General features: G+C 46.7%; 54 protein-coding genes, 5 tRNA genes and 1 other RNA gene (2 of these 60 cut by a window edge). 41 read left to right on the top strand and 19 right to left on the bottom strand.

Features of this window, described 5'->3' with window-relative positions; translation table 11 throughout:
• The 23 genes from ACN084_RS03770 to ACN084_RS03660 form a co-directional block, all read left to right on the top strand.
• Nucleotides 1–291, top strand: partial view of an MFS transporter gene (locus ACN084_RS03770; protein ID WP_419105939.1) — the final stretch only. Its footprint begins 1,074 nt before the window's first position; only the last 291 of its 1,365 coding nucleotides appear in the window; the start codon falls outside the window, past its left edge; it ends in the stop codon at nt 289–291.
• Between the two features lie 105 nt (nt 292–396).
• Nucleotides 397–1,497 (top strand): signal recognition particle-docking protein FtsY, encoded by a 1,101-nt coding sequence (ftsY, locus tag ACN084_RS03765; RefSeq protein WP_419105938.1) that lies wholly within the window; start codon nt 397–399, stop codon nt 1,495–1,497.
• Between the two features lie 200 nt (nt 1,498–1,697).
• Nucleotides 1,698–3,284 carry a signal recognition particle protein gene (gene ffh, locus ACN084_RS03760; protein WP_419101397.1) on the top strand — a complete coding sequence of 529 codons (1,587 nt, stop codon included), beginning with the start codon at nt 1,698–1,700 and terminating at the stop codon, nt 3,282–3,284.
• A gap of 301 nt (nt 3,285–3,585) precedes the next feature.
• Complete coding sequence (locus ACN084_RS03755; protein WP_419105937.1) at nt 3,586–4,074, top strand: NUDIX domain-containing protein; 489 nt, start codon at nt 3,586–3,588, stop codon at nt 4,072–4,074.
• A gap of 71 nt (nt 4,075–4,145) precedes the next feature.
• Nucleotides 4,146–6,005, top strand: a complete 1,860-nt coding sequence (locus tag ACN084_RS03750) for a hypothetical protein (RefSeq protein ID WP_419105936.1) — start codon at nt 4,146–4,148, stop codon at nt 6,003–6,005.
• The gene (locus tag ACN084_RS03745) at nt 6,005–7,366 is read left to right on the top strand and encodes a sensor histidine kinase (RefSeq protein ID WP_419105935.1); all 1,362 of its coding nucleotides are present in this window, start codon (nt 6,005–6,007) and stop codon (nt 7,364–7,366) included. Before ACN084_RS03750 ends, ACN084_RS03745 begins: the two co-directional genes overlap by 1 nt.
• Nucleotides 7,363–8,079, top strand: coding sequence for a response regulator (locus ACN084_RS03740; protein ID WP_419101393.1), 717 nt, complete (start codon nt 7,363–7,365; stop codon nt 8,077–8,079). Before ACN084_RS03745 ends, ACN084_RS03740 begins: the two co-directional genes overlap by 4 nt.
• 134 nt (nt 8,080–8,213) lie before the next feature.
• Nucleotides 8,214–9,140 carry an ABC transporter ATP-binding protein gene (locus ACN084_RS03735; RefSeq protein WP_419101392.1) on the top strand — a complete coding sequence of 309 codons (927 nt, stop codon included), beginning with the start codon at nt 8,214–8,216 and terminating at the stop codon, nt 9,138–9,140.
• Nucleotides 9,137–10,321, top strand: a complete 1,185-nt coding sequence (locus tag ACN084_RS03730; RefSeq protein WP_419101391.1) for an ABC transporter permease — start codon at nt 9,137–9,139, stop codon at nt 10,319–10,321. Before ACN084_RS03735 ends, ACN084_RS03730 begins: the two co-directional genes overlap by 4 nt.
• A gap of 208 nt (nt 10,322–10,529) precedes the next feature.
• Nucleotides 10,530–10,946, top strand: coding sequence for a 30S ribosomal protein S16 (gene rpsP, locus ACN084_RS03725; protein WP_419101390.1), 417 nt, complete (start codon nt 10,530–10,532; stop codon nt 10,944–10,946).
• A 2-nt stretch (nt 10,947–10,948) separates the two neighbouring features.
• On the top strand, nt 10,949–11,191 hold the full coding sequence (locus ACN084_RS03720; RefSeq protein WP_419101389.1) for an RNA-binding protein: 243 nt from the start codon (nt 10,949–10,951) through the stop codon (nt 11,189–11,191).
• A 168-nt stretch (nt 11,192–11,359) separates the two neighbouring features.
• On the top strand, nt 11,360–11,941 hold the full coding sequence (gene rimM, locus ACN084_RS03715) for a ribosome maturation factor RimM (protein WP_419105934.1): 582 nt from the start codon (nt 11,360–11,362) through the stop codon (nt 11,939–11,941).
• A 1-nt stretch (nt 11,942) separates the two neighbouring features.
• Complete coding sequence (trmD, locus tag ACN084_RS03710; protein ID WP_419105933.1) at nt 11,943–12,701, top strand: tRNA (guanosine(37)-N1)-methyltransferase TrmD; 759 nt, start codon at nt 11,943–11,945, stop codon at nt 12,699–12,701.
• A 251-nt stretch (nt 12,702–12,952) separates the two neighbouring features.
• The gene (gene rplS / locus ACN084_RS03705) at nt 12,953–13,306 is read left to right on the top strand and encodes a 50S ribosomal protein L19 (protein ID WP_419101386.1); all 354 of its coding nucleotides are present in this window, start codon (nt 12,953–12,955) and stop codon (nt 13,304–13,306) included.
• A 19-nt stretch (nt 13,307–13,325) separates the two neighbouring features.
• Nucleotides 13,326–13,982: a signal peptidase I gene (gene lepB / locus ACN084_RS03700; RefSeq protein ID WP_419101644.1), complete on the top strand. Its 657-nt coding sequence runs from the start codon at nt 13,326–13,328 to the stop codon at nt 13,980–13,982.
• A 113-nt stretch (nt 13,983–14,095) separates the two neighbouring features.
• Nucleotides 14,096–14,863 carry a signal peptidase I gene (gene lepB, locus ACN084_RS03695; RefSeq protein ID WP_419105932.1) on the top strand — a complete coding sequence of 256 codons (768 nt, stop codon included), beginning with the start codon at nt 14,096–14,098 and terminating at the stop codon, nt 14,861–14,863.
• Nucleotides 14,860–15,660: a ribonuclease HII gene (locus ACN084_RS03690; RefSeq protein WP_419105931.1), complete on the top strand. Its 801-nt coding sequence runs from the start codon at nt 14,860–14,862 to the stop codon at nt 15,658–15,660. The genes lepB (ACN084_RS03695) and ACN084_RS03690 overlap by 4 nt, the downstream gene beginning before the upstream one ends.
• Nucleotides 15,657–15,986: a DUF2469 family protein gene (locus ACN084_RS03685; protein WP_419105930.1), complete on the top strand. Its 330-nt coding sequence runs from the start codon at nt 15,657–15,659 to the stop codon at nt 15,984–15,986. Before ACN084_RS03690 ends, ACN084_RS03685 begins: the two co-directional genes overlap by 4 nt.
• 189 nt (nt 15,987–16,175) lie before the next feature.
• Nucleotides 16,176–16,559 carry a YraN family protein gene (locus ACN084_RS03680; RefSeq protein ID WP_419105929.1) on the top strand — a complete coding sequence of 128 codons (384 nt, stop codon included), beginning with the start codon at nt 16,176–16,178 and terminating at the stop codon, nt 16,557–16,559.
• Nucleotides 16,559–18,106: a YifB family Mg chelatase-like AAA ATPase gene (locus ACN084_RS03675; protein WP_419105928.1), complete on the top strand. Its 1,548-nt coding sequence runs from the start codon at nt 16,559–16,561 to the stop codon at nt 18,104–18,106. The genes ACN084_RS03680 and ACN084_RS03675 overlap by 1 nt, the downstream gene beginning before the upstream one ends.
• Nucleotides 18,107–18,134: 28 nt before the next feature.
• Nucleotides 18,135–19,343, top strand: a complete 1,209-nt coding sequence (gene dprA, locus ACN084_RS03670; RefSeq protein ID WP_419105927.1) for a DNA-processing protein DprA — start codon at nt 18,135–18,137, stop codon at nt 19,341–19,343.
• Nucleotides 19,344–19,384: 41 nt separating this feature from the next.
• Entirely contained in the window at nt 19,385–20,374 is a 990-nt protein-coding gene (locus tag ACN084_RS03665; RefSeq protein WP_419105926.1) for a tyrosine recombinase XerC, read from the top strand.
• Between the two features lie 56 nt (nt 20,375–20,430).
• Nucleotides 20,431–20,934, top strand: a complete 504-nt coding sequence (locus tag ACN084_RS03660) for a DUF3145 family protein (RefSeq protein WP_419105925.1) — start codon at nt 20,431–20,433, stop codon at nt 20,932–20,934.
• A 90-nt stretch (nt 20,935–21,024) separates the two neighbouring features.
• On the opposite strand, the gene fabF is transcribed toward ACN084_RS03660, so the two are convergent.
• From fabF to aceE, 5 genes are all read right to left on the bottom strand, one after another.
• Nucleotides 21,025–22,296, bottom strand: coding sequence for a beta-ketoacyl-ACP synthase II (gene fabF / locus ACN084_RS03655; RefSeq protein WP_419106034.1), 1,272 nt, complete (start codon nt 22,294–22,296; stop codon nt 21,025–21,027).
• A 97-nt stretch (nt 22,297–22,393) separates the two neighbouring features.
• Nucleotides 22,394–22,636, bottom strand: a complete 243-nt coding sequence (locus ACN084_RS03650; RefSeq protein WP_419101377.1) for an acyl carrier protein — start codon at nt 22,634–22,636, stop codon at nt 22,394–22,396.
• 117 nt (nt 22,637–22,753) lie between these two features.
• Nucleotides 22,754–23,779, bottom strand: coding sequence for a beta-ketoacyl-ACP synthase III (locus ACN084_RS03645; protein WP_419105924.1), 1,026 nt, complete (start codon nt 23,777–23,779; stop codon nt 22,754–22,756).
• A gap of 24 nt (nt 23,780–23,803) precedes the next feature.
• Nucleotides 23,804–24,721, bottom strand: a complete 918-nt coding sequence (locus tag ACN084_RS03640; protein WP_419105923.1) for an ACP S-malonyltransferase — start codon at nt 24,719–24,721, stop codon at nt 23,804–23,806.
• A gap of 329 nt (nt 24,722–25,050) precedes the next feature.
• Entirely contained in the window at nt 25,051–27,783 is a 2,733-nt protein-coding gene (gene aceE, locus ACN084_RS03635) for a pyruvate dehydrogenase (acetyl-transferring), homodimeric type (protein WP_419105922.1), read from the bottom strand.
• 366 nt (nt 27,784–28,149) lie between these two features.
• On the opposite strand from aceE, the gene ACN084_RS03630 reads away from it, so the two are divergent.
• The 3 genes from ACN084_RS03630 (at nt 28,150) to gndA (ending at nt 30,679) form a co-directional block, all read left to right on the top strand.
• On the top strand, nt 28,150–28,566 hold the full coding sequence (locus tag ACN084_RS03630) for a DUF3052 domain-containing protein (protein WP_419101373.1): 417 nt from the start codon (nt 28,150–28,152) through the stop codon (nt 28,564–28,566).
• Between the two features lie 206 nt (nt 28,567–28,772).
• Nucleotides 28,773–28,845: transfer RNA gene (locus ACN084_RS03625), tRNA-Val, on the top strand.
• Nucleotides 28,846–29,197: 352 nt separating this feature from the next.
• Complete coding sequence (gndA, locus tag ACN084_RS03620; protein ID WP_419101372.1) at nt 29,198–30,679, top strand: NADP-dependent phosphogluconate dehydrogenase; 1,482 nt, start codon at nt 29,198–29,200, stop codon at nt 30,677–30,679.
• A gap of 125 nt (nt 30,680–30,804) precedes the next feature.
• Here the strand turns inward: gndA and epsC are convergent, their stop codons facing one another.
• The 3 genes from epsC to msrA all read right to left on the bottom strand — a co-directional run bounded on the left by epsC (nt 30,805) and on the right by msrA (nt 33,125).
• Nucleotides 30,805–31,389 carry a serine O-acetyltransferase EpsC gene (gene epsC / locus ACN084_RS03615; RefSeq protein ID WP_419101371.1) on the bottom strand — a complete coding sequence of 195 codons (585 nt, stop codon included), beginning with the start codon at nt 31,387–31,389 and terminating at the stop codon, nt 30,805–30,807.
• A gap of 172 nt (nt 31,390–31,561) precedes the next feature.
• Nucleotides 31,562–32,497 (bottom strand): cysteine synthase A, encoded by a 936-nt coding sequence (cysK, locus tag ACN084_RS03610; RefSeq protein WP_419105921.1) that lies wholly within the window; start codon nt 32,495–32,497, stop codon nt 31,562–31,564.
• A gap of 100 nt (nt 32,498–32,597) precedes the next feature.
• Complete coding sequence (gene msrA / locus ACN084_RS03605) at nt 32,598–33,125, bottom strand: peptide-methionine (S)-S-oxide reductase MsrA (RefSeq protein ID WP_419105920.1); 528 nt, start codon at nt 33,123–33,125, stop codon at nt 32,598–32,600.
• A gap of 133 nt (nt 33,126–33,258) precedes the next feature.
• Here msrA and ACN084_RS03600 point away from each other — a divergent pair, with 133 nt between their 5' ends.
• Nucleotides 33,259–34,155: a Nif3-like dinuclear metal center hexameric protein gene (locus ACN084_RS03600; RefSeq protein WP_419105919.1), complete on the top strand. Its 897-nt coding sequence runs from the start codon at nt 33,259–33,261 to the stop codon at nt 34,153–34,155.
• A gap of 93 nt (nt 34,156–34,248) precedes the next feature.
• Here the strand turns inward: ACN084_RS03600 and ACN084_RS03595 are convergent, their stop codons facing one another.
• Both ACN084_RS03595 and ACN084_RS03590 read right to left on the bottom strand, forming a co-directional pair.
• A complete protein-coding gene (locus tag ACN084_RS03595; RefSeq protein WP_419105918.1) occupies nt 34,249–36,540 on the bottom strand; it encodes an HtaA domain-containing protein in 2,292 nt (763 codons plus the stop codon).
• A gap of 139 nt (nt 36,541–36,679) precedes the next feature.
• Nucleotides 36,680–37,444 (bottom strand): YaaA family protein, encoded by a 765-nt coding sequence (locus tag ACN084_RS03590; protein ID WP_419105917.1) that lies wholly within the window; start codon nt 37,442–37,444, stop codon nt 36,680–36,682.
• A 30-nt stretch (nt 37,445–37,474) separates the two neighbouring features.
• Between ACN084_RS03590 and rnpB the strand changes: the two genes are divergently transcribed.
• An RNA gene (gene rnpB / locus ACN084_RS03585) (RNase P RNA component class A) lies at nt 37,475–37,834 on the top strand.
• A 30-nt stretch (nt 37,835–37,864) separates the two neighbouring features.
• Here rnpB and def read toward each other — a convergent pair.
• The 3 genes from def to orn all read right to left on the bottom strand — a co-directional run bounded on the left by def (nt 37,865) and on the right by orn (nt 39,320).
• Entirely contained in the window at nt 37,865–38,437 is a 573-nt protein-coding gene (def, locus tag ACN084_RS03580) for a peptide deformylase (protein WP_419105916.1), read from the bottom strand.
• 84 nt (nt 38,438–38,521) lie between these two features.
• Nucleotides 38,522–38,597, bottom strand: a tRNA-His gene (locus ACN084_RS03575).
• Nucleotides 38,598–38,699: 102 nt separating this feature from the next.
• Nucleotides 38,700–39,320: an oligoribonuclease gene (gene orn / locus ACN084_RS03570; protein WP_419105915.1), complete on the bottom strand. Its 621-nt coding sequence runs from the start codon at nt 39,318–39,320 to the stop codon at nt 38,700–38,702.
• Nucleotides 39,321–39,472: 152 nt separating this feature from the next.
• On the opposite strand from orn, the gene mptB reads away from it, so the two are divergent.
• Entirely contained in the window at nt 39,473–41,038 is a 1,566-nt protein-coding gene (gene mptB / locus ACN084_RS03565; protein ID WP_419105914.1) for a polyprenol phosphomannose-dependent alpha 1,6 mannosyltransferase MptB, read from the top strand.
• A 70-nt stretch (nt 41,039–41,108) separates the two neighbouring features.
• On the opposite strand, the gene ACN084_RS03560 is transcribed toward mptB, so the two are convergent.
• Nucleotides 41,109–41,181, bottom strand: a tRNA-Arg gene (locus ACN084_RS03560).
• A gap of 148 nt (nt 41,182–41,329) precedes the next feature.
• Between ACN084_RS03560 and ACN084_RS03555 the strand changes: the two genes are divergently transcribed.
• The 3 genes from ACN084_RS03555 to ACN084_RS03545 all read left to right on the top strand — a co-directional run bounded on the left by ACN084_RS03555 (nt 41,330) and on the right by ACN084_RS03545 (nt 44,466).
• Nucleotides 41,330–41,638, top strand: coding sequence for an antibiotic biosynthesis monooxygenase family protein (locus ACN084_RS03555; protein WP_419101362.1), 309 nt, complete (start codon nt 41,330–41,332; stop codon nt 41,636–41,638).
• 174 nt (nt 41,639–41,812) lie between these two features.
• Nucleotides 41,813–43,492, top strand: a complete 1,680-nt coding sequence (gene ettA / locus ACN084_RS03550; protein ID WP_419101361.1) for an energy-dependent translational throttle protein EttA — start codon at nt 41,813–41,815, stop codon at nt 43,490–43,492.
• 251 nt (nt 43,493–43,743) lie between these two features.
• Nucleotides 43,744–44,466: a transcriptional regulator gene (locus tag ACN084_RS03545; protein WP_419105913.1), complete on the top strand. Its 723-nt coding sequence runs from the start codon at nt 43,744–43,746 to the stop codon at nt 44,464–44,466.
• 169 nt (nt 44,467–44,635) lie between these two features.
• Here the strand turns inward: ACN084_RS03545 and ACN084_RS03540 are convergent, their stop codons facing one another.
• Complete coding sequence (locus ACN084_RS03540) at nt 44,636–45,034, bottom strand: globin (protein ID WP_419101359.1); 399 nt, start codon at nt 45,032–45,034, stop codon at nt 44,636–44,638.
• 138 nt (nt 45,035–45,172) lie between these two features.
• Complete coding sequence (pepN, locus tag ACN084_RS03535; RefSeq protein WP_419105912.1) at nt 45,173–47,719, bottom strand: aminopeptidase N; 2,547 nt, start codon at nt 47,717–47,719, stop codon at nt 45,173–45,175.
• A gap of 238 nt (nt 47,720–47,957) precedes the next feature.
• Here pepN and ACN084_RS03530 point away from each other — a divergent pair, with 238 nt between their 5' ends.
• From ACN084_RS03530 to ACN084_RS03520, 3 genes are all read left to right on the top strand, one after another.
• Nucleotides 47,958–48,446, top strand: coding sequence for a ribose-5-phosphate isomerase (locus tag ACN084_RS03530; protein ID WP_419101357.1), 489 nt, complete (start codon nt 47,958–47,960; stop codon nt 48,444–48,446).
• 26 nt (nt 48,447–48,472) lie between these two features.
• Nucleotides 48,473–49,363 (top strand): Fpg/Nei family DNA glycosylase, encoded by an 891-nt coding sequence (locus tag ACN084_RS03525; protein ID WP_419105911.1) that lies wholly within the window; start codon nt 48,473–48,475, stop codon nt 49,361–49,363.
• A 168-nt stretch (nt 49,364–49,531) separates the two neighbouring features.
• Nucleotides 49,532–50,143, top strand: a complete 612-nt coding sequence (locus ACN084_RS03520) for a TenA family protein (RefSeq protein ID WP_419105910.1) — start codon at nt 49,532–49,534, stop codon at nt 50,141–50,143.
• A 134-nt stretch (nt 50,144–50,277) separates the two neighbouring features.
• Here the strand turns inward: ACN084_RS03520 and ACN084_RS03515 are convergent.
• Nucleotides 50,278–50,351 (bottom strand) — tRNA-Gly (locus ACN084_RS03515).
• A 273-nt stretch (nt 50,352–50,624) separates the two neighbouring features.
• Here ACN084_RS03515 and ACN084_RS03510 point away from each other — a divergent pair.
• The 6 genes from ACN084_RS03510 (at nt 50,625) to ACN084_RS03485 (ending at nt 55,940) form a co-directional block, all read left to right on the top strand.
• A tRNA-Pro gene (locus tag ACN084_RS03510) sits at nt 50,625–50,699 on the top strand.
• Between the two features lie 128 nt (nt 50,700–50,827).
• Entirely contained in the window at nt 50,828–52,126 is a 1,299-nt protein-coding gene (gene tig / locus ACN084_RS03505; protein WP_419105909.1) for a trigger factor, read from the top strand.
• A gap of 228 nt (nt 52,127–52,354) precedes the next feature.
• Nucleotides 52,355–52,987, top strand: a complete 633-nt coding sequence (locus ACN084_RS03500) for an ATP-dependent Clp protease proteolytic subunit (protein ID WP_419101353.1) — start codon at nt 52,355–52,357, stop codon at nt 52,985–52,987.
• Nucleotides 52,988–53,019: 32 nt separating this feature from the next.
• Complete coding sequence (locus ACN084_RS03495; protein WP_419101352.1) at nt 53,020–53,697, top strand: ATP-dependent Clp protease proteolytic subunit; 678 nt, start codon at nt 53,020–53,022, stop codon at nt 53,695–53,697.
• Between the two features lie 245 nt (nt 53,698–53,942).
• The gene (gene clpX, locus ACN084_RS03490; protein WP_419105908.1) at nt 53,943–55,232 is read left to right on the top strand and encodes an ATP-dependent Clp protease ATP-binding subunit ClpX; all 1,290 of its coding nucleotides are present in this window, start codon (nt 53,943–53,945) and stop codon (nt 55,230–55,232) included.
• A gap of 81 nt (nt 55,233–55,313) precedes the next feature.
• Nucleotides 55,314–55,940, top strand: a complete 627-nt coding sequence (locus ACN084_RS03485) for a DsbA family protein (RefSeq protein WP_419101350.1) — start codon at nt 55,314–55,316, stop codon at nt 55,938–55,940.
• Nucleotides 55,941–56,008: 68 nt separating this feature from the next.
• Here the strand turns inward: ACN084_RS03485 and ACN084_RS03480 are convergent, their stop codons facing one another.
• Both ACN084_RS03480 and valS read right to left on the bottom strand, forming a co-directional pair.
• On the bottom strand, nt 56,009–57,412 hold the full coding sequence (locus tag ACN084_RS03480) for an LssY C-terminal domain-containing protein (RefSeq protein ID WP_419101349.1): 1,404 nt from the start codon (nt 57,410–57,412) through the stop codon (nt 56,009–56,011).
• A gap of 123 nt (nt 57,413–57,535) precedes the next feature.
• Nucleotides 57,536–57,671, bottom strand: partial view of a valine--tRNA ligase gene (gene valS / locus ACN084_RS03475; protein ID WP_419105907.1) — the final stretch only. The gene runs 2,492 nt beyond the window's last position; the window shows 136 of its 2,628 coding nt (coding positions 2,493–2,628); the start codon falls outside the window, past its right edge — the gene reads right to left on this strand; its stop codon occupies nt 57,536–57,538.

Here is a 57,671-nt window from a genome sequence, read left to right as displayed (position 1 = left end):
ACAACAGGCATTGGTACTGGCGTATTAGGGCCGTCCCTGCAAGCTGCTATTGCCGATATCGTAGGAAACGAACGTTCCGGTGGTACCGTTCTTGCCACCTACCAGATGTTTGCTGACCTTGGACAAATTATTGGTCCGTTACTGGCTGGGTGGATTGCCGACCACTGGGGCTATAACTGGGCTTTTGGGGTGTCCGGTGCACTGCTGTTGGTGATGATGCTCGGGTGGTTACCTTGGCGCTCTCCACGGTTCCCGAAAGACCTTGCTGAAAAAGGGTATACCGGCCGATAAAATATGTGAGATGCCCTCAAGGGGAGTGCACTGACCCCAATATTTTTTATGAAAACTTATGGTGAAGTTTTCCGATGAGCGGGGCACGTATGAGAAGCTAGAAGAGTGAACGATACCTTGACTCTTATCTTGTACATAGTCCTTGGTGTTCTCGTCCTCGCCGGTGTTTTGGCGGTGTTACTGCGTGGGCCAAAAGCTCCACCAGAAGGCTACGACTCCACCCGAGACGCGAACGACCGTGAACCTGCAGACGCTGACAGACAACCTACTATCGACCGTCCAGCACCAGTTGCTGGCCGTCTCGTGCGGTTACGTGCCCGTCTGGCTCGCTCAAACAACCTCCTTGGAAAAGGGCTTCTTTCTCTTCTCTCACGAGACAAAATTGATCAAGACGTGTGGGACGAAGTGGAAGAAACTTTACTTCTTGCAGACCTAGGAGCTGATGCATCTGGGCGGTTAGTAGAAAATCTACAACAACGTGTACGCATCGAAGGCACCGAAAACCCCACACAGGTCAAGCAGATGCTCAACGAAGAACTGCTAAAGATTGTTGGTGTTGATACTGACCGTTCTCTATGCACCACGGGAGAGAACGGTAAACCTGGTGTAGTTCTTGTGGTGGGTGTCAACGGCGTTGGCAAAACGACCACTGTCGGAAAGCTTTCTCGTGTGATGGTCGCTGAAGAGAAAAAACTCTTATTGGGTGCTGCCGATACCTTCCGTGCAGCGGCTGCCGATCAGCTACAAACGTGGGGCGATAGAGTCGGCGTCGAAACGATACGTTCTGAAAAAGACGGTGCTGACCCCGCCTCAGTAGCTTATGAAGCGATTCGTGAGGGTGTTTCTCGTGGCGTAGATACCGTGATGATTGATACGGCTGGACGTCTACAAAATAAAGCCGGACTGATGGATCAACTCGGTAAAATCAAGCGAGTTGTCGAAAAAGAAGCACCCGTAACAGAGGTTTTACTCGTTATTGATGCAACGACCGGACAGAACGGTATGATGCAAGCAAAAGTCTTCTCCGACGTTGTTGATATTACCGGCATCGTACTGACTAAATTAGATGGCTCCGCTAAAGGTGGCATCGTGGTCGCTATTCAAGAAGAGCTTGGCGTCCCTGTCAAACTTGTTGGATTGGGCGAAGGCCCCGACGATCTTGCACCCTTCGATGCGCAAGAATTTGTCAACGCACTCTTAGATTAAAACTCGGTTTATCTGAGACAAAGAATCTTCACTACCGTATGAGGTAGTGAAGATTCTTTGCTATTTAGCGTAAGTTCTTCACCAGAATATGAATGATGAGAGGGCACATCTTCTTTAAGTGCGTTATCCTTAGAAGTTGATTCAGAAAAATTACGAGGTTCTCCTCGATCTACCCAAATAGCGAAAGTGGTTCACGACTCGTGTTCAATTCACTCTCTGACCGGTTGACAGCAACCTTCAAAAACCTCCGCGGCAAAGGTCGCCTCTCCGAAGCCGATATTGACGCTACCGTACGGGAAATCCGTCGTGCGCTCTTGGACGCTGACGTTGCAGTGCCGGTGGTACGAGAGTTCACCGCTCACGTTAAAGAACGTGCTTTGGGGCAAGAAGTCTCTGAAGCGCTTAACCCCAGCCAACAAATTGTCAAAATTGTTAATGAAGAACTTGTCAACATCTTGGGTGGTCAGACTCGTCGAATCAATATGGCGAAGTCTGGGCCTACCATCATTATGCTTGCCGGTCTTCAAGGTGCTGGTAAAACCACCCTTTCTGGAAAACTCTCGCACTGGCTCAAGAGCCAAGGACACACACCGATGCTGGTGGCTTCTGACCTTCAGCGTCCTAACGCAGTGAACCAGCTAAAAGTTGTTGGTGAACGTGCCGGAGTACCCGTTTATGCTCCACATCCCGGCGTCACTTCTGAATTTGATGTGCCCACTGGCGACCCTGTACAAGTTGCTCGTGATGGTGTGGCAGAGGCCCGCGCAAAGTTGCATGACGTGGTCATCGTCGATACTGCAGGTCGTCTCGGTGTCGACGCCGAATTGATGCAACAGGCACGAGACATCCGTAACGCGATTGAACCGGATGAAGTTCTTTTCGTAATTGACGCGATGATTGGTCAAGACGCTGTCAATACTGCACTTGCCTTTAACGAAGGTGTCGATTTTACCGGTGTTGTCCTCTCAAAACTTGATGGTGACGCACGCGGTGGTGCAGCGCTTTCTGTTGCATCGGTGACGGGCAAACCGATTATGTTTGCTTCTACAGGTGAGAACCTCGACGAGTTTGAACAGTTCCATCCTGACCGTATGGCTTCTCGCATCTTGGATATGGGTGATGTGCTCACTCTCATTGAACAAGCAGAAGCTAATTGGGATAAAGCTGAAGCCGACCGTATGGCCCAAAAATTTGCTGACCAAGAGGACTTCACGTTTGAAGACTTCTTAGCGCAAATGCAGCAGATTCGCAAAATGGGTTCCATGAAAAAACTGCTGATGATGATGCCTGGAGCCGCTCAGATTCGTCAGCAGCTTGAGGCCTTTGACGAACGTGAAATTGACCGAGTCGAGGCAATCGTCCGTTCGATGACACCGCATGAACGCGTTGCTCCCAAAATTATTAACGGTTCACGACGGGCTCGTATCGCTCGTGGTGCTGGTGTTACTGTTTCTGAAGTGAATCAGCTGATGGAACGTTTTGCTCAGGCTCAAAAGATGATGAAGAAACTTGCCTCTGGCAATATGGCTGGTTTGCCCGGCGGTATGCAAATGCCGGGGATGGCAGCTGCAGCTGGTGCGGCGCGTAAAGCCAATAAGAAGAAAGGCAAGAACGCGAAGAAAGCGCGTTCTGGTAATCCCGCAAAGCGCGAACAGCAATTAGCTGCAGCTCAGAAGAAACAGAGTGCGCCTGCTGGTTCTGCCTTTGGAAACACTGGGCAAGACTTCGACGCCTCAGAGCTGAACCTTCCTAAAGGTTTTGAGAAGTTTTTAGGTTCAGATAAATAAAGTTTCTTGACTATATGTGAGCTACGGTTACGTGACTCATACGGAAGTCTTTAGTGTTTTGTGGCATCATGACGGATGTCAAAAACACTAAAGACTTCTTTGTTTTTGGCTATCAAAAGCTCAACACGCTCTTGTCGTTGACGTACTGTTGCTCCACGGTTACACAAGAAAAATAAGACCTGTTATTCTTATGCCAAAATAAGAGAGCTGAGCGGTAATGCCTGTAGTGTTGTGCCTAAGACATAGATACCGTTAAGAACCTACGTGAGGGTTCTTAAGGCTAAAGGGTCAGGAGACGATGATGGCTGATACTTATCTTTCTGAAGAAGAACTTATCCAATTTATTGCGACTTTACCGACACGACGTATGGCTGCGGGGGCGTTAATCCGGAATGAAAAGAATGAGTTTCTCGCGGTACAACCTAATTACCGTGACGGGTGGGCTCTTCCTGGTGGGACCGTCGAAACAGGTGAGGCACCACAACGAGGCTGTTTTCGTGAGGTGCTCGAAGAAGTCGGGTTAGACCTTACCCCTGGGCGTTTGCTCGTCATTTTTCATGGGCTGCAAATGGGTGTGTGGGGTGATTCTTCATATTATTTCTATGATGGTGGTGTCATTGACTCTGATACTCCTATCAACGTGCAATCAGAAGAGCTTTTAGGGTATCGTTGGGTAGCTTTAGACGATGCTGCACAATATTTTAAACACTCTTTAGCGGATCGTCTTCGCACCTGTTATGAGGCTTTGGAGACCGGCCAGATGATTGAACTGAGTTCTGAAGATTCATAGAAGGTGTTTTCTCACGGTATTCTTGTGAGAAGGTGCTGTTACCGATCATAAATGTGCGTAGAAAGAACGTGATGACGTCGAATATTTTTCCTAAAGATTCAGAAGGAAACGTGTCTTGGGAACAAGATAACGTTATTTGGGCAGAAATCCATTTTAGCTACTGCGCAGTGCCTGACTACGAAACAGAATACGGTCTTGATCAAGATGGTCCTCTTGACGCCGGAATCACTGATGAACAGCTCACTGAACTTTTTTCATTGAAATGTGATGATGTGAAAATTCCTGACGCGGAGCAACTGTCATCACATGAGAGTGAACAGCCGCTCGAACAGGATACGGCAGAAGACGAAGATGATGAAGAACTCTTCTACGCCGACGATCAGCTTGATCAAAGTTTCACTGATATTCTGAGCGATACTCCAGAAATCATTGTGTATGAAAGAACGATGACTGCTGTAGTTGCTCATGTTCTTTGCGTACCTGATAGTTCTGAGACTGTTGAAGGCCTTCGTGTTGTTACACCCGAAAAAGATGGATCCTTCTCGCTTGGGAGAACTCTTGAAAATTATGCTCAACAGATACAAGAACGTATTGACGCGGATATGATGAGCATTATTTTACCGAGGGAGCGAGACTATTCTATTGAGCTGACTTCACTAGGGGAGAGCCTAGAAATTAACACTTTTGCGGTGGGAACGGCTGCTACTTTCCCTGTCTGCGCCGATGTTCTTCGTGAACAGATACATCGTATGTCAGCAACAGAACAGCTCGACGTTAAAGACTGCGAATCTGGTTGGTCTATTGTTTGGGGAAAATCTCTTCTGATTGCACAACTGCTATACCAGCTACAACAACCAGCTATTATGGTGACGTCATCTGCTCACGGCGTACATATAGCCTGTTTTATCCCAGCACACGAAAAGAACCATGACTGGCACAACCCCCTATGGGATACGTGGATGGAGAAACTTCGTGATGGTTTGAGAAGACCACTTCCGTTGTTTGACGTACATGAAGGGTACCTTATCGATTTTTTCTGGGGGGCATCAAAAAACATTAACCCTCATCTGCCTGAATCCTTATACGCAAAAGGTACGTTCCTTTCAGAAATGATGCAACAGCTTTCTGGTATTCTTCCTGAACCTTTTCAAAAACAGCGTATCTTAGAACAACTTGAACAATTCATGTGGGCGTATAACGTCGATGAGAACTTTATGCACCGGCTTCACCTATATTTACAAGATTATGGGTCCTTACTAAGCGCCGAATCCGTGATACAACTTTTGTGTGCGCCTGCGGAGCTACAAGAATTCTTCCGTGAAATATGTGATGCAACATTTTTCAGAGCTCACGAACATCAACAAGAGATAGAACCTCTAAAAGATGACCTTCAACGAGCAATTTTTGTTACCACTGAACCGATGAACGAGGTTGAAACCCAAAAAATAGTTGAGTCTCTTTCTCTGCTGGTTCAAAGCTCACTTGCTGAGCCTTCCTCTTCTTCAGAACCTGAAGAAAATATAGAAGAAGATGCGTTTGAAATTCTTCAGAAGAACCCTTGGATATTGCGGGCAGATGCTGCCCTGACTTTGAGCATTTCAGCGGTTCTAGGAGTTCTAGCTTATCGTGATAAAAGTTCTGGTGTTTCTTCACCTCTGAAAGCATTAGCTTCTTTGGCATGTGCTGGAATGGGAACCGCAGAGTTTCTTTGGGGGCAGAAATACCTTCACCAGAAAAAAATAGAACAGGAGAAGCTAGAGCCAACTGCTGAACCTTTTAAACCTCAGAAATCTGTTCTTGAAGAACTGCGAGAATATGCCCTTGAGGTAGAGAACCAGCAACAGGAGAAAAAACAACAGCAACATCAAGGTGCAAAGAAGCATGTTAAAAGGTTATTTCGTTCTTTGCGTTCACGGTTTTCGGAGGGCTGATGGAGCATCATGGTATCGCTCAATACCTGCGAAAGAGCGTTGATATTGATCCTGACTGGCAACGTCCTGTTCCTTCTGAACAGTCTTTTCGCTACGACCTTTGGTTGTCTCTGGTTGCTTCATTATTGGCCTTAATCTCTTCGGCCAGCTACCAGAGCTTAGGTCTTTTTGGTGATGACCATCAAGAAATTTTGTGGTCTTATATCTTGGCTCAGCTGATGGTGCTACCCTTGACCGTTCGACGACGCTACCCTTTGACGGCCTTTGCTATTGCAACGTTGATATTCTTTGTTCCACCGTCGTTAACGGTTTCACCACCGATATATTTCACGTTAATTTTTCAAGTGACGTACTTATTTTTGCTGTATACGGTGATTGCTTGGGGACAAGACCGAAAACTTGTTTGGATGTCTGTTTACATCGTGATTTTCTTGACGATTGTGTGGATTATTATTGCGTGGACTCTTCACGGTGTTGCACTTTTTAACGTCAACGAGATGGCGCAGAACGGGCCTATCGATAGTTCACTTGCCACGTTGCTGACCTTATGCATAAATAATGGGATGTATTTTGGCTCAGGTATCGCATTGGGCCGTATCTCGTGGATTCGAGCCTACCAAAGTGAGATATTAGAAAATCAGCGTCATGAGCTAGAACAACAAAGTGAACAGATTGCACAAGATAGGGTGGTGCGCGAACGTTTACGTGTAGCACGCGAACTGCATGACTCGGTAGGTCACCATATCTCTGTTATTTCTGTCCAGTCTGGTGCTGCTCGGCGTCTTCTCAACCGTTACCCCGATAAAGCTGTTGACGCGTTACAAAACGTTGAACAAAGCGCGAGTACAGCTATTACAGAGATGCGCTCTATCGTACGTCTTCTACGTCAGGACAGAGAGCCGTCAAAAGCTCAAGGAAATATCAGCTATAGTGAACCGACCTTAGAACAACTACAACAACTTTTTATTGAAGTAGAAGCTTCTGGGTTTCAGGTAGAGTATCTGAAATCTGAACATGAAGAAAAGTTTTTGGCAAAAATCCCGCAGGGGACGCAGAATTCTATTTATCGGATGATTCAAGAATCTTTGAATAATGTGCGTCGTCACTCTTTGGCACGTACGGTGCACGTGATTCTTCGTTCTGTAGAGGTCAACCAGCGAGTATGGATTGAAATAGAAGTCATTGATGATGGTTGCTCTCAGAAGAAACCTGCAGATAAGTCTTCCTCAAACTACGGTTTATGCGGTATTAAAGAGCGCGCTGAGGCTTTAGGAGGTTCAGCAACTTACGGACACCGCACGAATGCTCAAGGGTGGTTCGTTTATATTCGTATACCAGAAAGACATAGTGAAAATACATGAGTGCAGAGACTATTCGCGTGCTTTTAGCCGATGATCAAGACCTTGTCCGTAACGGGTTCTCGATGATTCTTTCTGTCGAAGAGAACATCCACGTCGTAGGAGAGGCCCATAACGGCCAAGAAGCTGTAGATTTGTGCCTTCAACTCAAGCCTGACGTCGTGTTAATGGATGTGCAGATGCCTGTTCTTGATGGTATTAACGCGACATTACAGATTGTTCAACAGACGGAGTCAAAGGTTCTGGTGCTGACCACCTTTGACCGTGATGATTATCTTTTTGGTGCGCTTAACGCTGGAGCGAGTGGTTTTTTGTTGAAAACTTGCACTGCCGAAAAACTTGTAGAAGCCATTGAACAAGTGCATGGAGGTTTAGCTTTGCTCAGCCCGGAGGTGACTTTACCTGTTATTCAAAAGATTACTGTCGCCTCTGACTTTTCATCATTGAATACTTCTTCAGCTATGAGTTCTGGTGCGTCCTCAAACGTATCAGGATGTTCTGCCGAAGATCGTCTGCGTGTGGAGTCTTTGACCGCTCGTGAACGGGAGACTCTTAGCTACTTGGCGAAAGGCCTCACCAACGCTGAAATTGCGGAGCAGATGTTTTTAGGTTCATCTACCGTGAAAACTCACGTATCTAATGTTTTGGCAAAAACTCATTCTCGAGACCGAGTGAACGCGGTAATTTTTGCGTATCGTACAGGTCTTGTTCACTGATATGAGGGGAAACCTTCTAGAAATCAGTCCTATGGGGGAGTTCTGCTTTTCTGAAATTTTTTAGACTCGTAGTGAGTAATAATAACGGTGCCATCCCTGACCACCGGTAGGGGTGACACAACGAAAGGGTCACTATGGTCGAACATGTAGACACTCATAAACCGCCTCATGGTTCTCTTGAAATTTCTCATGTAAGTAAAAGCTTTGGAGAGAAAAAAGTTCTAGAGGACATTAACTTCACCGTTAATGCTGGTGTTCTTACGGGGTTCTTGGGAGCAAATGGCTCTGGTAAAACAACAACAATGCGTATCATCATGGGGCTTTTAGAGCCTTGTCAGGGTGAAATTCTGTATTGCGGTGAGAAGATTACCAGCCAACATCGTAAAACGTTTGGTTACATGCCAGAAGAACGAGGCCTATACCCTAAACAGCCTCTTCTGTCTCAGCTAGTGTATTTGGGGCAGTTGCATGGAATGGATGTTAGTACCGCAAAAAGTGAAGCTACCGATTACCTAGAATTCATGGGCTTAGGTGAACACCTGAACAGTAAACTAGAATCTTTGTCTTTAGGTAATCAACAGCGCGTTCAGATTATTGCATCTATTTTGCATCGACCGAAGGCTTTAATTCTCGATGAGCCGTTTTCTGGTCTTGACCCCCAAGGTGTTGAGAACATGGTTCAACTGTTATACAAGATTGCTCGCTCTGGTGTTCCTGTGATGTTCTCATCACATCAGTTGGATTTGATCGACCGGTTATGTGAAGAAGTTGTGATTTTGCACCAAGGCATTATTTGTGCGGCGGGGAATGCTCAGCAACTTCGTGAGGAGTCGCCTCAACACTTTAGGATGCAGTCAACAACAGATTTGGGCTGGCTTCGAAGCTATGAGGGGATACGTGTGCTTGACTTCCAAGGAACTCAGGCGCTTTTAGAATTCGTACACCCTATCGAACAGGTTCGACCTGAACTGCTTCGCTATGCCGTTGATCAGGGGATGACGGAGTTCTCGCGCGTACTACCAACATTAGGAGATATCTATCGAGGAGTGACAGCACAATGAATCAAGCACCTGCACCTTGGCGTATCGTCATGGTACGTGAAATCAACACAAAGCTTCGAGATAAAACTTTTATCTTCAGCACGCTTTTTTCTGTCGTAATTATTGTCCTCAGCATGGGGTTTAACATATGGTTAGGGCAGAAAAATACTCACTATACCGTTGCTGTGACTAACCAAAAAGCTCAACATTTAGTGGAAAGTTCTACGAAAATTCTTCAGGACCAAGACCCTGATGATTCTTTAGACGTTCAGCTATTTGACTCTGAACAGTCAGCTCAGCATGCGCTAGAAGAAGATGATGTAGATGCATACCTTAAAGAACTCTCTTCCGAACAGGGCTGGGAATTGGTTTATAAGGATTCTTCACAGAATACGTTGACACGTGTTCTTGAAGATACTATCTTCACGCAACAAATAGAACAGAATGCTGCTCAAGCCGGTGTCTCTTGGCAAGAGTTGCAGCAGGGGACATCGCTGAAAGTCTCCATGCTTAAGGACTCTGATAATCGTGGTATTGCCTTGTTGGTTGGTGTTATTTTTGCCCTGATTTTCTACATGTCATCGCTCATTTTTGGTCAGCTGATTGCCATGAGCGTGGTTGAGGAAAAACAAAATCGTATTGTTGAGATTATTGCTACCGCTATTCCGATTTCTCAACTTTTGGCAGGAAAAGTTCTTGGTAACGTGATTCTCGCAATTGGGCAAATGCTGCTCTACGGAGTTGTTGCTCTAACGGGTCTGAATGTCTTTAACCTTGCCCAAGAATATGCGTGGATTCTTCCGTCTGCCGGTTGGTTCGCGGTGTTCTATGTGGTTGGTTTTGCGGCAGTTGCAACTATCTGGGCTGCTGTTGGTGCCATGTCTTCACGCGTTGAAGATATCGGTTCCTTAGCTTCCCCTTTGACCATTGTTCTGATGGCTGCGTTTTTTGCTGGTATTTACTCTTCGGGGGCTGTCCTAACCGTTGTCTCATATATTCCTATTGCGTCTTCTATTGCAATGCCCATGAGGATGTTGCGAGAAGATGTCTTTTTCTGGGAACCAGTGCTGTCTCTGGTATTTGCTCTGATAGCGACGTGGGGCATGACCTTATGGGGTGCCAAGATTTATCGTCATCAGGTGATGCGTTCGGGTAGTGCCGCTACGTGGAAGCAAGTTCTTTTGAAAAAAGAACAGAAATAGTCTGTGACTTTATCAATAACATCGTGAAAATACCTGCGAAGTTCTGGATTAACGTTCACAGCTCTGGCATACTTGCACAGGTACCCGATAGGTGCGGGCCTCTCACCGCATCATATTGTGTTCATTTTAGAGATTGTATGGATGGCCGGCCCCACCGGAGCAGAAATACGATTTCGCCTGAAACAAAGAAACAGGAGAGTCCACTACAGTGGCTGTTAAAATTCGTCTGAAGCGTATGGGTAAAATCCGCGATCCTCGTTACCGTGTTGTCGTTATGGACTCACGCACTAAACGTGACGGTCGTGCGATTGAAGAAATCGGTCTATACCATCCGACCGAGACCCCTTCCCTTATCCAGATTGACTCTGAGCGTGCTCAGTACTGGCTATCTGTTGGCGCACAGCCAACCGAGCAGGTACGCGCATTGCTCAAACTCACCGGTGACTTGGCAGCATTCAAGGGTGAAAAAGCAGAATCTGCTGTAAAGCCTGTAGAAGCTAAGCCTGAGTTCGTTGTCCCTGAAAAGGGCTCCGTTATTCTTCCTGAAGCTATCACCCCTAAGGCTGAAGCTAAGGAAGAAGAAGCTCAGGTAGCTGAAGAAGCTACTGAGGAAGCAGCTGAGTAATTATGTTGGCCGATGCCCTTGAGCACCTCGTTCGAGGAATAGTCAGCAACCCCGACGACGTTCAAGTTCGTTCTCGTAGCGGTCGTCGTGGTGACTTCCTAGAAGTTCGGGTTAACCCTGAAGATTTAGGTCGTGTGATTGGGCGTCAAGGACGCACCGCGAATAATATTCGCACCGTTATTGACGCAATCAACGACGGCGACCACATTCGTGTAGACGTCGTCGATACTGATCGCCAACGCTAAAAATTTTATAAACAAAGCATGTTTATCGGGGGAGTCCCAAGCCTGAATCAGGCTTGGGACTCCTTTGCCTTATCCCGTTATTACCCAAACACGATAAACTAGAACCCACAGAAGAACTAACACCTAATATTTTTTACTGCTATTGAAAGATAATGCGAGGAGAACCTCATGCAGATTTTAGTTGCGCGTATCGGTAAACCACATGGTATTCGTGGAGAAGTGACCGTCGAACTTTTTACTGATTCTCCTCAAGAACGTTTTGCCTGCGGAGAACAGCTAAACATTGAAAATTATCAGACTGAAACTCCCGTTGGTGCTATTGCCCCCAACGGTGTTTTAACCGTAGCTCACAGCCGATGGAACAAAAAAATTCTGGTGGTTCGGTTTGAAGAAGTCACATCACGTAACCAGGCTGAAACTCTACGAAACACACGATTGACGTTCGACGCTTCTGAAGCAGAGTCTTCTGAAGGATACTACGAACACGATTTAGTAGATCTTCCGGTCTATTTGTACCATGATGTTCCCGAAGGGGAACTTCCCGAAGGTGAAGGAATCGGTACAGTTATTGGATTACAAACAATGCCTGCTCAAGATTTGCTCTTAGTTCGTTTGCATCATGAGGAAGAAGCCATGATTCCTTTTGTGGAACAAATTGTTCCTGAAGTAGATACACAAGAAGGCTTCGTCCTCATTGACCCGCCAGAGGGGCTTTTAACTCTAGGTAGCGAAGAATCAGAGGAACAATAGAATGCGCTATGATGTTGTCACTATTTTCCCTGAATATCTTGAACCTCTACGGCTATCGCTGCTAGGTAAAGCTCAAGAACAAGGAATTGTCGATATCCGCATTCATCACCTTCGCGACTATGCGTTTGACCGTCATAAAACGGTAGATGACACCCCCTATGGTGGTGGCGCAGGAATGGTGATGAAAGCAGAACCGTGGGCTTTAGCCCTAGAAGAAGTTTTGACGACAAAAACTTCTCAAGAACGTCCTCTGCTGTTAGTGCCCTCCCCAGCTGGAGTAGTTTTTAACCAGCGTTTAGCTGAAGAACTTTCAGAACGCGAACACCTTGTCTTCGCGCCAGCTCGATATGAGGGTATCGACGAGAGAGTCTTTGAATGGGCAGAAACCTCTTTTGAGGTGATGCCTGTATCGTTAGGAGACTACGTTCTTTACGGGGGAGAAGTTGCCGTCCTTACGATGATTGAAGCGATTACGCGTTTACTTCCTGGCGCGATGGGAAACCCCCAATCCTTAGAAGAAGAATCACATACGGGAGGATTGTTAGAATACCCCGTCTACACGAAACCGTCTCAATGGCGTGGGCATCATATTCCAGACATCTTATTATCTGGCAACCATGCTGCTATCGCCCGATGGCGTCGTGATGAACAGCTTCGACGGACATTTACCCGCCGATATGACATGATTGAGTCGTTGTCCGAAGAACAATTAGATACACAGGATTTATCCTTACTCCAAGAATTACGAGAGCAAGACTAAAAAATCTTTTATGAGCTCTTGATATGTTAATCCTCTAAAGTTCTGGTCGCAGAGCCGTATTTATGTCATAATTATTTCTTGTGTTCATTTTGGGTACGCCCCTGCCGTAGGGGGATGAGCGACCATAACAAAATGAACCGTAGACACCACCCAGCGGGGTCTACGTATTTTGGAACTCTGCCACATAGAGATAGTAGGCAGAAGTATCACGAGACTATTAGACCTACGGCTGGTAGCTCATGGAGAACTCAATGCAGACTCTTGACTTCATTGACAACAAGTCACTTCGTAACGACATCCCCGAATTCGGTCCTGGCGATACCCTCAACGTTCACGTTAACATCGTTGAAGGTAACCGTTCTCGTGTTCAGGTTTTCAAGGGATTCGTTGTAGGCCGTCAGGGTGCTGGCGTTCGCGAAACCTTCACCGTCCGTAAAGTATCCTTCGGCGTTGGTGTTGAGCGTACCTTCCCAGTACACTCCCCGGTTATTGACAAAATTGAGGTTGTTACCCGCGGTGACGTTCGCCGTGCAAAGCTCTACTACATGCGTGATCGCCACGGTAAAGCTGCACGTATCCGCGAAAAGCGCGAGAAGACCGCGTAATCTTTCACGGATGGACCGCATTTTAAGGTCACAACCAACGAACAGGCGCCCCATCCGCTACGGGTGGAGGCGCCTGTTCGCTGTTATTTTTTCGTTAGCTCTTCTGTGCGTCATCCTGATAAGGAGCTTCCTCGTTGATGTTTTTTATATACCTTCAGCGTCGATGGAACCAACACTAAATACCGGTGACCGTATCCTCGTCAGCAGATTAGATACCCAAGCACAACGAGGAGACCTTGTTGTCTTTGACGGAACAGGCTCTTTTGACCCGTACCGAAGTACCAACCCCTGGCTACATGACCCGCTAGGAACTTTAGAGCAATGGGTGGGGCTGAAAAGTTCTCAAACGATTTATGTTAAACGTGTTATCGGCGTTGCCGGAGATAGAATAACTTGTTGTTCAGATACTGGTACTTTGTTGCTTAACGGTCAAGAACTTGAAGAACCCTATCTTTTTCCCGGAGATGACCCTTCCACCGTCAACTTTGATGTTATTGTGCCGCCAGGGCGTATCTGGGTGATGGGAGATCACCGTTCAGTATCAGAAGATTCTCGTGCTTTGTTAGCTGCACCGGGCGGGGGGATGATTCGTGAAGAAAAAATTATCGGTAAACCCATTTACCGTATTCTTCCCCTCCAACATTTTGGAGCTCTTGAACACATAGCAACTCATTAACCCAATATATACAGCGGATTTTCAGTAAATATCCTTCTAAATATGGGCCTATTGTTCAAGTGTTTTCCCGTATCCTTAATTTTAATAATCTTATAGAAGGCAGAAAGAACGGTATGTCTCAGTCTCCAGAACATGAAGAACCTCAAACACTAAACACCGCAGAGGATGTTGTAGACGCAACGTTCTTACATCAAGACGTCCCGCCTGCAGAGCAGACCGGATTCCTTGGGCAAGTTAAAGAATTTGGTATCGTCATACTCTATGCGTTGGTCATTGCGTTCATCCTCAAAACCTTCGTTATTCGTGGGTTCTACATTCCTTCTGGTTCGATGGAAAACACCCTCGAAGTTAACGATCGTGTCTTTGTTAATGTTGCTGGTTCAATGTTTAGCCAAGCTGAACGTGGAGACATTATCGTCTTTAAAGATACTCAAGGTTGGATTGATTCTTCTCCTCACCGTTCTAACCCCGTCGCTTCTGCTCTAGCCTTTGTCGGTATCCTTCCCGACAGCTCTGATAAGTACCTTGTTAAACGTGTCATCGGTGTTGGAGGAGACCACGTTGTCTGTTGTTCTGCAAACGGTCGAATCATGGTCAACGGTGTAGCTATTGACGAAACATACCTCTACCCAGGTGCGAAGCCCTCTGAGATTCCTTTTGACGTAATCGTCCCTGAAAACTCCTATTTTGTGTTAGGAGACCACCGTAATAATTCAGCCGATTCTCGATACCATATCGAAGACGGGCACGAATTTATTAGTGATAGCGATGTTGAAGGTAAAGTCTTTGTACGTGCATGGCCGCTTAACCGTTTCCAATTTATTGGTGGAGCGCATGATGTCTTCGCAGACGTTCCCAGAAATAAAGCTTCAGAGAAGTGAACGCTATCTCGCATACTGCCTCACTCGAGATTGAACAAGAATATTTCTCTCAAGGTGTTCAACTCATCGTAGGCATGGACGAAGTCGGCAGAGGCTCTTTAGCTGGGCCTGTAGGTGTTGGAGTCTCAATTCTTACCGCCCAACAGCAACATATGGTAGAAGGGCTCACCGACTCCAAAGCGCTCAGCGCTAAAAGGAGAGAAGCTCTCGTCCCTCTCATCAAAGATTGGTGTGCTACTGGTCTTGGATATTCTTCAGCTCAAGAGATTGATGCACTGGGTATGACGTTGGCCTTACGTTTAGCTGGTCAACGAGCTTTATCTCAAGCTCTTCTAGACCAGCGTATTACCTCTTTTCCTGAGAGGATTCTCTTAGATGGTTCTCATAACTGGTTCAGCCCGAATACTCCCGATTTGCTGAGCGAATTAGATGAAGCGCAAAAACTATACCAAGAGCTTGCTCATGAGACGTGGAAAGAACAAGCCTCTTCAAAATATCCTCGACACCAACCGTGGGACATACCGGTCACAACGATTGTAAAAGGTGACTACCGTTGCGCATGTATTGCAGCTGCATCGGTCGTAGCTAAAGTCCATCGTGACCGTCTGATGGAAAATTTAGCGGCAGAGAATCCCTCCTATGGTTGGGAGAAGAACAAAGGGTATGGTTCAAAAGCTCACCGCGAAGCATTAGCAATGTATGGGGCAAGCGCCCATCACCGGCTTAGCTGGAATTTGGGTCTTGAACCGCAACAACTCAAAGACGCATATATTCAACGAATGGTAGAAACATCATGAGTGCAGAAGATCTTGAAAAATACGAAACTCAGGCACAACTGGCCTTATATGAGGAATACCAGAAGGTTTATGAACTTTTCCGCTATGTGGTAGAGACCGATCGGCGTTTCTATCTAGCTAATAGTGTGGAAGTTACCCCACATATACAACAGGGAAGCGTCTACTTTGAGGTGACGATGAACGACGTATGGGTATGGGATTTCTTTCGTGCTTCACGTTTTGTCAAAAACGTACACGTCTATTCTTTTAAAGATGTGAATGTTGAAGAGCGTCTTGCCGACGCCGAACTTGTTGTTCCGCAAATTCCTGGATTTGGTGAAGGATAGTTCCTCGAACCTGGTTTAAAACTGCGGACAATAAACCCACCCACCATATGACTGTGGAGAACATCCTCTATTCTTCTCAACATCCACTTTTATCCCCAGAATCTTTTTCTCCATACTCCAAAAGTATCTACTGTCGCATGCTAGTAACCAAGAAAATGTTACTGGCAATGAACGGACACCAGATTCTTTATGGCACAGCACCTCGTAACTGGAAGATGGGGCGAGCATCTCGCCGTTGAGATACTCACCAGCCAAGGCTACACCCTCCTTGAACAAAACTGGCGACCACAGCCCCTCCCCGGAGAACCTAAACTACGTGGAGAAATCGACGCTGTTTTACTCGACACCGACGCAAACCTTATCTTCCTCGAAGTAAAAACCCGCAGCACAGAAAACTACGGACACCCCTTCACCGCGATTCACCACGGCAAAACAAAAAAGCTCAAACAACTAGCCTATTATTGGTGCGCCACACACGACGTACACGACTTCACACATATCCAATTAGACGCTATCGCTATTACCGGCACACCAGAACATTTCACCTTTGAGCACCTCAAAAAGGTGAGCTAATGGCATACGCAAAAACCTATTCTGTAGCATTAGTAGGAATCAACGGACATATCATCGAAGTTGAAGCTGATATCTCTCAAGCACTACCATCTTTCATCCTTTTAGGCTTACCTGACACCTCTTTGAGCGAAGCTAAAGACAGAATACGCTCCGCCGTCAAAAACTCTGGGATGTCACTAGCCCAACGAAAAATCACAGTAAATCTTAGCCCCGCAACTTTACCTAAACGCGGATCAGCCTTCGACCTAGCTATGGCAGTAGCAGCCTTAACCGCAGACCAAAAAATACGTAGCAGCTCCAATACCGTATTCCTCGGGGAACTCGGACTCGACGGTAGCGTACGAAGGATACCGGGGGTACTCCCATCTGTTAAAGCCGCAATAGAAGCAGGATTCTCTCATATCGTAGTCCCCGAAGAAAACGCCCAAGAAGCTCAGCTAATCCCCGGCGCTCACATCACAGCATGCCGTTCCCTCGCCCAAGTTCTTACGTTCCTCGGGGCAGACCCCACAACACTCAAAGAATCGGCACAAACGCCACCTAAAGAACACCACAACACAACCGCAACACCTCAACTCACCGCAGATATGGCAGATATCGCAGGACAAACAGAAGGCCGCCTTGCCTTAGAAATTGCAGCTGCAGGTGGACATCACCTACTGCTCAAAGGACCGCCAGGCTCCGGCAAAACAATGCTTGCTGAACGGATAACGAGCATCTTACCGCCACTAGATGATGTCAGCGCTATGGAAGTAACCGCCATACACTCCTTAGACATGGGAGAAAAACCCTGCCAAGAACTCATCCGAACACCACCTTTCCAAGCCCCACACCACAGCGCCTCCACCGCATCCATACTCGGCGGAGGCTCAGGAATACCACGCCCCGGAAGCATCTCTAAAGCACACAGGGGAGTGCTCTTTCTTGACGAAACACCAGAATTTAAAAGAACGGTACTCGACTCACTTCGACAACCACTAGAATCCGGACACATCACCCTCCACCGAGCAACCGCAACCGCAACCTACCCTGCACGTTTCCAACTCATCCTCGCCGCAAACCCTTGCCCTTGCGGAAACAACATTGGACAAGGTCTAGACTGCAGATGCACCTCTAAAGAACGCAGAAATTACTTCGGAAAACTCTCTGGGCCACTACTTGACCGCATCGACATACACATCACCATCCCTAAAATCCTCTCTCGGGAACTAGTACACCACCAAAAACCTGAAAATAGTGCAACTATCTCCCAACGAGTCCAGCAAGCACGCAACCTCCAAAAAGAACGCCTATCACCTTATGGGCTACTCACCAACGCCGACATGAACGTACAACTGCTCCGCGACACTTTCAAACTCGACACCCGACTCACTACCGGACTCAACCACGCCATGGATCAAGGAAACCTCAGCGCTCGCGGATACGACCGAATCCTTAGAACAGCATGGACCTTAGCAGATCTCGACGGAGCCACCAGTCCCACAACAGAGCACATCGATACCGCACTATATTTCCGACACCTCAGCCAAGAACCCTTCACCACCTAAGAAAAACACTCAACCAAGAAAAATATCCATGGAACATCACCACGCTTACGCCCAAATTTTACGTATCGCAGAGCCACAAGACCCATATATTCACCACGCCATCGAGATTCTAGGAGCACCTCAAACCGCATACATTCTCAGCCGTAAAACACCACTAAAGTTTAAAGAATGGCAAAAAGCTCTGTCCCAAAGCCACTCATCTATGAGCGAAACACTCCACAAAAGCTCCGAAGAAACATACCTAGCATTACAAGAAAGAATTCAGCGCTGGTCTCAACGAGCCGAAACTCTTAGCCCTGAACAAGAACACCGTTCAGCACAAAGCCTCAACAGCTGGATTTGTACACCTGAAGACGAGGACTGGCCTGAAACGCTCAACGACCTCGGCAGCTCACGACCCTACGCTATATGGGGACGAGGCGAACGAAAACGCCTACAAGAACTACGGCATATACCCGCCATCTCTGTTGTTGGTTCCCGCGAACCGACCCAATACGGGCACAGCGCAACTAACCATATCGTTCAAGACCTCGTAGCAACAAAAACACCTATTATCTCTGGGGGAGCCTTAGGAATAGACGCTATCGCACACAACAAAGCGCTAGAAGCTTCGCCCAGTAACCTGCCAACCATTGCGCTGATGGCCTGCGGAGTAGACCGACCCTACCCGAAACAACATCAACAACTACACGAACACATCATTAACCGAGGGCTACTCCTGAGCGAAGTATCTTTGGGAACGCCACCAACACGATGGCGGTTTCTCCAAAGAAACCGCATCATCGCTGCCCTCAGCGAACTCACCATCATCATCGAAGCACGCTGGCGTTCAGGCGCACTAAACACCGCACACCACGCCCTCGAACTAGGCCGAGAACTACGAGCCGTACCCGGATCAATCTTTAGTCCGACCTCACAAGGATGCCACAAACTACTACGTGAGGGACTCGCACAACCTATCACCTGCGCCCAAGAAGTTATCGAAGACTTGCACCTAGAAAATTTCTCCGCCACATCAAACACCGAAAACATACAACACCTAGCAAAAGAACCTCTACTAACAGAATTACACCAACGCATCTGGGACGTACTACCATTACAACAAGGCATAAGCATCGAAAAAATTAGTATGCTCATTGGAACTAACCCACGAAATATTATGAGTGCGCTCGGATACCTTAGCCACCACCGACTCGTCGAAAACACCAATCATCTCTGGCATAAAAAGAAACGGTAGAATCAACAGAAGAGAGCCAACAGAAAAGGAAAACACCGTACATGGAGAACACCAAACCCATAGAAACGGAAGATACCCTACGCCTGGAACCATCCACACATTTAGAAGAACAAATCTTCTCACAACTAATCGAGAACTTCACACGATACTTACGCTACGAAAAATTTCGTTCCGAAAACACCATCAACTCCTACCGTAGCGACCTCAAAGCATTCTTCACCTACGCCCAAGAACAACGCCTACACAACATTAACGACGTTGACCTCAGCTTCCTACGTGCATGGCTCTCTCACCAACACGAACGCAGCCAGTCTCGCAACTCTACCGCACGAAGGCTCTCCACCCTAAGAGTTTTCTTCTCATGGGCCAAAGAAGAAAACTACATCCACCAAAACCCGACGCTAGCAATAGCAACCGCCAAAAAAGAACACCGACTACCTACCGTCCTCACCAAAGAACACCTTCAAACGCTCTTTAGAGAGCTGGAAGAACGACTCACCCAAAACCCACACGACCCACACACGCTAAGAACCTGCGCTGTTATTGAACTCCTCTACGCTAGCGGACTGCGAATTTTCGAACTATGCAGCATCAACCTATCGAGTATCGATAGAACACAACGCACCCTAAGAGTCATCGGTAAAGGCAATAAAGAACGAATTGTCCCCTTCGGGAAACCCGCACTAGAAGCCATCGAACAATGGATACGTTACGGGCGTCCACAATGGCTCAAAAATTCAAAAGCACCCATCGAAGAAGCCCTTTTTATCGGGCCGCAAGGTACTCGCGCAAATCCTCGACAACTACGTGAATGCATTAACCAGCTCTTAGCTCTTTTAGAAAACACCAATGCTCGTGGTGCACACGTCTTTCGCCATAGTGCAGCAACTCATATGGTTGATGCTGGCGCTGACATTCGCACAGTACAAGAACTTCTAGGCCATAGCTCTCTTGCCACAACACAGATTTATACGCATGTCTCGATGGAAAGACTCACTGCAATCTATGAAAAAGCACATCCGCGCTCATAAACTGAGGTACTCTACTACTAGTAACCAAATGAAATGCCGTCTACGGGAAGTGTCCTATGACAAGTGGGGGAATACTCTATATCCATGCAGTACCTGCTGCGGCTATACCACACCTAAAATGGTCTTTAGAAAACCTTATCGACGGTTTATCTTCCATCACCTGGGAACAACAAACCCAAAAACCTGAATATTACTGTGCCGCCTTGGAATGGAGCGGATCCGAAGAACGAGCTGCGCAAATCACCTCAGCTCTGATACCACTCAAAAAAATTTGGTTTGAAGTGAGCTTCTACGGTGACGAACAAGAACTGCCAAGCTGGTGGATGTACACTCCTGAACTTGGAACGTTCTATGCCCCTACCGACACTGCCGGAAATTTTCTGATGAGTGAAGACCGTGTACGTTCCATCTACGAACAAAGTGGTGGGGAGCCACACGAACTCTTACAGCTTTTTTCTCAGGCACTTGGTGAACCTTGGAATAATGAGCTTGAACCACTTCGAGAAAATAACTTAGAACGGCAACCTCCCGTCCTGTTAGAACGTCACGTTAACCTATAGTTCCTTTTCAAAAAATACGCCGGCTTTTAGCTTCTTATCTGTGATGAGGTGAAGCTAAAAACCGGCGTATTTTTTAATCAGGACAAGGCTTTATTCTTCAATAGAACGGAACGCAACTACCGCGTTATGCCCACCAAAACCGAAAGAATTAGACAGGGCAGTAATCTTTCCAACTGGTAAATCACGTGCCTCCGTAACGACATCTAAATCAATTTGAGGGTCTTGATGCTCAAGATTAATAGTGCATGGTGCTTTACGATGAAAAACAGCTAATACTGTCAAAACAGCTTCTAAAGCACCAGCTGCCCCAAGAAGATGACCGGTCATTGATTTTGTTGCAGAAACTGCAATGTGTTTCGTGTGGTCACCAAAAACTTGGTGCAAAGCGGAAGACTCAGGAACGTCTCCTACAGGGGTAGACGTCGCATGAGCATTAACATGAACTACTTGTTCAGCATCAATATTGCCGTCAGCTAAAGCCTGATTCAATGCACGGACTGCTCCGAGAGCTTCCGGATCGGGAGAAGTAATATGATACGAATCAGCAGAAACACCCGTTCCCGCTAATTCTGCATAAATACGTGCTCCACGAGCTCGAGCGTGTTCTTCTGACTCAAGAATCAAAGCTGCACTACCTTCGCTCATGACAAAACCATCACGATCCACATCATAGGGACGTGAAGCAGAGACCGGATCATCATTGCGAGTTGACAGGGCCTGCATCTTAGCGAAAGCAGCTAAAGGAAGTGGATGAATGGCTGCTTCGGCGCCACCTGCGATAACGACATCAGCTTTTCCACTACGAATCATCTCAACAGCAAGACTCATCGCTTCAGTTGAAGAAGCACACGCAGAAACCACCGTTTGTGCTGCTGCACGCGCATTGAGCGCCATAGAAACAGCTGCCGCACAACTATTAGGCATGAGCATAGGAACAGTAAGCGGCAACACCCGACGAGGGCCTTTTTCTCGGAGTGTGTCCCAAGAATCTAGAAGAGTCCACACTCCGCCAATTCCAGTTCCGAAAGCAACTCCAACGCGCTCAGGATTAAGTCCCTGAGCATCTTCTGCGTTATCTGCGCTAAAACCTGCGTCTTCCCAAGCCTCTCGAGCTGCAACAAGAGCAAACTGTGCAGAGGGATCTTGACGTTTTGCTTCAACCTTCGTCAAGCGGCCTGAATCTAGGGGAGCAGTAGCTGCTTGCCCAGCAATATAGACAGGCAGCTCGTAACGTTCTACCCAATCTTTATCAAGTTGTTTAATCCCCGAAACCCCGTTAAGGGCGTTGTTCCAAGTGGTGCTAACATCTCCGCCGATGGGAGTGGTTGCACCTAAACCGGTGACCACGATTTTTCGAGACATGTGCATACTTTCTTCTAGAATTGGATAGTTCATAGAAAAAGACGGACGCGGAACATCAACCAAGGAGGAACCGCGTCCATCTTTTGACATGAGCTAGTTAGCTTGCGTTCGCGATGAAATCAACAGCGTCGCCTACAGTGACGAGGTTCTGTACTTCTTCATCGGGGATAGTAACGCCGAATTTTTCTTCAGCGTTGACAACGATGGTCATCATAGAGATGGAATCGATGTCGAGATCTTCAGTGAAGGACTTTTCGCGCTGTACATCAGCAACCTCAACACCGGTTTCTTCGTTAACAATTTCTGCAAGACCTGCAAGGATCTCTTCTGTGTTAGCCATGGTGGCTCCTTTTACTTATTAGTAGGCAATCATGATTATTGAACCATGAATGCAGTTTTTCTCCCTGATGGAGGGACTAACATCGTCTGCACCGTAGCACATCCGAAAACTAGGGGATTAGGGGAGGACAACAACCTGAGCTGCAAATGCTAAGCCTGCTCCAAAACCAATCTGTAAAGCAAATGTACCAGAGAGCTCTGGACGTTCCTTGAGTAATCGATGAGCCGCTAACGGAACTGAAGCAGCAGAAGTATTTCCCGCTTCTACAATGTCCTTAGCAACAATGACGTTTTCAGGAAGTTTAAGAGTTTTTGCTAGCTGATCGAGGATACGTTCATTGGCTTGGTGAGCAATGAGAGCGCCTAAATCTTCTGGATTAATTCCTGCGGCTTTGACCGCTTCTTGAGCAACTTTTGCCATCTCCCACACAGCCCACCTAAATACAGAAGGGCCGTCTTGTCGGAGGGTTGGCCAAATTTTTTCTCCCTCTTGTACGGGGTTTTTAAGGAAATCTCGATTACGTAACTCTAGAAGAGAATGCGTCATCCCTACAGTTCCCCATCGGGAACCATCTGAACCCCAAATAGTAGGAGCAATTCCGGCAATATCGCTACGTCCAACAACGGCTGCACCTGCGCCGTCTCCTAGAAGGAAGGAGATAGACCTGTCTGTGTTATCAATAAAATCGGTAAGTTTCTCAACACCAACGACGAGAACATTCCTTGCCATACCTGAGCGAACTAATGCGTCAGCCTGAGCAATGCCATAACAGAATCCTGCACAAGCAGCTGAAATATCATAGGCGGGGGCTTTTGACCCAATGCTATCGGCAACAAGGGTAGCTAATGATGGGGTCGCGTAAGGATGCGAAATTGTCGAAACAATAACAGCATCAATTTCCTCTCCTTCTACGTGAGAGTTCTCAAGAGCATCAGCTGCTGCACCGCAAGCCATATCTTGTACAGAAATGGATTCACTTGCTCGTTGTCGTGTGCAGATGCCGGTGCGCTGTTTAATCCATTCATCTGAAGAGTCGATGGCTTCAACTAGCTCACTATTAGGCACTGACAGGTCAGGGCGAAAAGCTCCATAGCCAAGAATTCGTGAAAATTGTTGTGGCTGGTATTGGTTAAGAGTTGTCATAAAAGTTTTTGCACCTACGCTGTTTTAGGCCTGTGAAGCCTCTACTAGTAGTTTTAATTCTTCTGGGGTGTTCAACGTTACGCGAGAAACCTGAGGAATAGCTCTACGAACTAAGCCAAGAAGTGTTCCTGCCGGAGATAGCTCAACAGCTGTGTGCACACCATGCTTTTTCAGAGATTCCATGCACAAGTCCCATCGAACAGGAGCTGTTACCTGTCTGACAAGACGCTCTATACATTCTGTTCCGGTGTCTAAGGTTGACCCATCGTAATTTGAGATAAGGATTCCTTGTGGGGCTGACGGGCTAATAGTCTGCGCGTATTCGTTAAGCGGTGTTTGTGCTGGCTCCATATAGGGGGTGTGAAAAGCTCCAGCTACTTTAAGGGCAATAACACGGGTTTTAGCTGGAGGGTTGTGCGCTAGATTCTGGAGATTTTCTTCAGCACCAGCAGCAACAATTTGTCCGGCACCGTTCATGTTAGCAACATATAATGATGCTTCCTGAATGGCTTCAGTGATGCTTTTCTCATCTGACCCAAGAACTGCTGCCATACCTGTTTTTTCTTCGGAGGCAGCCTGCGCCATGCCGTGTGCTCGTACTCGAGTAAAGGCCATTGCTTCGTCTTCTGTTAGAACGCCGCTGAGGGTTGCAGCTGTAATCTCTCCAACGGAGTGACCTGCAAAAACTATATTTTTTTGAAGGTTAGATGTGGCTTCTAGGTAACGTGTGCCAGCAATAATGCCAGCAGCAACAATAAGAGGCTGGGCGATAGCAGTATCTTTAATGGTTTGTTCGTCAGCGACCGTTCCGTAATGGATGAGGTCGAGTTCCGCTGCATCAGAAAGCTTCTGAAGATGGGCTTGCACTCCAGGAAGTTCTAGCCATGGTTGAAGAAAACCTGGTTTTTGTGAGCCCTGTCCAGGGCAGAGAACTGCAATCATGGAGTCCCTCTCCTCTAAAAATCTGTGTTGATACGAGAAAACGTTCAACACGCTCTCACCAAAATCCTACCTATGTTATGCGAATAAAAGAGTGCCTATTACCTGTATAAGAGCAAGATATTTCGTATTCTGATGGATATTTTTTAAGTTCTTTAGACTCTCCGTTCAACTAAAGCCTTTGAAAAGTTATCATCAAAAACTCTGTACAATGCAACGTCAAAGTCAACGAACAAGACAAGGCGGGCTGTTCTCTTCCCTAATCGGAGAGAACAGCCCGCCTTGATGAATGTTCATGTATTAAAGGAATGACCCTTTAGCACATGTCACTATTACTCAGCGTTTTGCGCCAGTGTTGCAGGAGCATTGACATCAAGCTGATACTTAGCGAACGCTTGAGCTGGAGCTTCTGCAGGAACTTCTCCGCGCTTTGCAAGCATCTGCAAGGTGCGTACAACGATGGACTCTGCGTCAACGTTGAAGAAACGACGTGCACCAGCACGGGTATCAGAGAAACCGAAGCCGTCTGTTCCTAGGGTTGCGAAATCGTTAGGAACATACTGGCGAATGCCATCCATCAAATCAGAGTTGTAGTCAGACACTGCAACAATAGGACCAATCGCACCATCAAGCTGCTGCGCAACGAATGGTACGCGAGGTTCTTTTCCGCTGAGGAAAGCTTCACGCTCAGCTTCAATACCGTCACGGCGGAGGTTAGTCCAAGAAGTGACAGACCAAACGTCTGCAGAAACTCCCCAGTCTTCAGCCAAAAGCTCAGATGCTTTCATCGCCCAAGGAACGCCAACACCAGAAGCTAGTAGCTGAGCTCGAGGTCCTTCAAGCTGGCTTTCTTTGACTCGGTAGATACCACCGATAATGCCTTCAACGTCAACATTCTCAGGCTCTGCAGGCTGAATAATGGGTTCGTTGTAGACAGTGAGGTAGTACATGACGTCATGGTCTTCATCTTTTTGACCGTACATATGCTCGATACCGCGCTCAACGATGTGTGCAATTTCGTAGCCATATGCTGGATCATAATGAATCACAGATGGGTTCTGCGACGCCAAGATGGGTGACTGCCCGTCCATGTGCTGTAGGCCCTCACCGGTAAGGGTAGTACGACCTGCCGTACCGCCGACGATAAAGCCACGAACAAGCTGGTCAGCTGCTGCCCAGAATGCGTCACCAGTGCGCTGGAAACCGAACATCGAGTAGTAGATGTAAATCGGAACCATAGGAACACCATGGGTGTCATATGAGGAGCCTGCCGCTGTCAACGCAGCGACACCGCCAGCTTCGTTAATACCAACGTGCTGAATCTGACCGGCAGGAGATTCCTTGTATGCAAGCATGAGCTCACGGTCTACTGCAAGATAGTTCTGACCCAAGGGGTTGTAAATCTTTGCAGAGGGGAAGAAAGAATCCATGCCGAAGGTACGTGCCTCATCGGGAACAATCGGCACGATGCGCTTACCAAAGTCTTTTTCACGCATGAGGTCTTTCATCAAGCGAACAAAAGCCATGGTGGAAGCAGCCATCTGCTTACCGGAGCCCTTCTTAGCGCCCTTGTATGCCTTTTCACCAGGGAGTTCAATTTCTGGCTGAATCTGGCGACGTGCTGGCAAGAAACCGCCTAGTTCTTGGCGGCGCTTGAGCATGTACTGAATTTCGGGGGCGTCCATACCAGGGTGGTAGTAAGGAGGGTTGTAAAGATCTTTTTCAAGCTCTTCATCAGAGATGGGGATGCGAAGGTGATCACGGAAAGCTTTGAGGTCTTCCATGGTGAGTTTCTTCATCTGGTGGGTTGCGTTACGGCCTTCAAAGTGAGTGCCGAGACCGTATCCCTTAATGCCCTGAGCCAAAATGACGGTGGGCTTACCCTTGGTCTCCAAAGCAGCCTTGTATGCGGAGTAGACCTTCTGATAATCGTGTGCGCCTCGCTTGAGTGCCCAGATTTCGTCGTCGGTCATATCAGCAACGAGTTCTTTGGTTTCGGGTGTCTTGCCGAAGAAGTGCTCACGAACGAATCCGCCGTCTTCTGCCTTGTAGGTCTGGTAGTCGCCGTCGAGGGTTTCGTTCATAATGCGAACGAGTTCGCCACTCTTATCTTTTTGGAGGAGCGAATCCCATTCACGACCCCAAATAACTTTGATGACGTGCCAGCCTGCGCCACGGAAGAAGGACTCAAGCTCTTGGATGATCTTTCCGTTACCGCGTACAGGGCCGTCAAGACGCTGGAGGTTACAGTTGACAACGAAGGTGAGGTTATCCAACTTGTTGTTTGCTGCAACCTGTAGTGCGCCGCGCGATTCGACTTCGTCGAGTTCGCCGTCACCGAGGAATGCCCAGACATGCTGTTCTGAGGTGTCTTTGATGCCGCGGTCGTGGAGGTAGTGGTTGAACTGTGCCTGCCAGATAGCGTTGATGGGGCCTAGGCCGAGTGAAACGGTTGGGAACTGCCAGAATTCTGGCATGCAACGGGGGTGCGGGTATGAAGGGATACCTTTGTCGCCCTTGGTTTTTTCTTGGCGGAATCCGTCGAGGTGCTCTTCAGTGATGCGTCCTTCGAGGAATGCTCGCGCGTAGTTACCGGGGGATGAGTGTCCCTGCCAGAAGATTTGGTCGCCTCCGCCGGGGTGTTCTGGGCCTCGGAAGAAGTTGTTGAGACCAACTTCGTAGAGTGTCGCGATGCCGGCATAGGATGAAATGTGTCCACCAACGCCGATGGTTGATTTTTGTGCGCGCTGAACCATGATTGCTGCGTTCCAGCGTAGGTATGCGCGGTATCGGCGTTCCATCTGCTCGTCGCCAGGGTATTCAGGCTCTTGGTCAACGGGGATGGTGTTGATGTAGTCAGTAGTAGTGACCATTGGCACCTCGACGCTGCGGCTGCCTGCTCGCTGCAATAGAGAGCGAACGATGAACTGTGCACGTTCAGTGCCTTGGGTTTCTACCAGTTCGTCGAAAGATTCTAGCCACTCGGCTGTCTCTTCGGTGTCGGTGTCTTTGAAGCTATTGGTGAGTGCGCTTAAGACATGGTCGTTTGTATTGGAGGGTCCCACTAGTCAACCTCTCTTTGTTGATGTTTATAGGGTGTGGCGTGTGAACTGTTAGTGCAGTTCGTGCCTTCCTCGGTACAGACTATCGAGTTCTCGAAGGTCTGATACTTTCTTCTTCTATGTTGTCACACCTGCACCGTTTTTTAGCCATTGTGGGGGGATACTTCCACTAAAACGCTGGGTAGTTTGAGTCACATCGTTGCTTGATTCTAAGAAATGTGGCGAAAATTAGCGTGTTTAGTTGCTTATTTGTTCGTTGCCGTGTTCAGTTGTGTTTAGGAATTAGCGGTATATGTTTCGACATATATTGAGCTGATTCTGATAAGTGTATGACGGATATATGTCCGGTTTATTTTCAGGAGGATGTCAGTGAGCGAGACCAAGACCGCTGCGGAACAAGCAGTTGTCCAACTTGGTTTCAAGGATGGGGATCTCATCCAAGAATTTGGGTATGACGATGACGTGGACTTTGATCTACGGGATGCGTTGATGGATCATATTGGCTCGGATCTTCTTGACGAGGATGATCAAGACGTTGTTGACGGAGTTCTTCTTTGGTGGCGTCAAGAATACGACGCTTTTTTAAGTGATGCTCTCGTTGATACGTTAGTGAACCTAGATGAGGGGGGAGTTATTTGGCTTCTCACTCTTAAGCCTGGTAGGGAAGGGCATCTCAATCCTGCGGATATTCGGTCTTTGAGTGGCACTGCTGGATTGTATCCGACGTCTAGTATTACGGTTGGTCCTGACTGGATTGCTACGCGTTTGGTTGCGAGGCAACGTTAGTTTTATATGGTGAGCGAGGTAGTGTGCGAAGGAAGCGCCTACCTCGCTTTTGTGTAAAGAATTGATTGTTTTGGCTTGTTGTAGCAATGTTTTAAGAACACTTGGGTAAATGTGAGCTAGAACATGATGTTTTGAGTTGCACCCTGAGAATCTTTCTGTGTATAGTTTTATATGTCGCCGCGAGAGATAAAGAATCGCAGTGATAAGGGTCTTTAGCTCAGCTGGTAGAGCGCCACGTTTACACCGTGGATGTCATCGGTTCGATCCCGGTAGGACCCACAAAATCAAGACCTTGCTTATGGCAGGGTCTTTTTTGTATCTTAAGGAACATGCTGTGAACTCCTATAAACCACGGCACCTCAGTGCCATTATCATGAGCCTCGTCTGGCTTCTCATCTCCCTATACTTTCTTACTCAAGATACATACACGGCCATGTGGTCAATGTTTGCAGTATTCTCCGCCCTTTGGTGCGTCTTATCCTTCTGGGTATTGCTGACCGACCGGATAGAGTGACAACACTCTCAAAAATTTGTGCATGTAGAGTGCTGACATAGGGGTAACAATGTTCGCTTGCAAAAAAGTGAAGTCAATAAGTACCCATCTGTACCGTCGAGAGCTTAGAGTTAAGCTATGACTGAAAAAAATGCTGCACAGAAGGCACAAATCGGCGTCACAGGTCTTGCTGTGATGGGCGCAAACCTTGCTCGAAACCTTGCTCGCCACGGATATACCGTGGCTTTGCACAACCGCTCCGTTGAAAAAACTGACGCACTTCTTCAAGAACATGGTGACGAGGGTTCATTCATCAGAACAGAAACCTTGCAAGAACTTGTTGACTCCTTGGAATCTCCGCGTCGCATCCTCATCATGGTTAAAGCAGGTGCTCCTGTTGATGCGGTGATCGCTCAACTTGTTCCACTTCTAGATAAAGACGACATTATTATTGACGGCGGTAACTCTCATTTCCCCGACACCATGCGTCGTGAACGAGAACTTGCCGAACAAGGTCTGCACTTTGTTGGTGTTGGTGTCTCTGGCGGTGAAGAAGGAGCTCTTCTGGGGCCTTCTATTATGCCTGGTGGCTCTGCTAAATCTTATGAATCTGTTGGCCCCTTGCTCGAAAGTATCGCAGCTAAAGCTCCGGATGGAACACCTTGCTGTTCTTGGATTTCTACCGACGGCGCCGGCCACTTCGTGAAAATGGTTCATAACGGTATCGAATATGCCGATATGCAGGTTATCGGAGAGGCCTACGATCTTCTTCGTTCAGTGGCGGGGGTAGAACCTGCTGAACAAGCAGAGATCTTCAAGTCGTGGAATAACACTGAATTGAACTCTTATCTCATCGAAATTACATCTGAAGTTCTAGCTCAGGTTGATGCTAAGACAGGTAAACCTCTAGTTGACGTTATTGTTGATGAAGCTGGCCAGAAGGGAACAGGACGTTGGACTGTTCAAGCTGCTCTAGACCTTGGCTCACCCGTTACCGGCATCGCAGAATCTGTTTTTGCGCGCGCACTTTCTTCTTCCAATACGCAGGCTCGCAAAGAAGCTCAAAAAGAATTACCAGCAGGACTCATCAACACGACGGAGATTCCCGCCGGAGACCCCGCGTTCATCGAGGATGTGCGCAGAGCGCTCTTCGCATCAAAACTTGTATCATATGCTCAAGGCTTAGACCAGATTGTTGCTGCCGGAAAAGAATACGGTTGGAATCTTCAACTCGATAAAATCGCTAGTTTGTGGCGTGCCGGTTGTATTATCCGTGCAGAGCTACTCGGCGAGATTATGCAAGCTTACTCTCAGGAGCAACAGCCTGTTAACATGCTTCTAGCGCCAGGATTCAAATCTCTGATGGAATCCTTACTCCCTTCATGGCGTCGCGTTGTTTCTCAAGCAACAGCATTAGGTATCCCTGTTCCTGTCTTTGCCTCATCACTGTCATACTACGACGGGCTACGACGAGACCGCCTACCGGCAGCTCTCATTCAAGGGCAACGCGATTTCTTCGGCGCACACACCTACGCACGAGTAGACAGCGAAGGAATGTGGCACACTCTATGGAGCGGTGACCGTTCTGAGATTAATGCAGCGGATTCACACACCCACTAGTAGTAGGTATATTGCTGCTTCATCATGATTGAGGCCTATCGCCTCATAAAATATCTAAGGTTCCGCACCACTAACATGGTGCGGAACCTTAGATATTTAAACTCGATTTTTTCTATAACAAGTATTTATATCCACATGGCTGGGTCAATATACTCTACAGGATCAACGAGTGGTTTTTTCTTCTCTGGAGTACGAGGCTTAGAACGTGCTGGAATACCCGTAATGATGGAATCTGCGGGGTGATCATGGACAACTACTGCATTGCCTCCAATCGCAGAATCATCACCGATATAAATCGGCCCAAGAACTTTTGCACCCGCCCCAATAGTGACCCTATGACCAATAGTAGGATGACGTTTTGTCTTTTCTAAAGACCGCCCACCCAAAGTCACTTGGTGATAAAGCATGACGTCATCACCAATTTCAGTTGTTTCTCCAATAACGATACCCATGCCGTGATCAATGAAGAAACGACGCCCAATCTTGGCTCCAGGATGGATTTCAACGCCCGTGAGAAACCGCGCAAACTGGGAGAGTGTACGAGCTACTAACTTAGTGTGTTCTTTTTGCCAGAGACGATGAGCAATACGATAAAACCACACTGCGTGCATCCCTGAATAGTTAAGGATAATGTCTAAGGTATTGCGTGCGGCAGGGTCATGCGTGCGCACGGTTTGTATATCTTCTTGTAGCCGTTTGATGAAGCTCAATGAACGTCTTTCTGGAAATGCTGAAATATGTACGTTCAGTACAACTGTTGTACTATAACAGGTTATTCCCTAAGACTAATATTTTTAGGACGTTCCACAAAAAATAGCCTATCTGAGGGAACCGCTAAACATATGATTCCCTGCAGATAGGCTATTTTAGAGGAGCCTTATATTAGCTACGAATGTCCTCATATAAGATGGTGGAGATATAGCGTTCACCAAAGTCTGGGACTATCGCAACGATAAGCTTATCTTGGTTTTCAGATTTCTTTGCTTCTTCAAGAGCCGCCCATACCGCTGCACCGGCAGAGATACCTCCAAGAATGCCTTCTTGAGTTCCAAGAGCTCGTGACGTAGAGACTGCATTTTGGGTGCTTACTGGAATGACACGATCATAAATATCGCGGTCTAGAGTATCAGGAACAAAGTTTGCTCCAAGACCTTGAATCTTATGAGGTCCAGCGGTACCACCGGATAATAGTGCAGAATCTTCTGGCTCAACGGCTATAACCTGAATATGAGGGTTTTTTTCTTTAAGAAACTTCCCTGTACCAGAGACCGTTCCTCCCGTGCCAACTCCAGCAACAAAGATATCGACTTTTCCTGCTGTATCTTCCCAAATCTCAGGACCAGTAGTGTTGTAATGAATTTCAGGATTAGCGCTATTTGAGAACTGTGAAGCAAGAATTGCGTTCTCTGTTTGTTCAACAATTTCTTGGGCTTTTTCTACTGCTCCACGCATACCATCGGCCCCGGGAGTTAGAATAATTTCTGCACCGTAGGCACGAAGCATAACGCGGCGTTCATTGGACATTGTTTCTGGCATTGTGAGGATAACTTTATATCCACGAGCTGCACCAACCATTGCCAGAGCAATACCGGTGTTTCCAGAAGTACCTTCAACAATAGTTCCGCCAGGTTGTAACTTCCCTGATTTTTCTGCGGCATCAATAATTGCCTTACCGATACGATCTTTTACGGAATTTGCGGGGTTGTAGAATTCGAGCTTGACAGCAACATTGCCTGGCAAATCTGCATCAAGACGGTTAAGTTTGATGAGTGGAGTGCCACCAATAATTTCTGTAACGTTCTGGTATATCTTCGACATAGGTCCTCTTCTGATTTTCTTGAGAAGTTCTATCACGTATGTATCACTTTACGGGGTGACTCATAGATTTATATCAACTCTGAAACATATCGTAACGTTATTATTGGTCTTTGAGATATGAGGAAAATGCCTGTCGAGCTTTAGACACTTTTGGATTAATAACGGCTGAGCAATACCCTTGTTCTGGGTTCTTCGCATAATAATTTTGATGGTACTCTTCTGCCTCCCAAAAGGCTCCCAACGGTTCAACAACTGTGACGATAGGTGAATCCCATAGGTTTTGTGCTCGTTGGATAGCCTGAGTTATGAGCTGATGTTCTTCATCTGTCGAATAAAACAGCGCAGAACGGTATTGTGAACCAACATCTGCACCTTGCTGATCCCAACTGGTTGGATTATGAGAAGCCATGAAAATATCAAGGATAATATCTGCTGGAATTATCTGAGGGTCAAAATATACTTTGACTACTTCAATATGCCCGGTATTCCCGTCACATATTTGAGGATATGTGGGGGAAGATAATATTCCTCCTGTATATCCAACAACGCAATCGGTAATTCCTCGGAAATTTCTTAAAACTGCTTCTAAACACCAGAAACAACCTCCGCCAAGAACGAGAGTCTGCACCGTTACCACCTTATTGGTCTCAATCTTTTTTACTGTTACATCTAGTGTACTGCTGAGATGAGAGCTAAAGTTCTGTATCTTTTGGTTGGTTTTGGTATATGTTGATGCCTAGAACTCATGAGACGATAAGAGTATGACAGAGCAAAAAATACCTTCGCTAGAACATGTGGTTCGAACTTTTCATGAGATGTTTCCTCCTCATCTATCTGAAAGTTGGGATGCTAGCGGTCTTATCTCGGGAAGAATGAAACAGCCTGTGCGTTCTATTGGGTTTGCTGTAGACGCTACTGTTGCTGTGGCGCGTGAAGCTGTGCAACGTGGAACAGATGTATTGATTACTCATCATCCTTTGCTATTGCGGCCTGTGCATTTTATAGCGGATGATACGTATAAAGGAGAAGTTTTACAGATTCTTATCGAGGGACAATGTGCTTTATTGGGTGCTCATACGAATGTTGATTCTTCACCGTTGGGCACGAATGATGTTTTCATGAAGCTTCTTGGCATTGAGCAGGCACAAGTGCTCAGTGACTCTCAATATGTTGAGATTGATGGGCAAGAGCATTGCGTAGGCATTGGTCGTATCGGTGAGCTACCAGAACCTATGACTTTAGAAAATTTATCCCATCGTATTGCTGACTTTCTTCCTGCGACGGCTGGGGGATTGCGTGTAGCGGGGCCTAGAACAGCGTATGTTCAGAAGATTGCACTGTGTACAGGTGCTGGTGACTCTCTGCTCGGTGAAGTTCGCAAGCAGGGCGCGGATGTGTATATTACTGCTGATTTAAGACATCATCCTGCCTCAGAGTTCCGTGAAGGCGCTTCCCTGGCGGGTGGTTCACCATACCTGATTGATTGTTCTCATTATGCTAGTGAAAGCCTTTGGTTAGAGGGGGTCGGAAGAGTTCTACAACAGAGATTATCTAAACAGGGATACGATATTTCTTTCTACGTTTCTGAGCTAAATACTGATCCATGGGATTTTGTGGTTTCTACCGGTAATGTTGCTGGTTCTGCAAGCACTTTTTAGCAGAATTCTGTAGGGAATGCACTGAAGAGGCCTTGTTGTAAACATTCATGTTTACAACAAGGCCTCTTCGTTTTGTCTTACTCGCTTAGGATTTTATGAACGAGTTTGACGGCGTGAACGGGCAACGAGTATGCCACCTGCAGCAGTCATAAAGAGCGCTGACAGGGCAAGACCTGTTACGTGGGAGCCAGTGTAAGCAAGTTTTTTCTTCTGTTGAACTGCTTCATGGCTATGAACTGGCTCTGCAGGCTCAGTTGGTTCTGCAGGCTGAGTTGGTTCAGCTGGCTCAGTTGGTTCAGCTGGCTGAGTTGGTTCAGCAGGTTCAGCAGGTTCAGCTGGCTGAGTTGGTTCAGCTGGCTGAGTTGGTTCAGCTGGCTCAGTGGGTTCAGCTGGCTCAGTTGGTTCAGCTGGCTCAGTTGGTTCAGCTGGCTCAGTTGGTTCAGCAGGTTCAGTTGGCTCTGCTGGCTGAGTTGGTTCAGCTGGCTCAGTTGGTTCAGCAGGCTCAGTTGGCTCTGCTGGCTGAGTTGGTTCAGCTGGCTCAGTTGGTTCAGCAGGTTCAGTTGGCTCTGCAGGCTCAGTAGGTGTTACGGCTTCTTGATTCTTGACAAGACGAGTCAAGAACTGCTCATCATCATAATCACTATTACGCACAACAGTTGGCATAATAATGTCGCCATTTTCCATGACTACAGTAAGAGGATTATCCTGAGCAGTGCGCTCCATGTTAGGAACGCTTAACTCCATAACAGGCTCATAATTGCTATCAAACCAAACAACCTTGCTATGAGTTCCGTCCAAGACAGCAACACGATCGCCGTCAGAGAATACTGACGCGATGGAAGAGATATCTACAGGAGGAACCTCAGTTGGTTTAATAACAGAGAACTGGCCATTTCCATAACCGAGCACTTGCCAACGAGAAGAACTTCCCCAGAAACCATTCCAACGGAAAATAGTTTTTCCATCATCAGAAGTTCGAACGTTGCGCATGCTCGCTCCAAGACCTTCTGCAGGCTGTGCTTCTGCTATCTCGTATACAGGGGTATCTGTATTAGAGAACTGCAAAATGTGTCCACGAAGAATGTACTCATTACCTGTTTCTTCGTAAAGACTGGTGGAAGGTGAAAAAACGAAGGAACCATCAGCTAGAGGCTCAAGAATGCGTGAATTATTAGTCCACTTATCACCGTAATAATCTTTGACAGAATATGCCTTTACACCTTTAAGTGCAGGAGAAACCTCGTAAGGGTCAGGCAACTTGTGAGAAGAAACAGTGCCAGAGGCATCCACAAACTGGATGGTTCCGCTACCTTCATCATCAACAGTGAGCAAAGCTAAACTATCGTTGAAAGGATTGTAACCCAAAGCAGAGACACGCTCATTTTCAGGGGCAACAAGTCCATCAACAACACCATCATTTACGAGTGTGCCGGACTCATTAACAACGAATTTGTCTACTGCGCGAGTTTCGGAGTTAACTACATAGAAGATTCCACGATTTGCATCAGTGGTGAACGGCAAAGATTTAACAGTTGGAACCTCAATTGAAGATACTGGCTCCATAGTTTCGGTATCAAGAACCGTGAATTTAGGAGCGGAATCTCCCCAATACTCCGCGTATCCATGGACGACGTACTTGCCAATGCGTGAAGCTTTGTGAACGTCACTGTAATCTAGGCCAGTATTCCAGCTCTTGCCAATAGAGTAGTCTGATTCTGCAACTTTGACAGTCTTTCCCTGATAAGAAAAACTCAACGGAGCCAAAGCGGTGCCCGCGTTGTAGAAGTTGGAGAATGCGTGAGCACCTTCTTCAGTAAGTTCCGTTGCGATATTATCCCAAACGACAACACCATCATTTTCAGACTGTGTTGCGCCATCCAGTTTGAGGTCTGCCATAACAATGCGAGAAGGGCCCTCAATTTGCTTGGACTGATAATTGCGGGTACGAACGACAAAGCTGAGTGTAGAAGTTCCTTCTGGGTTGAGCACAATCTGAGGCTCAGAAAGAGAAAGATCCAATTCGCAGGTATCTACATTGTCAGTATCTGAACAATGAGATGCGAAACGAACCTGACCAGAACCAGTAATGGTTGTTACACCATCTTTTTCTTCAACTTCGTTAAATGGGAAGTTGTAGATTCCGTTTTCTTCAGTAACATCGTCGCTGATGCTGTAGTGTCCCCCAACATAAGAGATAAATGAAGGACGGATTCCCCAGTGCATCGCACCAAGTTGCTGAACTTGGGCGTCACTGGCGATAACTGCTGTTGCAGGGGCGTTTTCTTGTGCGAATGCTACCGCAGCCGCGGGGACAAGAAGAGCTCCAGCAAGGCTCAGCGCACAAGCTCTGCGCTGAAAGTTCTTAAAAGAGAATGAGTGAGGCAAAATGGGCCTACCTTTAGAAATGTGCCGGATAAGGACAGCCTTATCTTACACTTAACTAAAGTTTAGATTCTATAGTTTCGAACTAAAATTGTCCGGTAAAAACAGATATGTTCTTTTGGTGTGTTTTATCCCATGAAAACTAGCGAACTACGAGAGTGAGAATACCTGCAGACTTTGCTGTGGCAGGGGAAAACTCAATTTCCCAGTCCTTGGACAATTCATTTATCAGCTCGTCTAGGACATTAATCTCAGTTAAGCCTTTCTGGACAAGGTATCGTCCTAGCTCACCTCGATAATGCTTAGCCATGTGGGAGACAACCTTACGTTCATCGCCTTCAAGAACTTTCTCAACACGAACGCTTAAAGTCCGCTCTACCGGCGTAGGATAAGCCTTCACATATGCTGCAGATCGACAATCGATAACCAACTCGCCGTCATAGTGACGGTTCAAGACTGTTGGAAGTTCACCTTTCCAATACTTTGCAAGATCTCCAATCTCACCAAGCTTTACACCCATAGACAACCTATATGCAGGAATAACGTCCGAGAAACGGACAGCTCCCCAAAGAGCAGAAATAATCACCACAGAATTGATAGCGCGTTCTTGAGCCTGCTCATCTAGAGAAGAAAAATTAAAAGCTTCAAATAATACGCCACTATAAACTTCAGACGCTTGAGCTGCAGGCTCTCGCCATAATCGTGTGTTGCGCTCTACTTCTTGAGCCAAGGATGCCCCTACCTTAAGCTGAGCCAAAGCATCCTCAGAATCGCTGACTATCTGGAGCTGCTGCATCAACTCCTCACGTGACTGAGTGAGCTCAGGAAAACTCAAATCCGCTAAATCGACAGTTCGATCTGTATTTTGAGCTGTTTTGCCTTCTGAAGGAGGAAATAAAATAAGCATGCTTTAAGTGTAGTAGAATCAAGGTACGAACGGGACGTTCAGGCAATTGCGTGGTAAACCACCACGAGGAAAGTCCGGGCTCCATAGCACAGAATGGTCGATAACGTCGACTCAAGGTAACTTGCAGGAAAGTGCCACAGAAAATAGACCGCCTAGAACTCTAGGTCAGGGTGAAAAGGTGGTGTAAGAGACCACCAGTGTTATAGGTGACTATAACAGCTTGGTAAACCCCATTCGGAGCAAGGCTAAATAGAGCACGTAGTAAGTAGTGCGCTGAAGTGCTCGGGTAAGCTGCTTGAGCCTAGAAGCAATTCTAGGTCTAGATGGATAATTGCCACTTAACACAGGACGTATTAAGTACAAAACCCGGCTTATCGAGCGTCCCGTTCGTACCCCGCTCAGATGGTTGGATTTCCACTTTTAATGGCCAAAAGGATCTGGGTCAACCCCCGGCAGCCATGAATTCCCCTCCATAGTCCACCCTTCACGTTTAATAACTTTTTTAGCTTTTGCTGTCCACTTCTTATTAAGACGATTGACATATAGTTTGCCATCTAGATGGTCTGTTTCGTGTTGCATCACCCGGGCAAACCAGCCAGTTGCTTCAAACTCAAGGGGATGACCTTGGGCGTCAAGACCTCGAACCCCTACCCATTCTGCTCTTTTGAGAGGGAATCCATATCCAGGAAATGATAGGCAGCCTTCTTCTTCCTCGTCAGGGTCAGGGTCAGCAGAGGAAATTTTTCCAAGAGTTAGTACCGGATTGATAACAACACCTAGGGGAGGGACTCCGTCGTCATTATCAAACTTATAAGTAAAAAGTCTGAGTCCTACGCCAACCTGCGGGGCAGCGAGCCCAACACCATGAGAAAGTTCTTGAGTCTCATACATGTTGTCAATCAGCTCGGCTAAGGTGTCGTCGAATGCTGTGACAGGTTCTGCTCTTCGGTGTAGAACAGGGTTTCCATGAATAACAATGGGAAGGGTTGTCATCAAAACTCCTTAACGTGGAATCCTAGAAAATAGCGACATATAGTAAAAGGGTCGTTACGGCTAATGCCATAACGACCCTTTCTCTGGGGTGATCGACGGGGGTCGAACCCGCGACCTCCTGGACCACAACCAGGCGCTCTGCCAACTGAGCTACGACCACCATAAGCTACTAACCCAAAGTGTTGTATAAGGACTTTGTTTTAGCAACAGATAATAGCTTACCTACTAATATGATAAAACCAAAACTGAAATCATGTGATGCTTAACACTGTTTAGGGGTTTGCGAAGAAAACTCTTGAGCAATTTTGGCGGATTCCACGGAATCAGGGCCCGGAGCTGGAACAAAAACTGTCCGACGATAGTACCTTAACTCGTTAATAGAATCCCTAATATCTCCCAACGCGCGATGGTTCCCCGTCTTCTGTGGAGCACTATACGCAGCAGCAGGGAACCACCTGCGAGCAAGTTCCTTAATCGTAGATACATCAATCACCCGATAGTGAAGATGCTCAATGACCTCTGGCATATCGCGGGTCAAAAAAGCCTTATCTGTTCCCACAGAATTGCCACCTAGCTGAGCTTTGCCTGCAACCGGAACAAATCTTTTAATGTACTCAAGCACCTGAGCTTGAGCTTCACTCAACGAAAGACCAGAACTAAGCTCCTTAAGCAGACCAGAATTTTCGTGCATATTCCGCACAAAATCGTCCATCTGCTCAAATGCTTCTGGTTCAGGCTTAATGACAACATCTAACCCGTCATCAACAATATTCAGCTCAGCATCAGTAACAATAACCGCTACCTCAATGAGAGCATCCTGCTGCAACGACAGTCCTGTCATCTCACAATCAATCCATACAATTCGTTCATTAGAAATAGACACAAACTCTAATCTACTCTCAAGAACGAAGAAAAAGAAAACCTTAACTAAAAACTTCTCAAGAATTAGCTGACGCATCTCGTAGCCCATACTGCCAAAAAACAAATAACAGGTAAAATTAACGTCAATAACCGGCACCCCTTATCAGGAACCCTATGAATCAAACAGTAGAAAAACCTTCTCGCGCATCTAGTCAGTATCGGCGCAATCTCGGAAAACGTTACGTCTATAAAAACCCAATGCGCACGATCATCATGGGAACCATAGGCTCTATGCTTATGACAATAGGTTCCTTTGGTGTTGGCTGGATTAGTGACGCATCACCTCTGAACAGAGAGCCGCTGATTATTGCCTTGCGATATAACGTTGCAGGCATTGTCACCTGTATCTTGCTATTAGCAGTCGGTGGAATGATGATGTGCAGGGAATGGCTCAGGCTTTCTCAAAAGCTTGGAGTTTGGGACGGTGACGCCAGCCAATGGACGTGGAGAGCCATTATCTGCTGGACAACGCCACAACTATTTGCATTCCCACTCTTCAGTCGAGACGTTTTCTCCTACTTCGCGCAAGGACGAGTCATGCTTGCCGGGCTAAACCCCTACGAAAACGGCGTCTCGACCATCAACAATTTCTTCCAATACGGGGCAGACCCTCTCTGGGCGCAATCGCCACCACCTTATGGGACGCTCTTTTTGTGGATTGAAGAATTTGTTGTCAGAATTGCTGGATCAAATATTGACCTAGGCATTATCTTGTTTAGGCTCATTGCACTTTTCGGAGTTGCGTTAATTGCCTACTATGTACCCAAAATTGCAGTTCTTCACGATATCAATCACACACGTGCATTATGGCTTGTTGTCACAAACCCGCTCTTTATTGCTCAATTCGTAACCGCCGCGCACAACGACGCTCTCATGACAGGTATCGCCCTAGCCGGATTTTACTACGCTACAAAAAACCGTAACTATCGAGGCGGTATTCTCGGGGCGACATTGGTGACTTTAGCTGTTGCTATCAAACCCATTGCTCTCGTGCTCCTACCGTTTATCGGGCTGCTTTGGGCCGGAGAAGATGCCTCGTGGAGAAGAATCTTCATTACGTGGTTCTATGTTGGTGTAATCTCCCTTACAGAACTGACCGTGATGGGGCTACTCAGCGGTTTCGGGTTCGGGTGGATTGGTGCACTCTCGACGACCGGAGGTCAATACATTTGGTATTCGCCGATGGGCTTCCTTATGGTAGTGGGTTCATCTATTGTTGCTTTTTTCTCATCGTCAGAAACTGCAGACTTCGTCAAAGACACTATTGGCAGTATCAGCAAATATATCGGTATGGGAAGTGCTGTCGCTATCATGTTCTGTAAATCATGGCCTGAAGTTGTTCGACGAGCAGGGCTATCTCTAGGACTTGTTGTTGTCTTCTCTCCTATGATCCAATCGTGGTACTTACTATGGGTGATACCGTTCTTTGCTGTCACCGGCATCAAAAACAACTGGGAGTTGGACTTCTACTTCATTACCACACTATTTTTCATGATTTATGCGGTAAGTGACCAGCTAGACGTATCACCCTATCTCAAAGATTTTGACACCAACATGGGGCGACTTCTCTCCGTCATTGTTTCCTTCGGGTATGCCTGTTATTTAGTCTTTATCGACGCTGCAACACGTCAAATTCTACGGGAAAGACGCCAACCTGCTACCTACCTAATGGTGGTCTAAATAGGTATTGCATTCAAAAGAAAAGAGGCCTTGCAACGCTATATAGCGTTGCAAGGCCTCTTTTGCTGGGTGCCCCAGGAGGGAGTCGAACCCCCGACCAAGAGATTAGAAGGCTCCTGCTCTATCCACTGAGCTACTGAGGCAATAAGGTCAAAAATAACCTTTCTGTATGATACATCCAGATTCGTAGAGGAGCAAAAAGAAAGTACCTATAATGCGAAAAATCTATAGGTAATATCTGTCACCAAGCATATACTGGAAATAGCTCAACAACGAAGAAAGAGAGCTATCATGACCATCCTTAAAATTAACAAGCTTGCTGTGAAAGACGGCAACTTTGCTGAACTCGAAAAACGATTTGCCCAACGCAAACACTCTGTCGATCAAGAACCAGGTTTTGAAGGTTTCGAGCTGTTACGTCCAACTGGAGAAGGACAAGAACACTACTTCGTCATTACCCGCTGGGCGGATGAAGAAAGTTTCCAAGCATGGGCAGCAAAACGCTCCCCACGAGACCCAAATACCACTGTTTCACGAGCTGAAGGAACGCTCAGCTTTGAAGTAGTTGACTTACCAGAGCTTGAAGAGTCCGGATACTAAAAATAATATCGACCAAAACTGCCCCAGATAGCGAACCGTCTATCTGGGGCAGTTCTCTCATAAACGTCTCACACCACACTCAACATAAGCTGATAGAACAAAACACCCAAGAACATTCCACACACTGACACTAAAGAACAGCAAGAAAAACCCGAATACGGTAGCCTAGAGACCATGGCAGAATTTATTTACACGATGAGCAAAGCCCGCAAAACAGTGGGCGACAAAGTCATCCTCAATGACGTTTCTATGTCATTTTTCCCAGGCGCTAAAATCGGTATGGTCGGCCCAAATGGTGCCGGAAAATCAACCATCCTCAAAATTATGGCAGGACTAGACACTCCATCTAACGGTGAAGCCCGTCTTTCTCCCGAATATACTGTAGGAATCCTTCTACAGGAGCCACCACTAAACGAAGAGAAAACCGTCCTAGGTAACGTCGAAGAAGGCGTCGGCGAGATTAAAGAAAAACTTGACCGATACAACGCCATCTCAGAAGAAATGGCAAATCCCGATGCAGACTTCGACTCGCTCATGGAAGAAATGGGCAAACTGCAAGAAGCTATTGATGCAGCCAACGCATGGGACCTCGACTCCCAACTTGAACAAGCGATGGACGCTCTCCGCTGCCCACCAGCAGATTCACCAGTAACAAAACTCTCCGGTGGTGAACGACGACGCGTTGCACTTTGCAAATTGCTATTAGAAAAACCAGACCTCCTTCTTCTCGATGAGCCCACGAACCACCTTGACGCAGAATCTGTGCTCTGGCTCGAACAACACCTACAATCCTACGAAGGTGCTGTTATTGCTGTAACGCACGACCGTTACTTCCTCGACCACGTTGCGGAGTGGATCGCTGAAGTTGACCGTGGAAACCTCTACCCGTATGAGGGCAATTACTCAACCTACCTCGAGAAGAAACGCGCCCGCCTAGAAGTTCAAGGCAAAAAAGACGCAAAATTGGCAAAGCGTCTTAACGATGAGCTCGACTGGGTCCGCTCGAATACTAAAGGCCGTCAAGCAAAATCTAAAGCTCGTCTTGCACGCTATGAAGAAATGGCAGCTGAAGCGGAGAAAACTCGTAAGCTTGATTTCGAAGAAATTCAGATTCCTCCAGGTCCACGCCTAGGTAACGTCGTCATTGAAGCTGAAAACCTTCAAAAAGGGTTTGATGGACGTTCTTTGATTAACGGACTGTCTTTCAGCCTGCCGCGTAACGGTATCGTCGGCGTCATCGGGCCAAACGGTGTGGGTAAATCGACCCTCTTCAAAACAATTGTTGGACTTGAAGAACTAGACGGCGGAGAACTCAAAATTGGTGAAACCGTCAAAATCTCATACGTTGATCAGAACCGTGCGAACATCGACCCTGAAAAAACACTCTGGGAAGTTGTTTCTGACGGACTAGACTACATTCAAGTAGGTCAAGTAGAGATGCCCTCTCGTGCTTATGTCTCGGCCTTCGGATTCAAAGGCCCCGACCAGCAAAAGAAAGCTGGAGTGCTCTCTGGTGGTGAGCGTAATCGTCTCAACCTAGCATTGACCCTCAAACAAGGTGGAAACCTTCTGCTCTTGGACGAACCAACAAACGACCTTGACGTAGAAACTCTTGCATCCCTTGAAAATGCGTTGCTTGAATTCCCCGGTTGTGCCGTTGTCGTATCCCACGACCGTTGGTTCCTCGACCGCGTTGCAACCCATATCCTTGCGTGGGAAGGTACCGACGAAAACCCAGATAACTGGTATTGGTACGAAGGTAACTTCGAGTCTTATGAAGCTAATAAAGTTGAACGTCTCGGCCCTGAAGCGGCAAAACCACACCGTGTCATTCACCGTAAATTGACTCGATAAGTTCATCATCTGCTCTGAGACAACGAGCAATGGACTCTGAACTGTAGAAGAGGGGTGTCACAACACTAAATAGTGTTGTGACACCCCTCTTTCTTGAAGAGTTCTTCTGAAGAAAAGCTGAGAGAACTTATCTAGACTCTCGTTCTTTATCCTCTGTACACGATATTCTTATAGATAAGGATTGCGCTAAAACTACGGTATAGGGTAAACCCTAGAACCTACAACATGTGATAAAGAGGTAGAACCGAAGAATGCTTAACAAAACAGCAGAAAATGCTTCGTACCTTCAGCTGGTAGATGTTAACCAAATTAAAGACTTCAAAACCTATCTCGCCCGCGCAAAATCTTTGGATGCACAAGCCTCAGTACGGCTCATTACTCGTGGCATGTCTGTCGGCGCCTATGTCTGTGCGTTGGCACCTGAAACACTCATCGATACCACACCTACCATCCTTGGGCTAAGAGCACTCAACATTGCTTCTGCCCAAACACTAGATACAACGGTAGAAATCAGCGCGGTACTTGATCGGCTTGCTCGTATTGATCAACAGAAAAATTATCTTTTCATCCCACCGGTGGTTACAACAGCATCATGGAGCGGTCAGCTGCCGCCTTTTAGCGACTGGGCGAAAATCGGTCGAACCACAGTAGGAGAGCTCAAAAAAATAGCTCTTGACGGAATGAATGCTGTAGATAGTGCTCTTCCGACTAACCCCGGACACGCTGTTCTAGCAACCGTCCGTTCTCGTATTTGGTCATCTCCTATGCCGTGGGAAGTAATAGAGAATCAAGAATACCGCTACACTCCAGAAAACTATACGCTTCCTAGTGGTATTGCTTTTGCTGCAGAAGTACTAGGATTTTTGCCACCCGTGGCGCATATGCCAGTCTATATCTATCATTCTGAGGGGTGGATTAGACTATCGTGCCCCATGGGACATGTCTTGTGTAAAAAATCTGCAAGTTCAGAATAAACTTCTTGAGAACCCTAGAACCCTAGAACCCTAGAACCCTAGAACCCTAGAACCCTAGAACCCTAGAACCCTAGAACCCTAGAACCCTAGAACCCTCTGAAAAAGCAAAACATAAAAATGTTTTCTACCTCGGTGATGCACCTCCAGAAAACACGTGGGGGGGGGGGAGCTAAGCACGGTTTTGCATTGCATGGGCTGCACGCTCTAAGTAGTCAAGCATTACTGTTTCGTGAAGAGGAGATAGCCCAAGCGTCTTGACCGACTCCCGCATATACTGCAACCAAGTGTCTCGTTCTTTGGCTCCAATAGCAAAAGGGAAATGCCTCATTCTTAAACGTGGATGACCCCGTTCTTGCTGATAGGTAGTCGGACCACCCCAATACTGTTCTAAAAACATTCGTAGCCGACGCTCCGCTGGCGCAAGGTCTTCTTCCGGATACATGGCTCGAAATTCAGGATCTGAAGCAACGCGTTGATAGAACTCTGAACAGAGCTTTTCAAAAGTTGGGGCGCCTCCAACTTGATGATAAAAAGATTGTTGTTCTGCTGGATGATTATGGGAACTCACGTTCACTAGCCTACCAAGAGAAAAGAACCGTTGAAACATCAAAAGACCCCTCAACCAATGTGCTGATGCTAAGAGAAGCACCAATCATCGTTAAGGGGTCTTTTGTTGACCAAGCTTTTGATCAGAAAGCTGTTGAGTTTATGAACGAGCGTCTGCTTCTTGGACTTTCAACGCTCGAACCATAGAATCTCGACATTCTGCAACTTGACGGTGTAAAGAACCCGCATCTTCTGGTAACGATGCTAAATACTGTTCGGTACGTTCAAGCAATTGTGCAGAATAATTCTGGGGGAATAGTCCACCAATAATTTGCTGAGAAATTTCATGGCTGCGAGAACGCCAAACCTGCTCAATAGCCTCAAAATAGCGTTCAACATAGGGTTCCATGAGCTGTTCGTCTGCACCGGTAAAGAATCCTGCAATAGCAGAGCGCTGAACGATATTCGAGAGCTCACCGGTTTCTACGATGTCATGCCACATCTTAGCTTTAGCTTCAGCTGTAGGAATAGACGCTTCAGCAGTAGCAGCAGCCTGCTGACCATTTGATGTGCGGTCTTGTTCGAGAGCTTGCGCAATTTCTTCTGCGCTGTATCGCCCACCGGCAGCTAGAGACTGAATGAAAGACCATCGCAAGTCAGTGTCTACGACGATACCTTCAAGAACTATTGAACCGTCCATCAACGACTGAACACGATCGAGCTGTTCATCTGACTTTGCAAGACGCGCAAAAGCGCGCACAAGCTGTAGTTGCTGGTCAGAATGAGGTTGGGCTTTCTGCGTGATGTCCCATAGACGATCTGCAACACGGATACGTAAATCGTGTGCATGAGAGCGAGCAACATAAAATGAGAGCGTGTGCTCGAGGTTAAGCAACTGAACACGCATTGATGTCGAGTTTGTTTCTGCACCAATGTTATTGAGAACAAGCTCAACAAAATGGTGTGCCGGCATTTGCGCATCACGAGTTGTATCCCACAATGAGCCCCATACAACGCTGCGGGCAGTGGGGGAGTCGATATCACCAAGATGGTCAATAGCTGTTTGCAAAGAGCGTTCGTCTAGACGAATCTTTGCATAAGCTAAATCTTCATCATTGAGAAGAATCAAATCAGGTCGTTCAACGCCGGAGGCTTCAGCCACGTCTGTAAGTTCACCATTAACGTCTAACTCAATACGCTTGGTACGTGTTAGTTTTCCTTCACGCAAAGAATAGAACCCGACGACAAGACGATGCGGACGTAGTGTCTCATACCCTTCCGCATAGCTTTGACGAATTTTCAACGATGAGATGTTACCGTTTTCATCTTCTTCAACTTCGCTAGTTAGCGTATTAACACCAGCGGTTTCTAACCATAGTGCAGACCATGAGCGAACGTCACGTCCGGAGGTAGCCTCTAACTCAACGAGTAAATCATCGAGGACGGTATTACCCCAAGAATGTTTTGCAAAATATTGGGTGAGTGCGGACATAAAGTTCTCTTGTCCAACCCATGCAACAAGTTGACGTAAAACAGAAGCACCTTTGGCGTAGGTGATACCGTCGAAGTTCACTTGCACATCGTTGAGGTCACGAATAGGCGCAACAATGGGGTGTGTCGATGAAAGCTGGTCTTGACGGTATGCCCAAGTTTTTCCTGATGCGGCGAAGGTTGCCCACGCTTGAGAGGAGAAACGAGTATTTTCCGCTGCTGCGAGAGTGCACATAAACTCAGCGAAAGATTCGTTGAGCCAGAGGTCATTCCACCATTTCATGGTGACAAGATCGCCAAACCACATGTGTGCTAGTTCGTGAAGAATAGTAATAGCACGACGTTCGATAAGAGCTTCAGTGGGTTTTGAACGGAAAATATAGTTCTCTAAGAAGGTGACTGCACCAGCATTCTCCATGGCGCCAGCGTTGAATTCTGGCACGAATAGCTGGTCATACTTTTCGAAAGGATAGGGTGTGTCGAATATCTTTTCGTAAAACTCGAATCCTTGACGCGTCAATGTGAAGATGTCTTCGGCATCTAGATACGGCATGAGAGATTTACGGGCAAAAGCACCTAATGCAATGGTTCGTCCTTCGGAATTGACTAAAGAACTTGTGACCTTTTCATAGGGGCCAGCAATAATTGCGGTGATATATGAGGAGATACGAGGTGTGGGCTTGAAACTCCAGAGTGTGCTGTCTGGTTGTTCGTGAACAGAAGTCTCAGGCTGGTTCGAGATAACAGTCCAGTGTTGAGGAGCTTTGACCGAAAAAACGAAGGATGCTTTGAGGTCTGGTTGTTCAAAGACAGGGTAGACTCGGCGGGAATCTGGAACCTCAAATTGGGAATAGAGGTAAACTTCTTGGTCAGCGGGGTCGACGAATCGGTGCAGCCCTTCACCGGTGTTGGTGTAGAGGAAATCTGCATCAATGATGAGGGTATTTTTTTCTGCTAGTTCTGGTAGCTGAATACGCACGCCATCAGCGAGGTCTACTGGAAGGTCAACACCATTGAGGTTAATGGAACGAACGGTGTCGGTAATGGCATCAATAAAAGTTGAGGCGCCAGCTACTGCATCAAAAACGATGGTTGCGTGGGTAGTAAAAATTCTTTCGCCTTGGGTCAAATCCACAGTGATGGTATAAGAATCAACGTGAGTGACAACGTTTGCGCGTTCAATTGCCTCAGCGCGTGTAAGGTTCATTCCCGGCATATAGCCCTCTCTTTTTTCAAAAATACGGGTGCAACGCAGACGCGTAGAATGCGCTACTCCTCAATCGTTACTAGAATCATTAGATAAGACCTAGCAGAACTATGAGCTAGAAGCTCTTCTCTCAAAGTCTAATGCCCTAGTTCACAAAGATGAAATAGGCGCTGCCTGAATAACTACTGCACGACAGCAGAAGAACTCCTCGTCTCTGCTGGCGTTATCGCTTTCAAGGAGTTTTACTATGCGCGTACATATTGCGACTGACCATGCTGGTTTAGAGATGAGTCAGTATTTTGTTCAGAAGCTAACAGAGAACGGATATGAGGTTATTGATCACGGTCCAAGCGAATATGATCCGCTAGATGATTATCCAAGTTTCTGTATTAATGCGGCTCTTGGTGTTCGGAAAGATAGAGAAGAGGGGCTGGATTCTTTAGGGATTGTTTTGGGCGGCTCGGGAAATGGCGAACAGATGGCAGCAAATAAAGTAACTGGTATCCGTGCCGCTTTGGCGTGGAACCACGATACTGCTGCTTTGGCTCGTGAGCATAATAATGCTCAGGTGGTGGCTATTGGCGGGCGTCAACACAGCCTTGAGGAAGCATGGGAAATTATTCGCGTTTTCTTGACGACTGCTTGGACTGGTGAAGAACGTCATCAACGCCGTATTGACCAGATGGCAGAGTACGAGGCTACTGGTGCTATTACTGGTCGAGAAATTAACTCCTAGCGTTTTGAGAAATTAGCGCGATTATTATGCCAGAAGGTCATTCGATTCATCGTCTTGCCCATCAATTTACGGAGCTATTTTCGGGGAAAGTTGTTGCTGTTACTAGTCCTCAGGGGCGTTTTAGTGATGGTGCCCAGTTGCTTGATGGGCAGACTATCACCGGTGCTTATGCTCATGGGAAACATCTTTTTATATGTTTTGATCATGACTTAACACTCAACGTCCATTTGGGAATCTATGGTGCTTGGACTTTTGGTGGTGAACATTTTATAGGCTCTACTGCTATTGGTGCTCCGCGTAAAGCTCAAGAGATAGAACAGACTGGGCAACGTTTGGTTGCTACGGCCCCTGCGGAGGTTGCTCCTACAACTCGGGCACGGATTATTGCTGATACTTGTTGGGCTGATCTTGTTGGTGCTATGACGTGCAGAGTGCTGACTCCTGAACAAGTAGCGAACGTTCGTGCTGAGTTAGGGCAAGACCCTCTTTCTCAGGACAGTTCTGTCGAGACGTTTTATGGGTCTTTGAAACGCACCTCCCGCCCTATTGCGGTAGTGCTGATGGACCAGAAAATTATTTCGGGCGTCGGAAATATTTTTAGAGCGGAATCGCTGTTTCGGCAGGGGATTGACCCGATGCGCCCTGCTCGAGACCTTTCCTTAGACGAAGCCTTATTGTTATGGGAGGATCTTTCAGATCTTCTTCGTGTCGGTGTTCGTTTGGGGAAGATTGTGACAACTCGTGATGAGCATCGTGCTGGTATTCCGTTAGAAGATGCGTGGCCGAACGCTGCATATTATGTGTATCAGAGGCAGGGGCAGAATTGTTTGTTGTGTTCCTCTTCTATCGCGATGAAAGAACTTGCTGGGCGTAAGTTGTATTGGTGTCCTCAATGTCAGTGTTCTTTGGCGGTGTAATAGTTTTGACATATATCCCCTATGTGTCCTAGCTCATTCTTTATGGGTTGGAGGGAATCTATACTTTCGGTATTGGTACCTACTGGCAATAAAGGTGGATTTATGTCTTGTCGCGTTCCCGTAACATCATCATTTACTTGTGGGGCAAACGTCCAAAAGCTTTTAGATATGACTTCGCAACGTTGGAAGGAAACGGTTGAACATCGTTTCGTCCATGAGTTGTTTGCGGGGACTATTGAAGATCAGGTCTTGCGAAATTACCTTGTTCAGGACTATCAATTCTTTGATGCTTTTTTGTCGATGCTGGGGGAGTGCGTAGCGTGTGCGGATGAGGCTTCCGTAAAATTGCGTTTTGCTCGTCAGCTAGGTTTTTTGGCAGAATCTGAAAATACTTATTTTGAGGATTCTTTTGATGAGTTGGGTGTTTCTGAGCAAGATCGTATTGCTCCACTGCTGACGGAGAATACGAGTGCTTTTGAGAAGCTTATGTATTCTGCGGTTGCGTCGCAGGATTATGCGCATTTATTGGTGATGTTGGTGATTGCTGAAGCTTTATATTTAGATTGGGGTTCTCTTGGGCTTCCAGAGCCTGAACGTCGTTTGCATCGTGGCTGGATAGAGCTGCATCGTGGTGAAGATTTTGCGCAGTGGGCACAATTTTTGGTGGATGAGTTAGAGCGTGTTCTTCAATTACGTGGTGGCGCTGACGAGAAGATTATTGCTCGGTGGTGTGAAGCTGTTGATCGTGAATACGAATTTTTTGATGAAAACTATCGGTAAAGATGGGTTGATTTGGTCCTCTGCATAGCGCTTTTATGAGCGTTGTGTAGGGGATTTTATGATTGCTTGAGAGTATAAAGGTTTCCGTGCATAAAAAAATATCCTGAAGCTTTATCGCTTCAGGATATTTTATGTGGAGGGGATGACGGGAATCGAACCCGCGTAATCAGTTTGGAAGACTGAGGCTTTACCATTAAGCTACATCCCCGTGGGACTCAATCTAGTAAACACTAGTTTTGATGCCCTGTCAACTCGAAAAGGGAATTTTTTTTGATTCTTTTCTCAAAGAGGGTCTTTGAGGGGTTGTAGAAAATTTTTTTTGAGATTTTTTCACGAGGTAGAAAAGTGCTTTTTACTAGTGGAAATGATGGTCTTCGGGAGTTATTTTTGGTGTTTTTGGGGGTTAAAAACTGCTTAAAAAAGTTTTTCGAGTAGCGAGGATTAAAAAACTGTTATACACTGGATAACGCCTTGTGCTGAACGGGGTGTGGCGTAGCTTGGCTAACGCGCCTGCTTTGGGAGCAGGAGATCGCAGGTTCGAATCCTGTCACCCCGACATGAGTTAGCAGAACCCGTCGAAGTATTCTTTCGACGGGTTTTGCTTTATCATAAGAACCATTACAAGAATCTGCGAGTCAACAATACTTGCGGATAACCGACTAAATATTCAGGAGATCAGCGGACGTGAAAACTGCCGTCGAGAAGATCAACCCGACCCTCGCAAAAATTGAGGTCGAGGTTCCTTTCGCAGAGTTCAAGACTTATCTTGACCGTACCTACAAGTCTCTGGCTCAGCAGATCCAGGTTCCCGGCTTCCGCAAGGGCAAAACTCCTCGTGCGCTTATTGAACAGCGCGCTGGATTCGACTTTGTTGTAGAGAACGCTCTCAACGAAGGACTCAATGAGTTTTACCAGAAAGCACTCGCTGAGAACGGTCTTATCCCTCTTGCTCAGCCAGAATTGGAAATCATCAGCAAGCCAGAGGAATCTGCGCGCGAAAACGATGTGAAACTTTCCATTCAGGTCACCGTTCGCCCTGAAATTGAACTTCCTGACTACTCTGGTCTAAGCGTAGAAGTTGAAGAAGCAACTGTTTCTGCAGAAGATGAGCAGAAAGCTCTTGACGATCTTCGCGCACGCTTTGGCACCCTCAAAGTTGTCGACCGCCCCGCTGCAGACAAAGACTTTGTCACCATCAACCTTACTGCCTCTATCGACGGCGAAGAAGTAGACGCTGCAAACGACCTCTCTTACCAGGTTGGTGCAGGAACCATGCTTGAAGGTCTAGACGAAGCTCTCACTGCACTTTCTGCTGGCGAGGACGCAACCTTCGAGACCAAACTTGCTGGTGGTGAGCACGCGGGTAAAGACGCTGTTGTCAAAGTTGAGCTAACCGCAGTCAAGGAACGTGAACTTCCAGAAGCAGATGACGAATTCGCTCAGCTAGCCTCAGAATTCGACACCATTGAAGAACTCAAAGAAGACCTCAAGAAGCAGGCCCTCGACTCTAAGGTTGCAGAACAAGGCGCGCAAGCTCGCGACAAAGTTCTCGCTCAACTTGTCGAACTAACCGAAGTTCCTGTCCCTGAGAAGGTCATCGAAGATCAGCTAGAACAGCACTTCAAATCTGCTGGTACTGAAGCTGACCACGATAACGAAGAACACCGTGAAGAAATCCGCAAGAACGCAACCGAAGCATTCAAGAACGAAATGGTTCTCGATGCTATTGCTGAGGCTGAAGAAATCGGTGTTGAACAGTCCGAAATCATCGACTACATCATTACCATGTCCTCTCAATACGGCATGGATCCAAACCAGTTCGCTCAGATGCTAGAAGGCTCTGGTCAAGCTGGTCTTATGGTTGGCGAAGTACGTCGTTCCAAGGCTCTTGCTTCTGTACTTGAAAAAGCAGAAGTTAAAGATACCAAGGGTAACGTCGTTGACTTGTCTTCCTACCTAGGAACTGCGAAAGACGCAGAATAATCTTCTCATACGCTTGTGGGGCATTCTCTTTCGGGAGGGTGCCCCACAAGCGTATTCTCTAAACACCACCACCAAAACATTAGTATGAACAGTTCAGGCATGACACGAGATGTTTCGTTGAACGTGAACTCACACCCGAAGTGATGAAAAGTTCGCTAATCTTCTAAGTAACCGATATTTTCAATGAACCGGACGCATTCGGTATCAGCGAGTAAGGAAAAAGAACTTATGTCTCATATTTTGCCTCTGCCGTCGTTCTCTGCTGGCATTACTTCACATGCCGAAACTCCCGCAGGGGGACAAGACGACTACGTATATAACCGTCTGCTCAAAGAACGTATTATCTGGCTTGGATCTGAAGTTCGTGACTCCAACGCAAACCGCATATGCTCTCAAATGCTTCTACTCTCTGCAGAAGACCCTGAAGCCGACATCTATCTATACATCAACTCACCCGGCGGCTCTGTTACTGCAGGTATGGCAATCTATGACACCATGCAACTAATCCCTAACGACGTCGTAACTGTTGTAACAGGTATGGCTGCATCTATGGGGCAGTTCCTCCTGACCGCAGGAGCACCAGGAAAACGCTACGCAACTCCTAACGCTCGAATCCTCATGCACCAGCCTTCCGGCGGTCTAGGAGGTACCGCCTCAGACATTCGCATTCAAGCAGAACTTATCTTGGACATGAAAAAACGCCTATCGCAGATTACTGCAGAGCGCACTGGACAAACTTTGGAAACTATCCTCAAAGATAATGACCGCGACAACTGGTTTACCGCAGAAGAAGGTCTTGCCTACGGTTTCTTTGACCATATTGCTACCAGCGCAGGAACACAGGTCTCAGCACAAAAATAATTGTGTATCAACAAAATTTTGAGGAGAAGAAAATGAATTATAATCCCACATCAATGCCTGCTCACGTCATGCCTAGCAACCGTTACGTCCTGCCAAATTTTGAAGAGCGCACGCCCTACGGGTACAAGCGTCAAGATCCTTACGCTAAGCTCTTTGAAGACCGTATTATCTTCCTTGGAACCCAAGTCGATGATGCTTCAGCCGATGACATTATGGCTCAGCTGCTCGTACTCGAATCCCAAGACCCAGACCGTGACATCACCCTGTACATCAATTCTCCCGGTGGATCTTTCACCGCAATGACAGCAATCTACGACACCATGCAGTACATTCGCCCTGAGGTGCAAACTGTTTGCCTAGGTCAAGCAGCTTCTGCAGCAGCTGTGCTCCTAGCTGCTGGAACACCAGGAAAACGTCTAGCTCTTCCTAACGCTCGTGTGCTGATTCACCAGCCAGCGCTAGGTGGACAACAAGGTGGACAGGCCTCAGATATCGAAATTCACGCTAACGAAGTAATGCGTATGCGCCAATGGCTTGCAGACACTCTCGCACTACACTGTGATAAAGACCCCGAAGAAGTAGATCGTTCCATTGAACGAGACAACATCATGACAGCGCAAGCTGCCCTTGAATACGGTCTCGTCGATCAAGTACTTGAATCACGTAAAGCCGTAAAACCAAAATTTAATACTGCAGAAGACTACAGCTAACAAGTTGTGCTGAGCCCCTTGAACCCTCAACCTGATATGAGTGTTCAAGGGGCTCACTTCTTTATTCACAATAAAAAAGAAAACAATAGTATAGTCTTACGTCAAACACCTCAAGTGTCGTTATGATAGAAGTCAAGACTCTGTAATACAACCGTAGTTAAGACTTAAAACTGTGTGTAATTTGGACTCTGAGAGAATCAAGGTAGCCTAGAGACTGACAGAATCCGACGGAAAGGAACAGCAGCGTGGCGAGAATCGGCGAGGCAACCAACCTTCTCAAATGCTCCTTCTGTGGCAAAAACCAAAAACAGGTTCGCAAACTCATCATGGGGCCAAATATTTACATTTGCGATGAATGTATCGAGCTGTGTAATGAAATCCTTGAGGAAGAATTATCAGAAACTCGCAAAGATAACGAACCACTGGAGCTACCCACGCCACGAGAAATTTTTGATCATCTCCAAGAATATGTTGTTGGACAAGAAGCTGCTAAACGAGTCCTCGCTGTTGCAGTCTACAATCATTACAAACGTATCCGTATGATGGAAAACCCCGTCACCGAAGCAAACACACTTCTTGCAACCGATGGGGAAGACGTTGATATCGCTAAATCCAATATTCTTCTGGTGGGATCTACCGGTTCTGGAAAAACTTATCTTGCTCAGACCCTCGCGAAGAAACTGAACGTTCCTTTTGCCGTTGCTGATGCAACATCCCTTACCGAAGCTGGATACGTCGGCGAAGACGTCGAGAACATTTTGCTTAAACTCATCCAAGCCGCCGATGGAGACATCACAAAAGCACAAAAGGGTATCGTCTACATTGACGAAATCGATAAAATCTCACGAAAAGCTGATAACCCGTCAATTACTCGAGATGTTTCTGGAGAAGGAGTTCAGCAGGCGTTACTGAAAATCCTTGAAGGAACGGTAGCAGCAGTTTCTCCACAAGGAGGACGTAAACACCCTCAGCAAGACTTTATGCACATTGACACAACAAATATCTTGTTTATTGTTGCTGGCGCATTTGCTGGGCTTGAAGAGATTGTTAGCGGACGTGTTGGACGAAAAGGCATCGGCTTTGGTGCACGCATTGATAATGCTGGGCAGGACACTGACCTACTCCAAAAACTGATGCCAGAAGACCTTCTCAAATTTGGTCTAATCCCTGAATTCATTGGTCGTCTACCAGTTCTTGCTACCTTAAACACCTTGAACGAAGAAGACCTGACAAGAATCCTAATAGAACCTAAAAATGCTTTAGTTAAACAATACAAGCGAATGTTTGCCATGGACGGTGTGGAACTTGTTTTTGAGGATTCTGCACTATTGGCTATTGCACGATTAGCAATTGAGCGTGAGACCGGTGCACGTGGGCTACGCGCAATTATGGAAGAACTCTTACTTCCTGTCATGTTCGATATTCCATCACGTCAGGACGTATCGATAGTCATTATTGATGCTGAAGTCGTTCAAGGGGATAAAGAACCGATAATAGTGCTTGGTGCAGGAGATAACTCTCAAAAATCAGCCTAAGAGTTCAAAGAATTTTTCTCTTAAAACGAGAAGACTACAGTATAAGGACTAAACCTTATCTCTCAACATTAAGGAGTCATCATGGCAGATAAAGCATCCGTAGAATTTTGGTTTGACCCAACATGCCCTTGGTGCTGGATTACTTCACGCTGGATTAAAGAAGTCGAAAAGGTTCGTGACATCGACATCGTATGGAACCCTTTTTCTCTCTCAGTATTAAATGAGGGACGTGAACTTCCCGAAAAATACCATGAACACATGCAACAAGTATGGGGACCAGCTCGAGTTGTCACTGCAGTCGCTGAAAACTACTCTCAAAAAGAAGTTGATGCACTATACACCGCTTTAGGTGAACAAATCCATCACCAACAGAACCATGGCGGTACCCGCTACGAAGAAGCTATTGTTGCTGCTTTAGCCGTTGTCGGTTTACCCGAAGACTACGCGCAGTACGCCCATCATGACGAATACGATGAGCAGATGCGTTCTTCTACTCGTCGTGGGCTAGAACATGCTGGGGGAGACGACATCGGTGTTCCTCTGATGAGCATTAACGGAGTAACCTTCTTTGGTCCAGTGATTAGCCCCGCACCTACTGGAGAAGAAGCAGGAAAGCTTTTTGACGCTGCCCTCACCTTAGCTTCTTATCCAGGTTTCTTTGAATTGAAGCGCCCTCGCACTGTCGGGCCAATTTTCAATAACCAGTAACACGACTTTCCTCAAGGTGAGGGGTTGGGGCACAATATCTTTTGTGCCCCAACCCCTCACCTTTTGTCTTAACGACGAGATTTCTGCCGAGTGATATTGAAGGTATAGTTTACTGCACCATCGGAGGTGAACTCTAAGAGTGCATACACTTGAGATGCCATGAGTACATAGATGGTATAGGTAGTACTAATATCTTGTTCCGTACCAAAAACAAGACTCAACGCATTAGAAATAAAAGAAAAACACAATAATGCGAGGAGAATTTTACGCGCTAACTGACTTCCTCGAATCGTCCATACCACGAGGAAAATCTGAATAATTGTGATGCATAAGATAACAACAATAACAACCGGCGCAATGTATATCTGCCAGAACCTTTGAACATCTACTTCAAAGGAATCTTTCGGGGTAATCAGAACACCTAAATGTGTAACGCTCAAGAATGCTTGCAAAAGAATCACTAAAGATGTAAAAGCAGAAGCAAGCCACACACTCAACGGCGCTTGTTCTACTAATTCCCAAGGTCTACGACGATGCATGCGCTCATGTCGTTGGGCGTTGTGACTTTCATCTTGATGATTGCATACCGACGTCAAATCGAGGATAGGTAAATCTCCATCGGTAAGAATGGTGTCTCCGCCACCGTTACGGGAATGATACCCAGAAGAGAAATCCTCGATAAGATCAGAGCGTGCCTTCTGATTACAGTACAACACTGTTTCAACGACATAGTCACGTTCTTTATCTGTCTCAGCGTCAATCTTATGAGTAATTTGAAAAGTGAATAGGGAGAGTCCTACTGCTCTGTCAAAAGTTGCTGCAGCAAGCCAATCAACGGGTTCGCCACCTGGCAATTTCCAGCCTTCAGGTGCTTTCCAAAAACGAACATGGTGACGTTTGCTAGGGGAGCCATCTACCTCTTGCTGATAGGCAAAATTCTCAGAACGATGAAATAAATAAAGAGGCGAAACCGGAGCCGTTGGGTAAGGACGCTTCCTGAGCGTATTGACGATAATACGCCATGAAGATGCCAACGTAACGGGGTCTGCTTTGACCCATCCTGCTTTTTTCATCGCAGTATGAATCTCGTCTGCTGTTCCACGGAGTCCGATATTGACGGGGTCTCCGAGAAGACCATCACCTGTGCGAGTTCGTCCAATAAAATAGTCGGGAACATACAGGTCTGTCATGATGCGATGAAAACGAGGCAACGTGAGATAAGCAGAGAAGAACCAAAAACCAAAGGCGATGAGAATACCCCACCAGCTGTGATACCACGAATCAATCAGCGCTACCACCGCAAGCCAGATAGAGGCGATTCCAGCAAACACAAAATAAAGTTTATCGGCCCACCCTTCCAGAACTCGCTTTCCCATATTCATCATAAAATAGCGTTGTTTGCTGACGTTATTGGGATCTCCACGATATTTGGGGTACTGCGCATCAAAAGGGCGAGGAGAAGAATCCGACATAAGAAAATCCAAAATTTTGAAAAGAACTAAGAAAACAAAGATGGGAAGAACACCACCTGCTAAAACGCGGTGTTCTCCCCATCTTCTCGTTAACCGGATAGGTGCGGTAACGTGAGAGATATTTTAAGCTTCGGTCTCTTCTGTAAGAAGCTTAACTTTTGAGACGGCGAGCTCGACGTCGGCGACAACAAATTGAAGCTCTCGCACATTTCCAGCAGCCTTAAGATCTTCGACACCAGCTTTAACCTGTTCTAGAACT

The organism is Rothia sp. P7208, assembly GCF_048512915.1.
Lineage (GTDB): Bacteria > Actinomycetota > Actinomycetes > Actinomycetales > Micrococcaceae > Rothia.
The sequence above is the reverse complement of the archived record's forward strand: the minus strand, read 5'-3'. Positions and strand labels throughout refer to the sequence as shown.

Excerpts from the sequence above, each read along its gene's own strand:
- ACN084_RS03755 (WP_419105937.1), top strand. The coding sequence starts at position 3,586 with ATGGCTGATACTTATCTTTCTGAAGAAGAACTTATCCAATTTATTGCG.
- ACN084_RS03750 (WP_419105936.1), top strand. The coding sequence starts at position 4,146 with ATGACGTCGAATATTTTTCCTAAAGATTCAGAAGGAAACGTGTCTTGG.
- ACN084_RS03745 (WP_419105935.1), top strand. The coding sequence starts at position 6,005 with ATGGAGCATCATGGTATCGCTCAATACCTGCGAAAGAGCGTTGATATT.
- ACN084_RS03740 (WP_419101393.1), top strand. The coding sequence starts at position 7,363 with ATGAGTGCAGAGACTATTCGCGTGCTTTTAGCCGATGATCAAGACCTT.
- ACN084_RS03735 (WP_419101392.1), top strand. The coding sequence starts at position 8,214 with ATGGTCGAACATGTAGACACTCATAAACCGCCTCATGGTTCTCTTGAA.
- ACN084_RS03730 (WP_419101391.1), top strand. The coding sequence starts at position 9,137 with ATGAATCAAGCACCTGCACCTTGGCGTATCGTCATGGTACGTGAAATC.
- ACN084_RS03720 (WP_419101389.1), top strand. The coding sequence starts at position 10,949 with ATGTTGGCCGATGCCCTTGAGCACCTCGTTCGAGGAATAGTCAGCAAC.
- rimM (WP_419105934.1), top strand. The coding sequence starts at position 11,360 with ATGCAGATTTTAGTTGCGCGTATCGGTAAACCACATGGTATTCGTGGA.
- trmD (WP_419105933.1), top strand. The coding sequence starts at position 11,943 with ATGCGCTATGATGTTGTCACTATTTTCCCTGAATATCTTGAACCTCTA.
- rplS (WP_419101386.1), top strand. The coding sequence starts at position 12,953 with ATGCAGACTCTTGACTTCATTGACAACAAGTCACTTCGTAACGACATC.
- lepB (WP_419105932.1), top strand. The coding sequence starts at position 14,096 with ATGTCTCAGTCTCCAGAACATGAAGAACCTCAAACACTAAACACCGCA.
- ACN084_RS03685 (WP_419105930.1), top strand. The coding sequence starts at position 15,657 with ATGAGTGCAGAAGATCTTGAAAAATACGAAACTCAGGCACAACTGGCC.
- ACN084_RS03680 (WP_419105929.1), top strand. The coding sequence starts at position 16,176 with ATGGCACAGCACCTCGTAACTGGAAGATGGGGCGAGCATCTCGCCGTT.
- ACN084_RS03675 (WP_419105928.1), top strand. The coding sequence starts at position 16,559 with ATGGCATACGCAAAAACCTATTCTGTAGCATTAGTAGGAATCAACGGA.
- dprA (WP_419105927.1), top strand. The coding sequence starts at position 18,135 with ATGGAACATCACCACGCTTACGCCCAAATTTTACGTATCGCAGAGCCA.
- ACN084_RS03665 (WP_419105926.1), top strand. The coding sequence starts at position 19,385 with ATGGAGAACACCAAACCCATAGAAACGGAAGATACCCTACGCCTGGAA.
- ACN084_RS03660 (WP_419105925.1), top strand. The coding sequence starts at position 20,431 with ATGACAAGTGGGGGAATACTCTATATCCATGCAGTACCTGCTGCGGCT.
- fabF (WP_419106034.1), bottom strand. The coding sequence starts at position 22,296 with ATGTCTCGAAAAATCGTGGTCACCGGTTTAGGTGCAACCACTCCCATC.
- ACN084_RS03650 (WP_419101377.1), bottom strand. The coding sequence starts at position 22,636 with ATGGCTAACACAGAAGAGATCCTTGCAGGTCTTGCAGAAATTGTTAAC.
- ACN084_RS03645 (WP_419105924.1), bottom strand. The coding sequence starts at position 23,779 with ATGACAACTCTTAACCAATACCAGCCACAACAATTTTCACGAATTCTT.
- ACN084_RS03640 (WP_419105923.1), bottom strand. The coding sequence starts at position 24,721 with ATGATTGCAGTTCTCTGCCCTGGACAGGGCTCACAAAAACCAGGTTTT.
- gndA (WP_419101372.1), top strand. The coding sequence starts at position 29,198 with ATGACTGAAAAAAATGCTGCACAGAAGGCACAAATCGGCGTCACAGGT.
- cysK (WP_419105921.1), bottom strand. The coding sequence starts at position 32,497 with ATGTCGAAGATATACCAGAACGTTACAGAAATTATTGGTGGCACTCCA.
- ACN084_RS03600 (WP_419105919.1), top strand. The coding sequence starts at position 33,259 with ATGACAGAGCAAAAAATACCTTCGCTAGAACATGTGGTTCGAACTTTT.
- ACN084_RS03590 (WP_419105917.1), bottom strand. The coding sequence starts at position 37,444 with ATGCTTATTTTATTTCCTCCTTCAGAAGGCAAAACAGCTCAAAATACA.
- def (WP_419105916.1), bottom strand. The coding sequence starts at position 38,437 with ATGACAACCCTTCCCATTGTTATTCATGGAAACCCTGTTCTACACCGA.
- mptB (WP_419105914.1), top strand. The coding sequence starts at position 39,473 with ATGAATCAAACAGTAGAAAAACCTTCTCGCGCATCTAGTCAGTATCGG.
- ACN084_RS03555 (WP_419101362.1), top strand. The coding sequence starts at position 41,330 with ATGACCATCCTTAAAATTAACAAGCTTGCTGTGAAAGACGGCAACTTT.
- ettA (WP_419101361.1), top strand. The coding sequence starts at position 41,813 with ATGGCAGAATTTATTTACACGATGAGCAAAGCCCGCAAAACAGTGGGC.
- ACN084_RS03545 (WP_419105913.1), top strand. The coding sequence starts at position 43,744 with ATGCTTAACAAAACAGCAGAAAATGCTTCGTACCTTCAGCTGGTAGAT.
- pepN (WP_419105912.1), bottom strand. The coding sequence starts at position 47,719 with ATGCCGGGAATGAACCTTACACGCGCTGAGGCAATTGAACGCGCAAAC.
- ACN084_RS03530 (WP_419101357.1), top strand. The coding sequence starts at position 47,958 with ATGCGCGTACATATTGCGACTGACCATGCTGGTTTAGAGATGAGTCAG.
- ACN084_RS03525 (WP_419105911.1), top strand. The coding sequence starts at position 48,473 with ATGCCAGAAGGTCATTCGATTCATCGTCTTGCCCATCAATTTACGGAG.
- ACN084_RS03520 (WP_419105910.1), top strand. The coding sequence starts at position 49,532 with ATGACTTCGCAACGTTGGAAGGAAACGGTTGAACATCGTTTCGTCCAT.
- ACN084_RS03500 (WP_419101353.1), top strand. The coding sequence starts at position 52,355 with ATGTCTCATATTTTGCCTCTGCCGTCGTTCTCTGCTGGCATTACTTCA.
- ACN084_RS03495 (WP_419101352.1), top strand. The coding sequence starts at position 53,020 with ATGAATTATAATCCCACATCAATGCCTGCTCACGTCATGCCTAGCAAC.
- ACN084_RS03485 (WP_419101350.1), top strand. The coding sequence starts at position 55,314 with ATGGCAGATAAAGCATCCGTAGAATTTTGGTTTGACCCAACATGCCCT.
- ACN084_RS03480 (WP_419101349.1), bottom strand. The coding sequence starts at position 57,412 with ATGTCGGATTCTTCTCCTCGCCCTTTTGATGCGCAGTACCCCAAATAT.